Raw genomic sequence first — 57,671 nt, 5'->3', positions numbered from 1 at the left:
CGGCCAAGCTGCGCGCCACTCTCGCCGAACTCTACGGTTGCGCGCCGGAGCAGTTGCTCGTCGGCCGCGGAAGCGACGAGGCGATCGACCTGCTCGTGCGGGCGCTGTGTCGCCCGGGCGATGACGCGATCCTCACCACGCCGCCCACGTTCGGCATGTACGCCGTCAACGCGCGGCTGCACGGCACGCGCGTCGTCGAGGTGCCGCTCATCGATGACACCGCCGGCTGGCGCTGCGACTTCAATGCAGTTGGCGACGCCGTCGAGCGTGAAGGTGTGCGGCTCGTGTTCCTGTGCTCGCCTGGCAATCCCACCGGATCGTCGCTGCCGCTGCGCGAGATCGAAGCGCTTGCAACGCGGCTCGACGGTCGGGCGCTCGTCGTGGTCGACGAGGCGTATGGCGAGTATTCGGAGTCGCCGTCGGCCGGGACCTTGCTCCAAACTCGACGCAACGTCGCGGTGCTGCGCACGCTCTCGAAGGCGCATGCGCTGGCCGGCGAGCGCATCGGCACCGTGATCGCCGATGCCGAGCTCATCGACGTGCTCCGGCGCTGTCAGGCTCCCTATCCGCTGCCGGCGTCGTGCGTGGCGGCGGCCGAACGGGCGCTCGAGCCCGTGGCGCGCGCGGCCACCGCCGCCGCAGTGCGCACGTCGATCGAGCAACGCGATCGACTTGTCCCGCTGCTCGGTCGGCTGCCGGGCGTGCGGCAGGTCTATCCCACTCGGGCGAATTTCGTGCTCGTTCGCTTTGATGACGCGCAGCGCGCTTTTGATCGCTTGCTCGACGCGGGCATCGTCGTACGCGACATGCGTGCCGCGCCCGGGCTCGGTAACGCATTGCGCATCAGCCTCGGCACGCCGGAGCAGAACGAAGCCGTGCTCGATGCACTTGCGGCGCAGGTGACCACATGACGCCGATTCTTTTCGTCGACCGCGACGGGACGCTCATCGAAGAGCCCGCCGATTTCCAGATCGATGCCTACGAGAAGCTGCGCTTCGTGACAGGCGTGATCCCCGCGATGCTGAGGCTGCGCGACGCGGGCTATCAATTCGTCATGGTGTCGAACCAGGACGGCCTCGGCACCGAAGGTTATCCGCAGGCGTCGTTCGATGCGCCGCACAACCTGATGATGCAGGTGTTCGAGAGCCAGGGCATCACGTTCCGCGATGTGCTGATCGACTGCAGCTGGCCCGCCGACAACGCGCCGACACGCAAGCCGAACATCGGCCTCGTGGTGCCGCTGCTGCAGGACCGCAGCATCGACTGGTCGCGCTCGGCGATGGTCGGGGACCGCGAGACGGACAACCAATTCGCGAAGAACCTAAATATCCGCGCATTCCAGCTGCGCACCGAGCAATTCGGCGGCGATTGGGACTGGGCCGGAATCGCGCATGAGCTCGTCGATGCGCCGCGCACGGCGCGCGTCGTCCGCAGCACCAAAGAGACGCGCATCGTCGTCGAGGTGGACCTCGACCGCGCGGCCGAGCCGAAGGCGCACACCGGCCTGGGCTTTTTCGACCACATGCTCGAGCAGCTCGGAAAGCACGGCGGATTTGCGCTGTCGCTCCAGTGCGAAGGCGACCTGCACATCGACGAGCACCACACCATCGAGGACTGCGCCCTCGCGCTCGGGCAGGCGCTGCGTGAGGCGCTCGGTGACAAGCGCGGGATCGGGCGTTACGGGTTCTCGCTGCCGATGGATGAAACTCTCGCGAGCGCAGCGCTGGACTTCTCCGGGCGCCCGTACTTCGTGTTCGAAGGTTCGTTCACGCGCGAGCGCGTGGGCGACATGCCGACCGAACTGCTTGCGCACTTCTTCCGCTCGCTGTGCGAGACCGCGGGCCTCAACCTGCACCTGAAGGTTGAGGGCGACAACGACCACCACAAGGTCGAAGCAAGCTTCAAGGCCGTGGCCCGCGCACTGCGCCAGGCGCTGCGCCGTGAAGGACGCGACCTGCCGAGCACGAAGGGCGTGCTGTGAGCGCGCGAGCAGAGCAGGGCGGGCACTGATGGACGTTGCACTCATTGATTCAGGCGGCACCAACATAGGTTCGGTGCGCTACGCACTCGAGCGACTCGGCGCGAGCGCGCATCTCACGTCGGACCCCGAGGCGATCCGTCGCGCTGACCGCGTGATCCTGCCCGGCGTCGGCGCGGCCGCGCCTGGGATGGCGCGACTGCGCGAGCTGGGGCTTGTCGACGTCGTGCGCAGCCTGCGGCAGCCCTTGCTCGGCGTCTGCCTCGGCATGCAGCTGCTGTTCGAGTCGTCGGAAGAGGGCGACGTCGAGTGCCTCGGCGTGTTGCCGGGCCGGGTGCGACGCATCCCGAACGCGCCGGGCATCCGCGTCCCCCACATGGGCTGGAACGCGCTGCAACCGCGTGGTGACGATCCGTTGCTTGCGGGCATCGACGCAGGCGAACAGGCGTACTTCGTGCACAGCTACGCGGCGCCGGTGACCTCCGACACGCTTGTGACGAGCACGCACGGGATCGAGTTCGCGGCCGTCGTGCGCCGCGGCAACCGCCACGGCGCGCAGTTCCACCCCGAGCGCTCCGCGTCCGTCGGAGCCCGCCTGCTCGAGAACTTTCTGTCCGGAGTCGCCGCATGAGCTTCACCTTGTACCCCGCGATCGACGTCCGCGACGGCCGCGTCGTGCGCCTGCGACAGGGCGATTACGCGCACGAAACTCGCTACGCCGGCGAGCCTGCCGACGTGGCCGAGCGCTACTCGCAGGCAGGTGCGCAATGGCTGCACCTGGTCGATCTCGATGCGGCACGCGCAGGCGGGTACACGCTCGCGGCGCTGCTGCGCGCGATCAAGTCGCGCACGCCGTTGCGGGTCCAGACCGGCGGCGGCGTGCGCAGCGAAGCGGACGTAGAGGCGATTCTCGAAGCAGGCGCGGACCGCGTCGTGGTCGGATCCCTGGCCGTGCGCGAGCCCGATGCCGTGATTGGCTGGATCTCGCGCTTCGGCGCCGAACGCATCACGGTCGCGCTCGACGCGCGGCAAGACGCATGCGGAAAGTGGCAACTCCCCACCGCCGGGTGGACGCAAGCGAGCGGCGTGGCGCTCGAGGCCTTGCTGCGTCACTACGCAGACGCCGGCCTGCAGCACCTGCTGTGCACCGACATCGCGCGCGACGGCATGCTCGCCGGCCCGAACCTGGAGCTGTACCGCGCGCTCGTCGACATCGCCCCGCAAGTGCTCGTGCAGGCATCGGGCGGCGTGCGCGACGCCGCGGACGTCGTCGCTGCACGCGAGGCCGGATGCGCGGGCGCGGTACTCGGCAAGGCCTTGCTCGAAAGCCACATCGATCTCGCGGCGCTATGCCGGGAACCGCTCGCATGCTGAGCCGTCGCATCATCCCGTGCCTCGACGTGCGCGACGGCCGCGTCGTGAAGGGCGTTCGCTTCCGGGACCACGTCGACATGGGCGACATCGTCCAGCTGGCAGAGCGCTATCGCGACGAGGGCGCCGACGAGCTCGTGTTCTACGACATCACCGCGAGCCCGCAGGACCGCGTCGTCGACCGCGACTGGGTGGAGCGCGTCGCGCGCGCGATCGACATCCCGTTCTGCGTGGCCGGCGGCATCCGCAGCGTGCAGGACGCGCGCGCAATCCTCTATGCCGGAGCGGACAAGGTGTCGATCAACACGCCGGCGCTGCTGCGGCCTGCACTGGTTACCGAGCTCGCCGATGCATTTGGCGTGCAATGCGTCGTGGTGGGCGTTGACAGCCTGCGCGACGAGGACGGCGAATGGCGCGTGCGCCAGTTCACCGGAGACCCGTCGCGCACTCAGGCGCTCGCGTCGCGCACGCTCGAGTGGATCGAGCAGGCACAGGCGCTGGGCGCGGGGGAGATCGTGCTCAACTGCATGGGCAGCGACGGCGTGCGCACCGGCTACGACCTCGAGCAACTGCGCGCTGCGCGCGCGGTGTGCCACGTGCCGCTGATCGCCTCCGGTGGCGCGGGCGCAATCGAACATTTCGACACGGTGTTCCGCGAGGCTGATGTCGACGGCGCGCTCGCCGCGAGCGTGTTCCATTCCGGCACCGTGCCGATCCCGGCGCTCAAGCAGGCGCTTAGCGCGGCTGGCGTCGCGGTGCGCCGCTGATGCACTCACCCGACAGGACTTGCCGCCGATGAGCGACCCCAGCCCCGCCGATTTCGCCCCCGACGCACTGGATTGGCACAAGCAGGACGGCCTGCTGCCGGCGATCGTGCAGGACGCCGCCACCTTGCGCGTGCTCATGCTCGGGTACATGGACCGCGCCGCGCTCCAGGCCACGCTGGACTCGCGCCGCGTGACGTTCTTCAGCCGCAGCAAGCAGCGCCTGTGGACGAAAGGCGAGTCGTCCGGTCACTTCCTCGACCTCGTGTCGGTCGAAACGGACTGCGACCGCGACAGCCTGCTCGTGCGTGCGCGCCCGAACGGCCCCACGTGTCATCTCGACCGGACCAGCTGTTTCCCGGCCGCCCCCGGCAATTTTCTTGCGGAGCTCGACGCGTTGATCGACGCGCGTCATCGCGAGCGACCGGCCGGCAGCTACACGACGAAGCTATTCGACGGCGAGCTTCGGCGCATCGCACAGAAGGTGGGCGAGGAGGGCGTGGAGACCGCGCTCGCGGCGGTCGTGCAGGACGATGTCGCGTTGTGCGGCGAAGCTGCAGACCTGCTGTTCCACCTTCAGGTGCTGCTGCGCGCGCGCGGCCTCTCGTTCGAGGACGCCGTCGACGTGCTGCGCGAGCGACACCGCACCGGCTGAGTCATGGCGCCAGCGCATAATGCCGGCCCTGATGGAGGTGCGATGCGACAGTCGATCATTCTGGCCACCGCACTGCTCGCCGCAGTGTCGATCGTGGACGTAGAGGCCGCGTGCCGCAGCGGTGCCGTGTTCGAAGACCGCGACCGCGATGGCGTGCGAGACCCGCGCGAGCCAGGTCTGCCGGACGTCAAGGTTTCTGACGGCCGGCAGCTCGTGCTCAGCGATGCGCGCGGCGCGTTTGTATTCGGAGACGCGCCCGCGTCCGCCGTATTCGTGATCAAGCCGCCGACGCATTCCGCCCCGCGGCGGGCGGACGGACGGCCGGATATCTGGCGGGGCAGTGAGGCATCCGACTGCGATTTCGCGCTGCACGCGCGCGATCCGCGCGCCGGGCCGCTGGACGTTCTCGTCTTCGCGGACCCGCAGACGGCGTCGGAAGTCGACGTCGACTATTACGCACGCGACATCGTCGACTCGGTGCTCGACGAACGCGCCTCACCGTCGGCCGATCTCGGCCTCACCCTAGGAGATGTCGTCGCGCGCGGACGCACCGATCTGTACCCGGCGCTTGATCGTGAAACCGCTCGGCTCGGTGCCCCGTGGTTGCACGTGGCGGGCAACCACGACATGGATGCGAAGGCGAGCGGCGACGCGTCGGCACTCGACGCTTTCCGGCGGCACTACGGCCCGGACACGTTCGCCTGGGAGACGCCGCAGGCCACGTTCGTGCTGCTTGACGACGTCGTCCGTGCGGATGGGCATCCTGCGGCGTACGTCGGTGGCTTGCGCGAGCAGCAGTTCGAGTTCCTCGAACGCTATCTCGCGACCGCACCGCGGGATCGCCTGCTCGTGCTGGCGCTGCACATCCCGTTGTTCGACAGCGCCCCCGGCCGCGAGACATTCCGCCGCGCCGACCGCGAGCGGCTGTTCCGGCTGCTCGAACAGTTCCCGAAACGGCTGGTGCTGAGCGGCCACAGCCATGCACAGCGCCACGTCTTCCATGACGCCTCGTCGGGCTGGCGCGGCGAGACGCCGCTGCACGAGTACAACGTCGGTGCGGCAAGCGGCGCGTATTGGTCGGGCGTCAAGGATGCGGCTGGAATCCCCGACGCCACGATGAGCGACGGCACGCCGAACGGCTACGCCCGCCTCAGTGTGACGGACGGCGGGGAGTACCGGTTGAGTTGGCACCCGGCGCGCCTTTCCGACAACGGCCCCGCGGCGAGCGCCACCATGGCCCTGCATGCGCCCAAGGTGCTCCGGCGCGGCGCATACCCCGCGTGGGGCGTGTACGCCAATGTCTACATGGGTCACGCGGACACGCGCGTGGAATTCCGGGTCGGCGACCGCGCGTGGAAGGCCATGACGCGCGTGGTTGCGCCCGATCCGCGTCTGCTCGCCGAGAACGTCGCGGACGATGCGGCCGCGATGCTGCGTGGCTACGACCGGTCGCCGGAAGCCACGCCGTCCCCGCACCTGTGGCGGGGCGCGTTGCCGACGGACCTGCGAGTCGGTGAGCACCGGATCGAGGTGCGGGCGTTTGACACTTGGAACGGCGAGCAGCGCGCGTCGACGCAGTACCGCCTGGAGGAGGCAGCGCCCTAGCGCTTGGCTCAATCGGGCTGCGCGGCTGCGCGGCTGCGCGGTTACGCGCCCCGGGCGGCGGCGCGTGATGCCGGTGGCATCTGCCGAGCGCGCGAAGTCCGTGTCAAAGAAAGCCGGGTGGCCTCGACATCATGAAGAGGAGCCAAGCCCATTACGGTCGCTTCCAGGTTCGGCGATGCGCAACGCTAAGTGATGCGTCAGCGAACTCATCCGACCGAAACGGCGTGCACGGTCTGCGCTTCGGTCAAACGCCCACGTCTTCGAAAGACTCGACGCGGCGATGGCCGTGCACGGCGTCGCCCAAGCGCGGTGTCGGGTAATCCTCGCGTCGGTCGATGAGCACGGTCTGCATGCCTGCTTCGCGCGCGGCGTCGAGTTCCTCGACGATGTCCGACAGGAACAGCACGTCACCGGGCGCGACGCCAATCGACTCGGCGATGCGGCGGTAGCTCTCGGCCTCGCGCTTGCCCCCGACCTCGGTGTCGAACCAGCCCGAGAACAGGCTCGTGAGGTCACCCGCGTCACTGTGACCGAAGAACAGGCGCTGCGCCGGAACACTGCCCGACGAGTACACGTACAGCGGCAGCCCCGCGTCGTTCCACTCGCGCAACGCGCGACCGGCGTCGGGGTACAGGTGCGCGGTGAAATCCGCATTGCGGTAACCGTCACTCCACACCATGCCCTGCAACGCTTTCAGCGCCGTGTGCTTGCGGTCCTCGTCGATCCAGCCTTGCAGCACCTCGACAATCATCCGGTCATCGCAAATCCCGCCCTGCTCGGCAGCGACGGCGTCGAGCCAACGGCGCACCTCCGGCTCGGCGCTACGTGCTTCGACAAACCCGGGGAGTGCGCGCCGCGCATACGGGAACAGCACGTCCTTGACGAACGAGATGCTGCTCGTGGTGCCTTCGATGTCGGTCAGGATCGCGCGAATGGGCATGACAGGTCGTCAACTTTGAAGGAATCGGGGTGGCCGCTATCGAGCGGACGTCGGAGCTGCCAATGCACTAACGTCCCGCTCGCGAGCCAAGGAAAACGCGAGCGCCGCTCACTCATCGCGGGCGAAACCAAGGGCGGGCGACCGCACCAAACCGCGCCGGCGCGTCCCACGCAACCTCAGCTGTCGCCCTTGATGGGCTCGTGCCGCGGGAAGCGCAGCGCGATGTCGGTGCCGGTGAAATGGCCCACCCAGCCGTCCGGCTCGGTGAAAAAACGAATCGCGACGAAGCTCGGCTCCGAACCCATGTCGAACCAATGCAGGGTCGAGTCAGGCACCGCAATGAGGTCGCCTTTCTCGCAGAGGATCTCGTAGACCTTCTCGTCGACGTGCAGCGTGAACAATCCCGAGCCGTCGACGAAGAAGCGGACCTCGTCTTCCTTGTGGAAGTGCTCGTCGAGGAACTTGCCGCGCATCGTCTCGCGCTCAGGGTGCTCGGGCGAGATGCTCACCACGTCCACCGTCTTGAAGCCGCGCTCGGCCACGAGCCGCTCGATGTCCTGCTTGTAGGCGTCGAGAATGATGTCCGGAGCGTCGCCGGCTTTCACGGGCGCGCCGGCCTCCCATTGCTCGAAGCCCACGCCGATCTTCGCGAGCTCCTCGGCGATGCGCGCCAGGTCGCTCGTCGCCAGCTCCGGCGTGTCGGGGCTGTGTTGGTCGAAAATTCGCAGCCGGCTCATCGTTGCAGCCTCCTCAGTTCGAGCTCGCAGCCCAGCAGAAATTCAAATGCCTCGAGGTGCCGGCGCGCTTCCGCCATGTCGCGGCCCCACGCGTACAGCCCGTGTCCGTCGATGAGGTAACCCCACATCGGCTGTGCATCGAGCAGTGATTCGACCTGCGCGGCAAGCGCTGGCATGTCCTGCGTGTTCGGAAGAACCGGCAGGTCGAGCGCCGTCTCGTGCGTCTCGTTGCCGCGGAACGCCTTGAGCAATTCATAGCCTTCGATGCGCATGCAGCCTTCGCGAGCGAACAGCCGCGACGCGACTGTTTGCGTCTGCGAATGCGTATGCAGGACGCAGCCGACGTCGGGGTGGCGCGCGTAGAGCTGCGTGTGCAGCAGAGTTTCGGCCGATGACTTCCGGTCCGTGGCCACCGGGCGACCGTCGAGGTCGACGACCATGATGTCGTCCGGCACAAGGCGGCCCTTGTCGCGGCCCGAGACCGTGATCGCGACGTGGCGCTCGTCGATTCGTTCGGAGAAATTGCTGCTGGTTGCAGGCGTCCAACCCCGGTCAGACAACTCGCGGACGTTGCTGATGATGCTGGCTGCGCACTGCGACAGGCGCTGTGCGTCGTATGGGAGCGGGCTCATGCGAGGAGTTTAGCCGATGCTCCGCGGCCGCCCGTGCACACGCGGTGCGCACTGCAGCGGCCGTTCAAGCCGATCAGACCGCGGGATCGGGCCCGCGCGTCGCGGTCGCCTGCACCTCGGGCGTGACACGCAGGATCCGGAAGCCGGCATACGCGAGCACGGCCGCCACCACCGGGCTGAGCAGGTTGAAGAACGCGTAGGGCAGGTACTCGACCGTCGCGACACCAAGGGTCGCCGCCATGTAGGCGCCGCAGGTGTTCCAGGGCACCAGCGGGGAGGTGATCGTTCCGCCGTCCTCGAGCGCGCGCGAGAGGTTGACCGCCGCGAGGCCGCGCCGCTCGAACTCCGGCCGATACAGGCGTCCGGTGAGCACGATCGACATGTACTGGTCGGCCGCGATGATGTTCGCGCCGATCGCGGTGCCCAGGGTCGCGGAGATCAGGGCGCCGGTCGAGCGGGCCGCTTTCAGCACGCCCCGGACCATCCGCTCGAGCAGGCCGGTGCACTCCATCATCGCGCCGAAGCCGAGCGCGCAGATGATCAGCCAGATCGTGTTGAGCATGCTGATCATGCCGCCGCGGCTCAGAAGCTCGTCCGCCGCCGCATTGCCCGTGCTGGCTTTGTAGCCGTCATAAAGCGCCGTCCAAGCGCCTGCGAGTAACGCGAGCGGGCGCGACAGCGCCTCGTTGTTCGCGAGTCGCACCACCGCATCGGGCTGGAAAATAACCGCGAACACGGCACCGAGCAGCGCGCCGATCAGAATGGTGGGGTAGGCCGGAAAGCCGCGCATCGCCATCACGAAGACGACCACCAGCGGGATCAGCAGATGGGGGCCGATCGCGAACTGGGCTTCGAGCAGACCGGACAAGTCCCCGAAATTGGCCCCGGCGTTAGGCCGATCAGTGCCCAGACCCACGGCGGTAAACAGCAGCAGCGCGATCACGATCGATGGGCCGGTGGTCCAGATCATGTGCCGGATGTGCTCGAACAGCTCGCTGCCTGCCGCGGCGGGTGCGATGTTGGTGGTGTCCGACAGCGGCGACAGTTTGTCCCCGAAATACGCGCCCGAGATCACCGCGCCTGCCGTGATTGCCGGCGACATGTCCAGGCCCTGTCCCACGCCGATCAGTGCGACGCCGAGCGTGCCCGCGACGGTCCACGAGCTGCCGATCGCAAGCGCGACGACCGCGCAGATGAGGCACGCCGCAGGATAGAAGAACGACGGGTGCATCAGCTTCATGCCGTACACGATCAGTGTCGGCACGGTGCCCGAGAGGATCCAGGTGCCGATCAGGCCACCGACGGCGAGCAGGATGAAAATCGGCACAATCGCGAGGGACACGCCGTGCACGAGGCTTTCCTGGATGTATTTCCAGGAAAGCCCGTTGCGAATGCCCACCAGTGCCGCGACGCCGCCCGCGAGCATCAGGGCGATCTGGTTCGCGCCGTAGGACGCGTTGTCCTTGAACAACCACACCCCCGCGGCGAGCGCGACCGCGAGGAAGACCAGCGGAGTCAGCGCCTGCAGCAGGCTAGGGTCGCGCGCCCGAGACGCCATCTCCGGTGATGACACGGACTCAGACCTGTCCGCGGCGCAGCTTGCTGTTGCGGTAGCCGTACACGGCGTAGATGGCAAAACCGATCACCGTCCAGCCCAGCATGACCTGCCAGTGGTCGGCGAACGGCTGCCAGAACAGATACAGACAGGCGATCACGGCCAGCGGGCAGATCAGGTGCGGGAACGGCACGCGAAACGGGCGGGGCAGGTCCGGGCGCGTGTAGCGCAGGATCAGCACGCCGGCCGACACGGTGGCGAATGCGAGCAGCGTGCCCATCGAGACGAGGTCGCCGAGGAAGCTCAGGGGCAGCAGGCCGGCCATTGCGGCCGCGACGACGCCGACGATCACGGTGCCGACGTGCGGGGTGCCGTACTTCGGATGAACCTTGCCGAAGATCTTCGGCATGAGCCCGTCCTGGCTCATCGCGAAGAAGATGCGCGGCTGGCCCATAAGCATGACGAGGATCACCGAGCTCAGGCCCGCGATCGCGCCGATCTCGACGATGGTCTTCAGCCAGCCCAGCGTCGGATACGTCTCGAGCGCGGTCGCGATCGGCTTATTGGTTCCCAGCTCCGGGAACGGAAGCAGGCCGGTCATGGTCGCAGCCATGGCGATGTACAGCACGGTGCAGAACGCGAGCGAGCCGAGGATGCCGATCGGCATGTCACGCTGCGGGTTCTTCGCTTCGCCCGCTGCCGTGGAAACTGCGTCGAAGCCGATGTACGCGAAGAACACCACAGCCGCGGCGCGGATCACGCCATCGGTGCCGAACAGGCCGGCTTCTGTGCCTGGGGGAATGATCGCCAGGCCAGGCGAACCTGCAGCGCAGGCGGCGCGAAGCTCGGCGACGAGTTCCGCGGAGAACTGCCCGCCGCTCGCGGCGATCGCCTGGCACGCATCCCAGTTGGCGGGGTTGATGTACTGGAACGCGAACGCGAGGAACAGCACGATGACGGCGACCTTCAGCGCGACGATGATCGCGTTCGCCCATGCGGACTGGGTGATGCCCCGGTAGCAGAGCGCCGTGACCGCCGCGACGATCAGTACGGCAGGCAGGTTCAGCAATCCATCGGTGCGCGCAAACGACTTGGTCTCCGCGACAAACGTATAAGGCGCTTGCGCCAGTATCGCGGGTAGCTGCACCCCGAACGTCGAGTCGAGGAAGCCTCCGAGGTATCCCGACCAGCCGACCGCGACGGTCGACGCCGCGAAGAGATACTCGAGTACGAGGTTCCAGCCGATGAACCAGGCGATGACCTCGCCCATCGTGGAGTACGTGTAGGAGTAGGCGGAGCCGGAGACCGGCATCATCGCCGCGAACTCCGCGTAACACAGGCCCGCCAGCGCGCAGGTCATGCCCGCGAGGATGAAGCTGAGGATGACGGCGGGGCCGGCGTAGTCCGCAGCCGCCTTGCCGGTCATCACGAAGATGCCGGCACCGATGATCGCGCCCACGCCGAGCAGGAACAGGTGCCGGGCGGTCAGGACGCGGCGCAGGCTCGCTTCGCCGCTCAGGGAGCCTTCGACGGGTTCACCCGCGTCGACATGCGGCGCGGGGTCGACGGGCTTGGTGACGAAGAGGTTCCTGAGCATTACGACTCCCCTGAAAGGTACGTGCGGTGGCGCATGGAGGCGTCGTGCATGGGTGCAGCCAACGCGGTTCGCCACATTAACTCAGCCGTGAAACGGGCAGCAAGGCGGTAGGCGGGGATAATCGCGGGCTTCGATCCACACGCCAGCCCCTGCATGACACGCCCGGTATCAAGCTCACTCGAAGCACTGCGCAGCGAAGTCCTCAATTACAGCGGGCGGTGGCCGGACGAGGACGTCACGCCGTTCCTCGAGTTGCTCCAAGATGGCGACAACGCGTTTGGTCGCGAGCGGCTGGAAGGCCATTTCACCGCGTCGGCCTGGCTGGTCGATCGACGCGGGACGCGTCTGCTGATGACCCATCACCGCAAGCTCGGCCGTTGGCTGCAACTCGGCGGGCATGCCGATGGCGATGGCGATCTCGCGTTTGCCGCATTGCGCGAGGCGCGGGAAGAGTCGGGCCTGCCCGGGTTGGAGGTCGATCACGGGATCTTCGACCTCGATCGCCATTGGATCCCGGAGCGCAAGGACGTGCCGGGCCACTGGCACTACGACGTTCGATTCGTCGTCCGCGCCGGCGATGACGAGGCGTTCGTGGTCAGCGACGAGTCCCATGCATTGGCGTGGCGCGACGTCGGTTTGCTGCTCGACGATCCCGACACCGATCCGTCGATCCGTCGCATGGCCGGCAAGTGGCTCCAGCGGAGCGTCACGCGCCTCCCTGCGTGAAGCAGCAGGCCTAGCCAGGGGCGCGGAGTGAATTATTGGTACGCTCGGGGCAGCTACGTCGTTGCTGACGAGCACTGTGCGTCGCCACGCGACGCCCAGGTCGCACCTGCCAGAGGACCGTGTTACGTGGATTCCGCCCTGAACGCGCTGAACGACATCATCTGGAGCTCGGCGCTCATCTACCTGTGCCTTGGCGCCGGTCTGTATTTCTCGATCCGCACGCGGTTCCTGCAATTGCGCAGCTTCGGCGAGATGTTCCGCCTTACGTTCTCGGGGCAACGCTCTGAAGCCGGCATCTCGTCGTTCCAGGCGCTGGCGATGTCGTTGTCCGGACGTGTCGGCATCGGCAACATCGCCGGCGTCGCAACGGCGATCGCCGCCGGCGGCCCGGGCGCAATCTTTTGGATGTGGGTGATGGCGCTACTCGGGGCATCGACCGCCGCGATCGAGGCGACGCTTGCCCAGATTTACAAAGAAACCGACGACGAGGGGCGATACCGCGGCGGCCCGGCCTACTACATCGAGAAAGCGACGGGGCAGAAGTGGTACGCGCTGACCTTCGCGGTCGCGACAATCCTTGCGACCGGCTTGTTGCTGCCGGGCGTGCAGGCGAACGGCATCGCCACTGGCATGCGCAACGCGTGGGGCGTCGAGCCGCTGATGGTGGCGCTGCCGCTCGCAGCCGTGCTGGCCCTCATCATCTTCGGCGGCGTGAAGCGGATCTCGCGGTTCGCGGAGGTCGTGGTGCCGTTCATGGCGCTCGGCTACATGGGCGTGGCGGTCTACATCGTGATCGCGAACGCCGATGCGTTGCCGGCGATGATCTCGCTCGTGTTCCGCAGTGCGTTCGGTGCCGAGGCGGCGTTCGGCGGCATGCTTGGTCTGGCCATCCAGTGGGGCGTGAAGCGCGGCATCTATTCGAACGAGGCCGGGCAGGGCACCGCGCCGCATGCAGCCGCGGCTGCCGAGGTCTCGCATCCCGCTAAGCAAGGCTACGTGCAGGCGTTTTCGGTCTACATCGACACGTTGCTGGTGTGCTCCGCAACCGCATTCATGATCCTGTCGACCGGCCTCTACAACGTCACCGGGGCTGATGGCGCGCTGATCGTGAGCCAGCTGCCCGGCGTCGAGCCCGGACCGGGATTCACGCAGGCGGCCGTCGAGTCGGTGTTGCCGGGCCTGGGGGCCGGCTTTGTGGCGATCGCGCTGACGTTCTTCGCGTTCACGACGATCGTCGCCTACTACTACATGGCGGAAACGAACATCGCCTACATCAACCGCCAGAAGAGGCGGCCGTGGATGGTGCTCGCACTGCGCGTCCTGATCATCGGCGCGGTGATCCTGGGGGTCATGCGAAGCGCCGGGGCGGCCTGGACGCTCGGCGACATCGGCGTCGGCCTCATGGCGTGGCTGAACATCGTCGCGATCCTCATCATCCAGCGGCCGGCACTCGCGGCGCTCCGCGACTACGAGCGCCAGAGGCGTTCAGGCGCCGACCCGGTGTTCGACCCCGACGCGCTCGGAATCCGCAATGCCGAGTTCTGGCGCCGTCGGCTTCGCGGTGACTGAGCGGCGAGCCGCTCAGTACAGGACGCGCGTCCGCAGCGTGCCCGGGATCTCCATCAGCGCGGTGCGGATGTCATCCAGCTGGGTCTGGCTCGCGCTGACGTCGATGACCACGTAGCCCACCTTCGGGTGGGTGCGCAGGAACTGGCCGTCGATGTTCGCGCCGAGGCGCGAGAACACATCGTTGACCCGAGACAGCACGCCGGGCACGTTGCGGTGGATGTGCAAGAAGCGCGTGCTGCCCGTGTGCTCCGGCAGCGAGACCTCCGGGAAGTTCACGGCCGACAGGGTCGAGCCGTTGTCGCTGTAGCGGATCAGCTTCGACGCGACCTCGAGCCCGATGTTGTCCTGGGCCTCGAGCGTGCTGCCGCCGATATGCGGCGTGAGCAACACGTTGTCCAAGCCCGCGAGCGGCGTCTGGAACACGTCGTCGTTCCCCTTGGGCTCGACGGGAAACACGTCCACCGCGGCGCCGCCGACGTGTCCGCTGCGCACGGCGTCGGCAAGGCAGTCGACGTCGACGACAGTGCCGCGGGACGCGTTGATGAGGTGCGCGCCCGGTTTCATCATCGCGATCTGCGGCGCGCCGATCATCTCCCGCGTGGCGGGTGTTTCCGGCACGTGCAGCGTCACCACGTCGCTGCGCTGGAGCAACTCGTCGAGGTTGGCCGCTGCGCGCGCGTTGCCGAGCGAGAGCTTGGTTTCGATGTCGTGGAAGATCACCTGCATGCCGAGCGCCTCGGCGATCACGCCGACCTGCGTGCCGATGTGGCCGTAGCCGACGATGCCGAGCGTCTTACCGCGCGCCTCGTGGCTGCCCGACGCTGACTTCGCCCAGCCGCCCTTATGGCACTGTGCGTTCTTCGCGGGGATTCCCCGCAGCAGCATGATTGCTTCGGCAACGACGAGTTCGGCGACGCTGCGGGTGTTCGAGTAGGGCGCGTTGAACACCGGGATGCCGAGGTCCTCCGCAGCGTCGAGGTCCACCTGGCTCGTGCCGATGCAAAAACAGCCGATCGAGATCAGCCTGCGCGCCTCCTGCAGCAGGTCGGCGGTGAGCTGCGTGCGCGAGCGGATGCCGACGAGGTGGGCCTGCGCGAGTTCTTCGCGCAATTGCTCCTCGGGCAGGGATTTGTCGAACAGCCGGATTTGCGAATAACCCGCGGCGCGAAAGCTCTGGGCCGCGCTCGCGCTGATGCCTTCAAGCAGCAGCACGCGGATCTCGTGCTTCGGAAACGAGGTTTTGTGGGCCATGCGGCGCTCCTTCGCGAGGGAGACGATGACTATCGCAGATCGTGTGGCGTGATGATGTCCAGCTGGACGGCGCCGGCGCGCGGCGGCAGGCTTGAGGCCTGCACCGAGAGGAGAAGGTCATGACGGACGTCCGCCTGCAACGCCTGATCGAGACGGCGCCTGCGCTGCGCGTGCTGACCGACGCCGCTGAGCTCGAGCATTACGGCCGTGACTGGACCCGGCGCTGGCAACCCGCCCCATTGGCGATCGCGCTGCCCGCGACGGTGGAGGAGGTGCAGGCGATCGTGCGCTGGGCGAATGCCGAACGCGTCGCGCTTGTTCCCTCGGGCGGACGCACCGGACTGTCGGGCGGCGCGGTCGCAGCGAATGGCGAGCTGGTGCTGAGCCTCGAGCGCATGAACCGCGTACTCGCGTTCGATGCGATCGACCGCGTGTTGACCGTGCAGGCCGGCGTCGTGCTCGAAGCAGTTCACAACGCGGCGCGTGAGCATGGACTGGCGTACCCGGTGGACTACGCCGCGCGGGGCTCGTGCTCCATCGGCGGCAACATCGCCACGAACGCCGGCGGCATCCGGGTCATCCGCTACGGCAACACGCGCGAGTGGATCGCCGGCCTCAAGGTCGTGACGGGTACCGGCGAGGTGCTGGAGCTCAACCGCGGGCTCATCAAGAACTCGAGCGGCTACGACCTTCGCCATCTCATGATTGGATCGGAGGGCACGCTCGGCATCGTCGTGGAGGCCATGCTGCGATTGACCGAGCCGCCGCCGCCCACCCAGGTGATGCTGCTGGCGCTGCCGTCGTTCGAGGCGCTCATGCAGGTGTTCTCGATCTTCCGCAGCCGGATGACGCTCGAGGCGTTCGAGTTCTTCACCGATCGCGCCCTGCGTCATGTGCTCGCCCACGGCGCCCAGCGGCCGTTCGACGACGAGCACCCGTACTACGTGGTCACCGAGTTCGCTGCCGCCGATGAGCACCAGCAAGCGGTGGCGCTGGAAGCGTTCGAAGCGTGCCTGACCGAAGGCTTGGTCGTCGACGGGGCAATCAGCCAAAGCGACGCGCAGGCTGCGCAACTGTGGCGTTTGCGAGAGGGCATTACGGAGAGCCTCGCCCCGCACAAGCCGTACAAGAACGACGTGTCGGTTCGGATTTCGTCGATGCCCGCGTTCCTCGCCGAGACACAGGCGCTCATCGAGGCCGGATACCCCGGCGTGGACGTGGTGTGGTTCGGCCACATCGGTGACGGAAACCTGCACATCAATGTCGTGCCGCCCGAGGGCATGCCGCAGGACGTGTTCGTCGCGCAATGCGAACAGGTGACTGACCTGCTGTCCGGCGCGCTCGCGCGTCACGGGGGCAGCATTTCCGCCGAGCACGGCATTGGTCTGGTCAAGAAGCCGTATTTGCTGGACACGCGCAGCGAGGCCGAGGTCGCATTGATGCGCGGAATCAAGCGCGTGCTCGATCCGAACGGGATCATGAACCCGGGCAAGGTCTTCGACGCCTGATCGGGGCGAGCGCGGAGATACCGAATCCGGACAGCGAGGGCTCGCCGCCGCGCACGCAGACGCACCTGGGTTGTCAGCCCATCAGCTGCAGCTTGGCGCGCGGCAGGTAGGAGCGGGCGAGGGGCGAGTCACAGTGCAGGAGCACTGCTTTCGAAAGGCGCCTCAGCGCGACCTTTCCACGATCGGCCAGCTCGGGATTGATGCCCTGCTCGCGGACGATCGGATCGAGCAGGCTGAGCAGCGCTCCGCCGGTGCACAGGGGCTCGGGACCTTCGAGGCTTTCAGCCAATTGCAGGGCAAGGTCCGCAGCCGACACCCAGACGCGGCCCAGCACGAGATCCAGGTCGACGATGGCGGCGTCGACCATCTGCATTTCGATCCCGCAGCGCTCGAATGCCGCGAGGTAGCGCTGCAGAAGATCCGGCACCTGCTCCGCGGACGCGCGTTCGAGCTGCATCCCGACGCCGATCGGCGGAAGCAGGTGGGCCGGTACGCGTTCGATGCGCTTCGCGGCACCGGCGTGCGCGTTCAGCAGCAGGGCGATGTCCCACCGGTCGAGGTCTTCGTTCGACAGCAGATCGCGCACGTGAAGATCGATCTCGTCCAACTGCACTTCGATGCTGAAAGAGAACTGCTGACCGCCCGGGCAGTCCACCTGCCACTGCACGCGATCGCTGCAGCGCAGCGCCTGGGTATCCGGGGCAGCCCAGAGCGCGTCCAGATAGGCGCGTGCCGCGGGGGCGATCTGCTGCCCTTGCTGCACTGCGCGCTCGAGGCGGGCAAGCGCAATCGCCACTCGCAGCCAGGCAGCCTGCCCATCGGCAGCCGCAGCGGACACATCCGCCGCGCCGCCATGGGTGACAGACCAGAGTGCCTCCACCGTGGGCGCCGGCGGGGCGCATGCGACCAAGCGCTCGACGCCATGCTCGAACAGCTCGAGCAGGCCTGCGTCCTTGCTGTGGACGAGCGCGTACCGCCAGTCATCACCTGCCGAATCGGGGCCCAGCATCTCGACGAGCGCCCTCAGCGGAATCTCCGGCGAAAGCCTGCTTTTTTCAAAGGCGCGCAGGATCGACTGGTGCAGCGCCGCGTCGTCGGGAAAGAACTCGGCCGCCCGCAGGGCCATGGCCCTCATCTGCGCGTAGCGGCCGCCGCTCATGTGAAAGCCCCACCATGCGGACATGACCCGCCGCGATGATGGATCGACGTCGTAAAGCCGCTCGGCAAGCGCCTGCATCCTTCGATGCACCGCCGAGCCCGACCGGTCCCGCCCCGAAGCGCCGTCCAGAACCCTGAGCTGCAGCGCAAGCGACTCCGGACTGGACGAGTGCTCGGCGTTGTCGAGTACCTCCGCGGCTTGGCGGAGCTTCCATCGCTCGGCCAGGCACCAGGCGTGCTTCAGCGCCGCGTCGGTCTGGTCCGGGGCCGTGCGGTAGCCCTCGATGGCACCGGGCAGGTCCCCCGCCAGCAGGCGGCGGTCCCCGGCGGAGCCATGCGGGGGCTCGCCGGCATCACGCGCGCGTAGGCACTCATCGAGACTTAGGGCGGTGGCGTCGACGTCGAGCATGGGCGGCCGTGCATTACGTGGAAAGCAATCGGCCTCTCACTATGGCAGGACCGCACCCGCCCGGAATGCGCCCGACCTCCCCATTTCACAAACGCGACGTGCGATCCGTCACGACGATGGGCGGAATCACGCCCTGCCGCCGCATGCAGGCTCGGCAGCGGGGCATCGCGGGCTCAGTCAGCCCGGCCGGCGAACTCGCCCGTCGTCGTGTTGACCAACACGCGCTCGCCGTTCGCGATGTACTCGGGGACCATGATCTCCAGTCCGGTCGACAGCTTCGCCGGCTTCGGGCGCTTCGTCGCGGTCCCGCCCTTGAGTTCCGGCGGCGTCTCGACAACTTCCATCGTCACTGTCTGCGGCAACTGCAGCCCGACCGGCGCGTCGTCGATGATCTGCACGTAGCAGCCCGACAGGTCGGGGACGATGTAGCCCGCCATGTCGCCGATCGCATCGGCGTCGAGCGTGTACGGCGTGTAGTCCTCGTCATCGAGGAATACGAACGCATCGCCGTCCATGTACGAGAACGTGGCCTGCCGGCGGGCAAGGTCGACTTCGCGCAAATCGTCGTCGCCGTCGAAGCTTGCATCGAGCTTGTTGCCGCCTGGCACGCTGTACATGGTGAAACGGAAGCGCACATTGCCGCCGCGGCCCTGCGGCGAGCTGCGCTCGATGTCGCGGACCTGATACACGCCGCCGTTGTGCTCGACGACGTTGCCCTTCTTGATGTCGTAGGCCTTCATGGGAAACCGCACTCGAATTGAAGTGATGCGTGGGAGAGCCGCTCAGGGCGGCTCCGTGTGGCGGATCGCGCAGCGAGCGGCCTTACTTCGGCGCGAGTCGCGTCGCGCCGTCGAGGCGGATCGTCTCGCCGTTGAGGTAGGTGTTGCCGAGGATGTACGCGACGAGATCGGCGAACTCCGCGGGCTTGCCGAGGCGCGACGGGAACGGAATCGACGCGGCCAGCGACTGCTGCACGGAGTCGGGCATGCCGTCGACCATCGGCGTCCAGAACACGCCGGGCGCGACCGTCATGACGCGGATGCCGAAACGGGCGAGCTCACGCGCCATCGGCAGTGTCATGCCGACCACGCCGCCCTTAGAGGCGGAGTAGGCCGCCTGGCCGATCTGGCCTTCGAACGCCGCGACTGACGCCGTGTTGACGATCACGCCACGCTCGCCCGCGTCGTTCGCCTCGTTGTGCTGCATCAGCGACGCCGCGGCCTTGGCGACATTGAAGCTGCCGACCAGGTTCACCATGACGGTGCTCTGGAACTGCGACAGCGGCATCGCCGCTTCCTTGCCCAGCACTCGGCCGGCGCCGAGGATGCCGGCGCAGTTCACTGCGACGTTCAGGCCGCTAAGAAACTCGCGCGCCTGCTCCAGCGTGGAGACCACGCCCGCTTCATCGGTGACGTCGGTGCGGAAGTAGCGCGCGTTCGACTCGCCGAGCTCGGCGACGGCGGCCGCGCCTTTTTCATCGTTGACGTCGAGCAGCGCAACCTTCGCGCCTTGCGCGACAAGATGCTGCGCAACGGCGAAACCAAGACCGGACACGCCGCCGGTGATCACGGCGCGGGAGTGGGCAAGCTGCATGGGCGCTTCCTGAGACCGAAAGCGGGCGATTCTAAGCCCTGCCGCCGTTCGGGGCGCGCAGCGGTCAGAGATCGAGAACGTAGTAGCGGTCGCAACCGCCATGACCGGTTGCGCCCAGCGACGCATCCACGCGACGGAAGCCCGTGCGCTCATACAGCCGCATTGCGGCATCCATGCCCGTCAGGGTTTCGATGTAGCAACGGCGGAATCCGAAGCCGCGTGCGGCTTGAAGGCACCGGCTCATCATCGCAGCGCCCGCGCCCAAGCCGCGCAGTTCGGGCAGGAAATACATCTTGCGCAGTTCGCAGGTGTCCGCGTCGCCGCCTTCCAGCGGTGCGATGCCGGCGCCGCCGCACACCCGGTCCTCGCGTTCGACGACGAAGTAGGCGCTGCGAGGTGCGTTGTACGCGCGGTGCATCCAGTCGACTTCCGGATCGTTGATCGCAAAGCCCGCACCGCAGGCGCCGAACTCGGGCATGACGGTGCGGATGATCGAGGCGATCGTCGCATCGTCATCAGCGCGGATCGGGCGAATCTCGAAGGCATTCATGGTCAGCGTGTCTCCACGAGGGGGCCGTAGCGTGCCTCGATTTCATCGGGTTGCAGGGCTGGCGCGAACAGATAGCCCTGTCCAACGCCGATGCCCATCGAGCGCAGGCACTCGCGCTGCGCGTCGTTCTCGACGCCTTCGGCAACGACGTCCAGCCCGAGGCTCTGTGCGATGCCGGCCACCGCGCGGCACACCGCGACGTCGGAGGCGTTCTCCGGCACGCCCTGCACGAACAGCTTGCTGATTTTGACGCCGTGGATCGGCAGGCGCCGCAGGTAATTGAGTGCGCTGTAGCCTTCGCCGAAATCGTCGATCGACAGGGCGACACCAAGCTGGCGCAGCTCATGGAACGCGCGCAGCGTGTCCGGCACGTCTTCGATGAGCACGCGCTCGGTGAACTCGAGCTCGAGCGCAGGGCCGGGCAGTTCGTATTCGGCGAGCGCGTCGCGCACGATGCCCACCAGGTCCTCCGCGAGGAACTGGCGATACGACACGTTGACTGCGACGCGCGGCACGTCGACCCCCGCGTCGATCCACTCGCGCATCTGCCTGCACGCCTCGCGCAGTGCCCAGCCGCCGATGCCGACGATGTCGCCGGTGGTCTCGGCATGGTCGATGAAGCGGTCCGGTCGGATCTCGCCCAGCGTGCTGTTCTTCCAGCGGATCAGGGCTTCTGCGCCGATCACGCGCCCGGTATTGAGATCCACCTGCGGCTGGTACACGAGCCGGAACTCACCGTGCTCGATTGCGCGCCGCATCTTGTTCTCGAGCTCGAGGCGGTGCTGCTGCTTTTCGGCCAGCCGCGCCGTGAACAGCTGCCAGCCGTTGCGGCCGCGTCGCTTGCTGTCGAACATCGCCGCGTCGGCGCTCTGGATCAACGCCTCGGCCGACACCGGCCCGCCGTCGGCCACCGCAATACCGATGCTGGCGGTGATGTTGAAGTCTTCGGTGTGCACGCGGAAGCTAGCGTCGAATGCGTCGACGATCGCCTGCGCGAGCCGCTGCGGTCGCTCCGCATCGTCGGCGGTGTGGCAGATCACGATGAACTCGTCGCCGCCGAAACGCGCGGTCAGCCCTTCGCTGCCGACCGCATGCTGGATGCGCTTTGCGGCGGCCGCGAGCAGACCGTCGCCCGCGCCGTGGCCGAGCAGGTCGTTGACGACCTTGAATCGGTCGAGGTCGATGTAGAGCACCGCGACGCCGGACTGCGTCGGGTCCGCAAGGCGGACCTGCAGCTCCGACAGCAGCGCATCGCGATTGAGCAGCGTGGTCAGCGGATCGGTGCGCGCCTGCACGCGCAGCGTTTCTTCGTCCTGTCGTCGCTCGGTCACGTCCTGCAGCGTGCCCGTCAGGCGCGCCTGCAGCACCTGACGTGCGTCGTTCTCGCCGATGAGGCGGATCCACACGCTGTGCCCGTCATCGCGCGAGGCCAGCACCTCCAGATCGACGTGCTCTCCGCTCGCGATCGCGCCGTCAAGCGCCGCGCGCAGCGAGCGGCGGTCGCTGTCGCCGAGCACGCCGAGCAACGCCTCCATTGATTCCAGGGGCTCGTCGCGGCCGAGGATGCGACGCGCCTCGTCGGTCAGGTACAGGCGGTCCGGGCCCGGCTCCCATTCCCAGCCGCCGATGTGCGCCAGCGCCTGCGCGCGGTCGAACAGTGCGCTGTCGCGCTTGAGCGCCGTCACGTCGGAAAACAGCGTCATCACCTGCTGGACGCGGTCGGTCCCCGGGGCGAACTGCGGCACGGCGGTCACCGACACCCAGATCAGGCGGCGGCGCTCCCGGTGGTAGTAGCCAAGCACGGTGCTTTCGACCACGCCCCCGGTGCAACGCGCGACGACGGGCGGGAGTTCGTCATCGCGGAGCTCGCGTCCGTTCTCATCGATCACGAGCCACTGTTCGCGGCGAAAGACCGCGTCGACCGCATCGCCTGCGCCGATCCCGAACATGCGCATCGCGGCGGCGTTCGCGTGGACCACGCGATCGTCCGCGTCACGGATCAGGATGCCCTTGTCGACGAGCTCCATGAGCTCGCGATAGCGCAGCTCGCCGCCACGGCGCGTGGTGAGGTCGCGGGCGACTCCGACGATCCAAGACTGGCCATCGACATCTACGCGCGAGGAATGCACTTCGACCGGGAAGCGTGTGCCGTCCGCGCGTCGGTTCGTGACCTCGATGAGGTAGTTCTCGCGGCGATCGAGCGCTTCGCGCACCGGCACCATGTGCTCGCGGGGCAGGTCGGGATTCACCTGGTGAATCGGGCGCCCGATGATCTGCTCGCGCGTGCGGTCGAATGACGCGAGGGCCGCGTCGTTGAGATCCACGACGTTCCCTTCGTAGTCGAGCACGGTGACGGGATCCGGCATCGCCTGGAACAGCTCGCGATACGACGGCCGCGCCTCAGGGAGCGCCGCGTCGTCCGCGATGCGTGTTCGCAGCGCTGCGAGGGTCTCGCGGTCCTGCTCGGTCACGTCGGCCTCGCCGATGACGCGATCGAGCAATGCAAGAGCCGCGGCGTCAGACACCGGCGGCGCATTCGACCTGCGCCGACTCATTTCGCGAGGGCCCGCCCCACCTTGCTGCCCGTGTCACGGCCGAGCAGGCCGGCGAGCCAGCGGCCGGTTTCGGCCAGCGCATCGAGGTCAACGCCGGTCTCGAAACCGAGGCCGTGCAGCATGTACGCGACGTCTTCCGTCGCCACGTTCCCGCTTGCGCCGGTCGCATACGGGCATCCGCCGGCCCCCGACACCGCCGCGTCGACCACGCGCACGCCGTCCTCGAGGCAGGCGAGCACGTTCGCGAGCGCCTGGCCGTAGGTGTCATGGAAATGCACGGCGAGCGCCGCCACCGGCACTTCGGCCGCAACGGCGCGCACCATCGCACGCGCCTTCCCCGGTGTGCCGACGCCGATCGTGTCGCCCAGCGAGACCTCATAGCAGCCCATGCGGTGCAGGAGCACGCTGACGCGGACCACGTCGTCGAGCGGCACCTCGCCCTGATACGGACAGCCGAGTACGGTCGACACGTAACCGCGCACGCGGACGCCGTCGGCCTTTGCGCGATCGAGCACGGGCTCGAAGCGGGCGATCGACTCGTCGATCGACGCGTTGATGTTCTTGCGGTTGAACGCTTCAGACGCGGCAGAAAAAACCGCGATTTCCTCGACGCCGACGGCACGGGCCCGCTCGTAGCCCTGCAGGTTCGGCACCAGCACCGGGTACGACACGCCCGTGCGGCGCTCGATGCCGGCGAAGACCTCGGTGGCATCGGCGAGCTGGGGCACCCACTTCGGGCTCACGAAACTCGTGGCCTCGATGCTGCGCAGGCCGGTCGCGGCGAGGCGATCGATGAGCGCGATCTTGTCGGCCGTCGACACGAAGGTTTTCTCGTTCTGCAGCCCGTCGCGCGGGCCGACTTCAACGATGCGAACGGACTCACTCATGGGTCGAGCGTCACCAGCACGGCATCGGCCTCGACGAAGTCGCCCATCGCGGCGCGAACCTCGGCGACGGTGCCGTCGCGCGGCGCCTTCAGTGCCAATTCCATCTTCATTGCCTCGATCACCATTACGTCCTGACCCTGTTGCACGGCATTGCCCGGTGCGACGCGCACCAGCACCACGCGGCCCGGCATCGGTGCGAGCACGCGATCCGCGCCTGCGGCCGCGGCGGCATCGTCCGCCTGGTAAAGCGGCACGGTCTCCAGTCGAAGCCGTGCGCGGCCGTCATGCACGACGGTGCGGGCGCCGGTGTCCAGCACGCGCACGCGCTGGGCCCGCTCCTCGATGCGCAGGCTCAGCGCGCCGTCCTCGAACCGCGCGCCGGATACGGCATGCGCGGTTCCGTCGATTGCGACGCGGTACCCGCCGCCGTGGCCCTGCGCCTGGACCTCCAAACGTTCGCCGCGCAGCGTCGAGGCCAGCGTGCGGTGGCCGGCGTGGCCGAGGCGCCAGCCGTCGGACGCCGCCCACGGGGAGCCGGGATCGCCCGACGCCGCCGAGCAGCCGCGCCCGCGACGCTCCTCGTCGAGCAGGCGCGCCACCGTCGCCGCCACGAGCAGGTCGGTCGGCGGCGAGCCGGGGGCGGGGAGGAATTCTTCCAGGCGGCGATCCAGCAGTCCGGTGTCGATCGTCGCCTCGACGACGGCGGGATGCCGGACCAGGCGCTCCAGGAACTCGACGTTCGACTTAGGCCCGGCGATCTCGCACTGGGCCAGCGCGTCGCGCAGTCGCGCCAGCGCGCGCGGCCGGTCGGTGTCCCAGACGATGAGCTTGGCGATCATCGGGTCGTAGAAGATTGTGACCGTGTCGCCTTCGACCACGCCCGAATCAATGCGCACGTGGGCCGACGGCTGCGGCAACACGAGCCGCTCCAGCCGCCCGGAACCGGGCAGGAAACCGGCATCGGGGTCCTCGGCGTAGAGCCGCACCTCGATCGCATGCCCGCGCTGCGCGATCTCGTCCTGCGCCAGCGGCAACGGCTGTCCAGCGGCAATCCGCAGCTGCCATTCGACGAGGTCGAGCCCGGTCACCATTTCGGTGACGGGGTGTTCGACCTGCAGCCGCGTGTTGATTTCCATGAAGTAGAAGCCACCGTCGGGCCCGACGATGAATTCAACGGTGCCCGCGTTGACGTAGTCGATCGCCCGTGCGGCCAGCACGGCGGCCTCGCCCATGGCGCGGCGCAGTTCGGGCGTCAGGAACGGCGACGGCGACTCCTCGAGCACCTTCTGGTACCGGCGCTGCGCGGAGCACTCGCGCTCGTTGAGATGGATCGCGCCGCCGTAGGCATCGCCGAACACCTGGATTTCGATGTGGCGCGGTTGCTCGACGTAACGCTCCAGCAGCACGCGGTCGCGTCCGAACGCGTTGCGCGCCTCGCGCTGGCAGCTTTCGAGGTTCGGCAGGAACTCGTCGGACGTGCGCACGATGCGCATGCCCTTGCCGCCGCCGCCGTGTGCCGCCTTGATCATCAGCGGATAGCCGATGCGGTCGGCCTCGCGATGCAGCAGCTCGGGCGTCTGGTCTTCGCCGGTGTAGCCCGGCACGACGGGCACGCCCGCGGCCTGCATCAGCTCCTTCGCGCCGGCCTTGCTGCCCATCTTCCGCATCGAACCGGCTTTCGGCCCGATGAAAACGATGCCAGCGGCTTCAACCGCGTCCGCGAAATCAGCGTTCTCGCTGAGAAAACCGTAGCCCGGGTGGATCGCCTGCGCGCCGGTTTTCTTCGCGACCTCGATGATCGCGTCGCCGCGCAGGTACGAGTCCTGCGGGCGCGGCCCGCCGATGCAGTGGGCCTCGTCGGCCTGGCGCACGTGCTGCGCGTCGGCGTCCGCCTGCGAATAGACCGCAACGGTGCGGATGCCAAGGCGCCGGCAGGTGCGGATCACGCGGCAGGCGATTTCGCCGCGGTTGGCGATCAGGATCGTGTCGAACATGCGCGCTTTCACTCGGGCCCGATCGAGCGGGCAAGGCAGGGAGGCGACGTCGTCGATGCGACGGCGCGGCATTGTTTCAGAACAGACGTGTCGAGCGCTTGCACGCGGCCGTATTGGCGGCCGCGGCCAGTCCCGGGAGCGTCATGCTTCGGGCACGCACCAGCGCGGTTTGCGCTTGTCGAGGAAGGCCCCGAGGCCTTCCTGGCCTTCTTCGGACACGCGCAGTCGCGCGATCAACGCGGCGTTGTCGGCGTCGAGCGTGTCGCGGTCCGTCGTCTGTGCGACTCGACGGACGAGCGCCTTGGCCTGCGCAGCGGCGTGCGGACCGGCTTTCAGCAACAGGTCGACCTGCCGCTGCACGGTGGCGTCGAGGTCCTCCTCCGCGACCACCTCGTGCAGCAGGCCGAGCCGGTGTGCCACGTCGGCGCCGAAGATCTCCGCCGTCGCAAACCAGCGCCGGGCTTCGCGCGGGCCGATCGCCTCGACCACGTACGGCGAAATCACCGCCGGCAGCAGGCCGAGCTTGCTCTCGGTCAGGCCGAACTTCGCGGCGGGCGCGCCGATCGCGATGTCGCAGCAGGCGACGAGGCCGACGCCGCCGCCGAATGCCGCGCCGTGGACGCGCGCGATCGTCGGCTTCGGGAGTTCGTCGAGCGTGCGCATGAGCCGGGCGAGCGCGAGCGCGTCGTCCCGGTTCTCGTCCTCGCCTGCGGCGGCCATGCCGCGCATCCAGTTCAGGTCCGCGCCGGCGGAGAACGACGCGCCTTCGCCTTCGAGGATCACGACGCGCACGTGCGGGTCGCCGGCGACCGCGGTCAGCGCGCCGGTGAGCGCGGCAATCAGCCGCGCGTCGAAAGCGTTATGCAGCTCCGGGCGGTTCAGGCGCAGGCGGGCGACAGGGCCCTCGCGCAGACTCAGCAGGGGATGGCTCACGGCGGTTCCTGGATCATCGATGCCGCCGATGATAGCCAGCTGGGCCGCACCGACGTTGCCTGGCGCGCCGGTGGTAGTATTAAGAACGATTCCCATTTGGCGCGCCGAGGCCCGGCGGCAGGTGTCCCCTTGAAGTTGTCCGAACTGCCGCGCCGCGTTGCGGCGACGGTCGAGGGCGTCGCCGACGCCGTCCCGAACGACGCGATCGCGCGCCGCCTCCGTGAACTGGGCTTTGTGCGCGGCGAGCGGGTCGAGATCGTCGCGGCCGGGCCGGTCGGCGCGGAGCCGCTGCTGGTGCAGATCGGCTTCACGCGGTTCGCGTTGCGTCGCAGCGAGGCGGCGCGGATCGAGGTGACGGTCGACTCGGAGGCGTTCGCGTGAGCGCCACGACCGCGCTGCGCCTCGCGCTCGTCGGCAACCCGAACTGCGGAAAGACCGCGCTGTTCAACCTGCTGACCGGCAGCCGCCAGAAAGTGGCGAATTACGCCGGTGTCACGGTTGAGCGCAAGGAGGGGCGGTTCCTCGCGCCGTCGGGCCGTGAGTACGCGTTGCTCGATCTGCCCGGTGCTTACAGCTTCCACGCCGCCAGCCTGGACGAGGCGGTGACGCGCGACCTGTGCCGTGGCCATTACCCGGGCGAGCCAGCGCCGGACGTCATCGTTTGTGTCGTCGACGCGACGAACCTGCGCCTGCATCTGCGCTTCGCGCTCGAAGTGCGCGCGCTTGGCCGGCCGATGGTGCTCGCGGTCAACATGATGGATGCGGCGCGGCGCCGCGGAATCCACGTGGATCTTGAAGCGCTGGAACACGAGATCGGCGTGCCGGTCGTGCCGACGGTGGCCGTGCGGCGCGACGGTGCACGCGAGCTGGTCGCGCGCCTCGACGCGGTGGCCGCGGGCCCGGCACCGGCGACGCCCGCGCAGAGCGCCGCGGCAGACGCGGATGGCGAGCGCCTGCACGAGGAAACGCGTCGTTTGATCGCAGCCACGGTCACGATGCCGCGGCGCACGGCGGAGATCGACGACGCGCTCGACCGCTGGTTGCTGCACCCGGTGCTCGGCCTCGCGACGCTCGCGGTCGTGATGTTCCTGATCTTCCAGGCGGTGTACGCCTGGGCGACGCCGATGATGGACCTCATCGAGGCCGGCACGGCGCTGGTCGCAAGTGGCGTGGAAGGGGCCCTCGCCGAAGGGCCGCTGCGCAGCCTGCTCATGGACGGCATCATCGCCGGCCTCGGCGGCGTGATCGTGTTCCTGCCGCAGATCCTGATCCTGTTCGCGTTCATCCTCGTGCTCGAGGAGACGGGGTATCTGCCGCGCGCTGCGTTCCTGCTCGACCGCACGATGGCGAAGGCCGGGCTGTCGGGCCGCTCGTTCATCCCGCTGCTATCGAGCTTCGCCTGCGCGATTCCGGGGATCATGGCGACCCGTACGATCCAGGACCCGCGCGACCGGCTCACGACGATCCTCGTGGCGCCGCTCATGACGTGCTCGGCGCGGCTGCCGGTATACGCGCTGCTCATCGGCGCGTTCATCCCGCAGCAGCAGGTCTGGGGCGTGTTCAACCTGCAGGGCCTGGTGCTGTTCGCGCTCTACGCCGCGGGCATCGCGAGCGCGCTTGCGGTGTCGTGGGTCATGAAAAAGTGGCGGCACGACAAGAGCGAGCACGCGCTGCTGCTGGAACTGCCGTCGTACCGCGTACCGCATCCGCGCGATCTGCTGATCGGCTTGTGGGAGCGCGCGTGGATCTTCCTGCGGCGTGTGGGCGGCATCATCCTCGCGATGACGGTGCTGCTGTGGGTGCTGCTGTCGTTCCCGGCCCCGCCGGTGGGCGCCCCCGGCCCGGCGATCGACTACAGCTTCGCGGGGCGGATCGGCCACGCGATGACCGCGTTCTTCGCGCCGCTCGGCTTCAACTGGCAGATCTGCATTGCGCTCATCCCCGGGCTCGCGGCGCGTGAAGTCGCGGTGTCGTCGCTTGCGACCGTCTACGCGCTGCAGGCCGCCGACGAAAGCGCGGCGACCGAGCTGCTCACGCCCATCATCACCGACACGTGGTCGCTGGCCACTGCGTTGTCGTTGCTCGTATGGTTCGTCTACGCGCCGCAGTGCCTCTCGACGCTTGCGACGATTCGTCGCGAGACCCACTCGTGGAAGCAGGTGGCGATCGCGGCGGGCTACCTGTTCGGCCTGGCGTACCTTGCGTCGCTGCTGACGTACCAACTCGCCGTTTTGCTCGGGGCTGGCTGATGCTCGCGATCGACCCGGCACTGCAGCACACGCTCATTGCCGCGGCTGCCACGGCAAGCGCGGGCTATCTCGTGCGTCGCCAATGGCCGGGCGCGGTGGATCGGTTGCGCCTCGCGGCCGCATCACGGCTGCTGCGCGCCGGCCACGCGGGCCTTGCTCGACGCCTGGCGCCGACGCCGTCTGCATCAGCCGGCGCATGCGGCAGTTGCAATGGATGCGGCCCGGGCGGCGACTGAACTCCCAGGCACGCGCATCACCCGCGGCCCGCGCCGCGGGCACCACAGGGGCGGATGTCAGTCGACGTCCGCGAGCAGGCGCTTCGCCGCCGCGCGGGCTTCGCGCGTGAGTTCGACGCCGCCGATCATCCGCGCGATTTCCTCTTCGCGCTGGCGCCCGTCCAGCACCTGCACGGCGCTGACGGTGACGCCCGCTTGCGCAGACTTGCTCACGCGGTAGTGCGCGTGCCCGTGCGCCGCGACCTGCGGCAGGTGGGTGACGCACAGCACCTGCCGTCGTGCCCCGAGCGCGCGCAGCTTCTGTCCGACGATATGCGCGACGGCGCCGCCGATGCCGGTGTCGACCTCGTCGAACACCATCGTCGGCACCGCGTCCAGCCCGAGCGAGGCCACTTCGATCGCGAGCGAGATGCGTGACAGCTCGCCGCCCGACGCGACCTTGCGCAGCGCGCGCGCCGGCTGTCCGGGGTTGGCCGCAACGAGAAACTCGACGCGCTCGGCGCCGTTCGGGTCCGGCCGCTCGTCACCGAGCGCCTCGAACTCGATGTCGAAGCGGCCACCGCCCATGCCGAGCTCGGCGATGATCGCGGTGGTCGACGTCGACAGCTCTTGCGCCGCCGAGCGTCGCGCAGCACCCAGGCGATCGGCCGCGGCGCGCCAGGCGTCGCGAGCGCGGGCGATGTCGGCGTCCAGAGTTTCCAGCCGTGTCGTCGCGCCGGCGAGCTCTTCGAGCTCGCTTGCGATCTCGTCGCGCCGCGCCGCCAGGTTCTCAGGCGTAACGCGGTGCTTGCGTGCGAGTTCGTGCACGCGCCCGAGTTGCCGATCCAGCGCCTCGAGCGATGCGGGATCGAGATCGAGGTCGCTGCGCACGCGATCGAGCAGTGCGAGCGCCTCGTCGAGCTGGATCACTGCGTTGTCGAGCATGGCGTCGACCTCGCCGAGCCGCGGCTCGTGCTCGGTGACGCGCTGCAGCTCGTTGCGGGCCTGCTGCACCGTCCGCGACACCGACGGGCCTTCTTCACCGCCAAGGCGAGCGGCGGCGAGCTCGCAGGCCGAGATCAGGTCGGACGCGTGCCCGTGGCGCCGGTGCTCCGCGAGCAGCTTCGCCAGTGCCTCCGGCTCCAGCGCGTCGCGTTCGAGCTCGGCGTGCTGGTGCGTGAGCCATTCGATGCGCTCGGTCACGTCGCCTCGCGCCTGCAGCGCATCGCGTTCGCGCAGCAACGACGTCCAGCGACGAGCCGCCGCAGCGACTTCAGCGCGCAGCGCGTCCGTGCGACCGAACGCGTCGAGCAGCGCAAGCTGGCTCGGGCGCGCCATGAGCGCCTGGTGCTCGTGCTGGCCGTGGATTTCGGCCAAGCGGCCGGCGAGGTCGCCGAGCTGCGTCAGCGTGACCGGGCTCCCGTTGACCCACGCGCGCGAGCCGCCGTCGGCGCGGACGATCCGACGCACGATGCAGCGCACCGCGTCGGTTTCGTCACCGTCGTCGAGTTCCTGCTCGCGAAGCCATTCGCGCGCCAGCGGCGCGTCGGAAAGATCGAATTCGCCGACCAGTTCCGCGCGATCCGCGCCGTGGCGGACCACGCCGCTGTCGGCGCGCACGCCCGACAGCAGGCCGAGCGCGTCGACGAGCAGCGACTTGCCGGCGCCGGTTTCACCCGAGATCACGGTGAGGCCGGGGCCGAATGCGAGGTCCGCGGCGTCGACGACGGCGAACTGTTTGAGCGAGAGATGGGAGAGCATGCGCTGCGGATTGTGCCTTGGCCGGGAGGTACGCGCGAAGCCCGCGCATTGCAGACGCCCGCCGTCTCACCGATTGCGAAGCAACTGCACGGCCTCACGCTTGCTTGACCGCGCGCACCGGCTTATATGGCAGTCGATGAGCCGCCGCCCTGCCGACCCGACCCTCGACCCCCGTGCGCGGCAGCTGCTGCGCACGTTGATCGGACGGTACATTCACAGCGGCGAGCCGGTTGGATCGCAGACGCTCGCGCGCCATGCCGGGCTCGACGTGAGCGCGGCGACGATTCGCAACATCCTGTCCGATCTCGAGGACGCCGGCCTTCTCAGTGCCCCGCACACCTCGGCCGGCCGTGTACCCACGGCGCAGGGCTACCGCCTGTTCGTCGATTCGCTGCTGCAGGTGCGGCCGCTGCCGGAAGCCGACGTGGCGCGGCTTCGCAACGAGTTGCCGGCCGGCACCGGCATGCAGTCGCTGCTCGGCAGTGCGTCGGAGCTGCTGTCGGCCATGACGCATTTTGTGGGTGTCGTCAGCGTGCCGCGGCGCGAGCAGTTTGCGTTCCGGCGCATCGAGTTCCTGCCGCTCGACGCGCAGCGCGTGCTCGGCATCCTCATTTTCGCGGATAACGACGTCCAGAACCGCGTGATCCAGACCCGCCGACCGTACGACGCCAGCGAGCTCGAACGCATCGGCAACTACCTCAACGCGCATTTCGCCGGCCGCACGCTTACCGACATTCGCCGCACGTTGTTGCATGAGCTGCGCAGCACGCGCGACGAAATGGAAACGCTGCTGACGCAGTCGATCGAGCTTGCCGAGCAGGTGCTAGAGGGCGGCCGCGACGACATGGTGCTGGCCGGCCAAACCCGACTGATGGGGCTGCAGGAGCTGTCCGACGTGGAGCGCCTGCGCGAGCTGTTCGAGGCGTTCGCACGCAAGCGTGAGATTTTGCAGTTGCTCGAGCGCACCGTCGACGCCCCCGGGGTCCGGATATTCATCGGCGAGGAGACCGGGCTCGCTTCGCTGGAAGGCGTCTCGGTCGTGACCGCGTCGTATCGCGCAGGCGGCGCGCCGGACGGCCAAGTTCTCGGCGTGCTCGGGGTGATTGGACCCACGCGCATGGCCTACGACCGCGTCATACCGGTGGTCCAGGCCGCTGCCGATGCGCTCGGTGACGCATTCAGGTCCGACAGCTGAGGCGGTCCGGCGGAAGTGCGAGACGCTCGCGGCCGTCACGCGCGCCTTGAAACACCTCTGCGCGCCCCCCATAGCAGGCGGGACCGTTTAGCAGAGGACCCCGCATGACCCCCGATTCCACGCAGGAGCCGAAGGAGCAGACCGCCGCCGACGCGATGAATGCGGACGCCGAAGGCAGCGAGCTCGACCACCTGCGCGCCGAAGTCGCCCGCATCCGCGAGGACGCGCTGCGCGAGCGCGCGGAGCTCGACAACCAGCGCAAGCGCCTGCAGCGCGACGTCGAACTGGCCCGCAAGTTCGCGAACGAGCGCCTGCTCGGTGACTTGCTGCCGGTGGTCGACAGCCTCGAAGCCGGCCTGAGCGCCGCGCCGTCGGACGCCGGCGCCGTACGCGAGGGCATGGAGCTGACACTGCGCCAGTTGCTCAAGGTCGCCGCGGACCACGGCCTCAAGCCGGTCGATCCCGTCGGCCAGGCATTCAATCCGGACCAGCACCAGGCGATGAGCATGGTCGACAGCCCGGATCACGCGCCGGGGCACGTGGTGCAGGTCTACCAAAAGGGCTGGCTGCTCAACGAGCGCCTGCTGCGGCCCGCACTCGTCGTGGTCTCGCGCCACGAGTAAGGCTTGAACTGCGGGGCCAGGCCCCCCAGATAGCGCACATCGGCGGCTCGGCCGCCCACTGAATTCGAATCATAGGAGCAGCACCATGGGCAAGATCATCGGCATCGACTTGGGCACCACCAACTCCTGCGTCGCGGTGATGGAAGGCGGCAAGGCGAAGGTCATCGAGAACGCGGAGGGCGACCGCACCACGCCGTCGATCATCGCGTACACGAAGGACGGCGAAGTCCTCGCCGGCGCGTCCGCCAAGCGCCAGGCCGTCACCAACCCCAAGAACACGTTCTACGCGGTCAAGCGCCTCGTCGGCCGCAAGTTCTCCGATGCCGAGGTCCAGAAGGACATCGGCCTGGTGCCGTACTCGATCACCCAGCACGATAACGGCGACGCCTGGGTCGCGACGGCTGACGGCCGCAAGATGGCGCCGCAGCAGATCTCGGCTGAAGTGCTGTCGAAAATGAAGAAGACGGCTGAGGCCTATCTCGGCGAGGCGGTCACCGAGGCCGTCATCACCGTGCCGGCGTACTTCAACGACAGCCAGCGCCAGGCGACGAAGGACGCGGGCAAGATTGCGGGCCTCGACGTCAAGCGCATCATCAACGAGCCGACGGCCGCGGCGCTCGCGTACGGCATGGACAAGAAGGGCGGCGACCGCAAGGTGGCCGTGTACGACCTCGGCGGCGGCACGTTCGACGTGTCGATCATCGAGATCGCGTCGGTGGACGGCGAGATGCAGGTCGAAGTGCTCTCGACGAACGGCGACACGTTCCTCGGCGGCGAGGACTTCGACAAGCGCGTCATCGACTACCTCGTCGAGGAATTCCAGCGCGAGCAGGGCATCGACCTGCGCAAGGATCCGCTCGCCCTGCAGCGTCTGAAGGACGCGGCCGAGCGCGCGAAGATCGAGCTGTCGTCCTCGCAGCAGACCGACGTCAACCTGCCGTACGTCACCGCCGATGCCTCCGGCCCGAAGCACCTCAACATCAAGCTGACGCGCGCCAAGCTCGAAGCACTGGTGGACGACTTGATCAAGAAGACGATCGAGCCGTGCCGTGTCGCGCTCAACGACGCCGGCCTGCGCGCCAGTGACATCAGCGAGGTGATCCTCGTCGGTGGCCAGACCCGCATGCCGAAGGTCAGCCAGGCCGTGGCCGATTTCTTCGGCAAGGAACCGCGTAAGGACGTCAACCCGGACGAGGCCGTCGCGATCGGCGCCGCGATCCAGGGCGGCGTGCTCGGCGGCGAGGTCAAGGACGTGCTGCTGCTCGACGTGACCCCGCTGTCGCTCGGCATCGAGACGCTCGGCGGCGTGTTCACGAAGATCATCGAGAAGAACACCACGGTGCCGACCAAGGCGTCGCAGGTCTTCTCGACGGCCGAGGACAACCAGTCCGCCGTCACCGTGCACGTGTTGCAGGGCGAGCGTGAGCAGGCCCGCTTCAACAAGTCGCTCGCGCGTTTCGACCTCACCGGTATCGACCCGTCGCCGCGCGGCATGCCGCAGGTCGAGGTCTCGTTCGACATCGACGCGAACGGCATCGTGCACGTGACCGCAAAGGACAAGAAGACGGGCAAGGAGCAGAAGGTCGAGATCAAGGCCGGCTCGGGCCTGTCCGACGACGAGATCCAGCGGATGGTCCAGGACGCCGAGGCGAACCGCGAGGAAGACCTCAAGTTCCAGGAACTCGTGAAGGCGCGTAACCACGCTGACGCCCTGATCCACTCGGCCCGCAGCACGATCAAGGACAACGGCGACAAGCTGCCGGGCGACGCGATCGGTCGTGCCGAAGGCGCGATCGCCGAGCTCGAGACCGCAATGCGCGGCGACGACAAGGCCCAGATCGAAGGCAAGAGCCGCGCCCTCGAGGAGGTGATGCAGGCCTTGGCGGCCGGCGCGCAGCAGCCGGGTCCGGACATGGGCGCGGGCGCTGGTCCGCAGGACGCGGGTGCGAAGAGCGACGACGTGGTCGACGCCGAGTTCACCGAGGTCAAGGACGACAACAAGTAACGCCGGACCCCGGCGGATGGGCCGCGGGAGCCGGCGGGGCGATATCGCCTCGTGGCTCCCGCGTTCCGTTTGGAACCGCCGTTCCGGCCCGAGCGCGCCTTTCGGGCGCGCCTGACGAGCACCACGAGATCGAACCGGCTGCATGAGCAAGCGCGATTACTACGAAGTGCTGGGCGTAACCCGCACCGCGACCGACGAGGACCTCAAGAAGGCCTATCGCCGGTGCGCGATGAAGTTCCACCCCGACCGTAATCCGGGCGACGCTGCCGCCGAGGCCGCGTTTAAGGAGTGCAAGGAGGCGTACGAAGTGCTGTCGGACCCGAACCGGCGGCGCATGTACGACCAGCACGGCCACGCGGCGTTCGAGCACGGCATGGGCGGCGGTGGCGGTCCCGGCTACGCCGACATGGGCGACATCTTCGGCGACATCTTCGGCAACATCTTCGGCAACATCTTCGGCGGCGGCGCCGGGGCCTCGCGCGGCCCGCGTCGCGGGGCCGACATCGGCTACGTGATGGAGCTGTCGCTCGAAGAGGCCGTGTTTGGCGTCGAGAAGCAGATCGAAATCCCCACGCTTGAAGAGTGCGAACCGTGCACCGGGAGCGGCTCGTCCGACGGCAAGGTCGAGACGTGCCCGACCTGCCACGGCCGCGGGCAGGTGCGCTTCCAGCGCGGCATCTTCTCGATGCAGCAGGCCTGCCCGCATTGCGGCGGCCGGGGCCAGATCGTGGCCAAGCCCTGCGCGGAATGCCGCGGGCAGGGCCGGGTCGAGCGCACGAAGACGCTGCAGGTCAAGGTGCCGGCCGGTGTCGACACGGGCGACCGGATCCGGCTCGCGGGCGAGGGCGAGGCCGGCCCGAGCGGCGCATCGCCCGGCGACCTCTATGTCGACGTGCGCGTGCGTGAACACGAAATCTTCCAGCGCGACGGCGATGACCTGCACTGCGAAGTGCCGATCCGCATCACCCAGGCCGCGCTAGGCGACACGGTGCGCGTTCCGACGCTCAACGGCGAGGTCGAGCTTCGCGTGCCGGCCGAAACGCAGAGCGGCAAGCTGTTCCGCGTTCGGGATAAGGGCGTGAAGTCCGTGCGCAGCCGCGCGCCGGGTGACCTGTACTGCCGCGTCGTCGTCGAAACACCGGTCAACCTGACCACGGAGCAGCGCGAGCTGCTCGAACAGTTCGAGGCCACGTTCGTTGGCGATACGGCCGCGCGCCGGCACTCGCCGCGCTCGTCCACGTTCCTCGACGGCGTGAAGGGCTTCTGGGAGCGGATGAAGTCGTGAGCGCGACCGGGCATGCGCCTGCCGGCTTGTTGCGGCCTACGCCGGCCGCTAGCCTGCGCGCATGACCTCGAACTCCTCCACGCGCGTGCGCATCCTCGTGCACGGCGCCACCGGCCGCATGGGGCAGGCCCTGATGCGGCTCGGCGCGCAGCGGCCCGACGCGACGATCGTCGCCGCGGTATCGCGCGGCATGCCGGCGCAACGCGTCGTCGACGGCGTGCCGCATTTCGCCGCGAGCGAGCTGCACGGCGCGCCCGCGTTCGATGTGGCGATCGATTTCAGCCTGCCACAGGGCGTCGACGGCGTGCTCGCACTTTGCCTCGAGCGTGGCGCGGCGTTCGTTTCCGGCACGACGGGGCTCGAGGACGGCCAGCGCGGGTCGTTGCAGGCCGCGTCCGAGCGGATCCCGGTGCTGTGGGCGTCGAACTTCAGCCTCGGGGTCGCGGTGCTCGGTGAGCTCGTCGAGCGCGCAGCGGCTGTGCTGCCGGGCTGGGATTGCGATATCGTCGAGGCGCACCACGTGCACAAGCAGGACGCGCCCTCGGGCACCGCGCTGACGCTGGGTGGGTTTGCGGAGCTGGGCGGGGCGCAGCCGCGCTACGCGTCGCTGCGCGCCGGCGACATCGTCGGCGAACACACCGTGCAGTTCGCCACGGCGGGGGAGCGCATCGAGCTCATCCATCGCGCGACAAACCGCGAAGTCTTCGCGCACGGCGCGCTGCACGCGGCAGTGCGTCTCGCGTCGCGACGGCCCGGGCTCTATCGGGTCCGAGACGTCATCAGCTGACCGGTTCGCGAACGGCCGCGCTGGCGCGGACGCCGACTCGCGACTAGAATTCCCGCTCGCCTGAACCCCGCCCGCCGGACCGGTCCCGCACCGCGTCTGCGCTTTGCTGCAACCCGATTTTGTCGGAGCGCATGGCGGCGTCAGCATCCCTTGGCAGCGAAGGCGATCGTCGTGACTCAACCCGCAATCCTCGTCCTCGAAGACGGCACCCTCTTCGAGGGCGTTTCCGTAGGCGCGCCCGGCCTGTCCGTCGGTGAAGTGGTTTTCAACACCGCGATCACCGGTTACCAGGAAATCCTCACCGACCCGTCGTACGCGCGGCAGATCGTGACGCTGACCTACCCGCACGTCGGCAACACGGGCGTGACCTCGCTGGACGACGAGGCGCAGGCCGTGTGGGCCGCCGGCCTCATCGTGCGCGACGTACCGCGCCGCCCGAGCAGCTGGCGCAGCCAGAAGCCGATGCCGCAGTGGCTGGCCGAGCGCGGTGTCGTCGCGATCGCCGACATCGACACCCGCAAGCTCACGCGGCTGCTCCGCGACACCGGTGCGCAGAACGGCGCGCTGATGGCAGGCGACATCGACGTCGACCGTGCGCGCGAAGCGATCCGGGCATTCCCGGGCCTCAAGGGCCTCGACCTCGCGAAAGAGGTCTGCACGCAGAAGACATACGAATGGACCGGCGGCCAGCTCGACCTCGACCGTAATGCGTTCCGCGAATCGGATGCGCATTGCCATGTCGTTGCATACGACTTCGGCTGCAAGCTCAACATCCTGCGTATGCTCACTGAGCGCGGCTGCCGCGTGACCGTCGTGCCCGCGCAGACGCCGGCCGCCGACGTGCTCGCGATGAACCCCGACGGCGTGTTTCTGTCGAACGGCCCCGGCGATCCGGCGCCGTGCACGTACGCGATCGACGCGATCCGCGAGATCGTCGACCGCAAGATCCCGACCTACGGCATCTGCCTCGGCCACCAGCTGCTCGGCCTCGCCGTCGGTGCGCAGACGGTCAAGATGAAGTTCGGCCACCACGGCGCGAACCATCCGGTGCAGGACCTCGCGACCGGCAAGGTCATGATCACGAGCCAGAACCACGGCTTTGCGATCGACGAGAGCACGCTGCCGGGGAATGTGCGCGTGACGCACCGCTCGCTTTTCGACGGTTCCAACCAGGGCATCGAACTCACCGACGCGCCGGCCTTCAGCTTCCAGGGTCACCCGGAAGCGAGCCCGGGCCCGCACGACGTAGCGCCGCTGTTCGACCGCTTCGTGCAGTCGATGGCGAAGTGACCGCGGCGGCAGCGCATGCGCGCTGCTGCCCAACCCGACTCGATCGCCGCGCCGACCGCGCGGACTGCGCCGCGCGCCGCGCGGCAGCACAGCAATCACCGAGGACACCATGCCCAAGCGCACCGACATCAAGACCGTCCTGATCATCGGCGCCGGGCCGATCGTGATCGGCCAGGCCTGCGAGTTCGACTACTCCGGCGCGCAGGCATGCAAGGCGCTGCGCGACGAGGGCTACCGCGTCGTGCTCGTCAACAGCAACCCCGCGACGATCATGACCGACCCGAACATGGCCGACGCCGTGTACATCGAGCCGATCAACTGGCAGACGGTCGAAAAGATCATCGCGAAGGAGCGACCCGACGCGCTGCTGCCGACGATGGGAGGCCAGACGGCACTGAACTGCGCGCTCGATCTCGCTGATGCCGGTGTGCTCGAGAAGTACAACGTCGAGCTGATCGGCGCGAAGCGCGATGCGATCCGCATGGCCGAAGACCGCGAGCTGTTCCGCGTCGCGATGGCGGAGATCGGCCTCGACTGCCCGAAGGCGGCGGTCGCAAAGAACTTTGAACAGGCCGTCGAAATCCAGGCGACGGTGGGCTACCCGACCATCATCCGCCCCAGCTTCACGCTCGGCGGCACAGGCGGCGGCATTGCGTACAACAAGGAAGAGTTCGAGGAGATCGCCAAGCGCGGCCTTGAGCTGTCGCCCGTGCACGAGATCCTCGTCGAGGAATCAGTGCTGGGCTGGAAGGAGTTCGAGATGGAGGTCGTGCGCGACACGGCGGACAACTGCATCATCGTGTGCTCGATCGAGAACTTCGATGCGATGGGCGTGCACACCGGCGACTCGATCACGGTCGCGCCCGCGCAGACGCTCACCGACAAGGAGTACCAGCGCCTACGCGATGCCTCGATCGCGGTGCTGCGCAAGATCGGCGTCGACACCGGCGGCTCGAACGTGCAGTTCGGGGTGAACGCAGAGAACGGTCGTGTCGTCGTCATCGAGATGAACCCGCGCGTGTCGCGCTCGTCAGCGCTCGCGTCGAAGGCCACGGGCTTTCCCATCGCGAAGGTCGCCGCGAAGCTCGCGGTCGGCTACACGCTCGATGAGCTGCGCAACGAGATCACCGGCGGCGCGACACCGGCGTCGTTCGAGCCGTCGATCGACTACGTCGTCACCAAGATCCCGCGCTTCGCTTTCGAGAAGTTCCCGCAGGCAGATGCGCGCCTGACCACGCAGATGAAGTCGGTCGGCGAAGTCATGGCGATGGGGCGTACGTTCCAGGAGTCGCTGCAGAAGGCGCTGCGCGGGCTGGAGACCGGCAAGGTCGGCCTCGACCCGACGGGCCTCGATCTCGGCAGCGAGGAGGGCATGACCGCGCTGCGTCGCGAGCTCAAGGAGCCGCGTCCGGAGCGCATGTTCCACATCGGCGATGCGTTCCGCGCTGGCATGAGCGTGGAGGAAGTGCATGCGCTGTCGTTTGTCGATCCGTGGTTCCTCGACCAGATCGAGGAGCTGATCGCGGCCGAGAAGGACGTCGCTGTCGGTGGCCTCGCCGCGCTCGATGCGCGCCGCATGCGTGCGCTCAAGCGCATGGGCTTCTCGGACGCGCGTCTTGCGCAACTCACGCAGACCGACGAGACGGCCGTGCGGACGCTGCGCCGCGCGTTCGGCGTGCGTCCGGTCTACAAGCGCGTGGACTCGTGCGCGGCGGAGTTCGCGACGAGCACCGCGTACATGTATTCGACCTACGAGGACGAGTGCGAGGCGCACCCGACCAACCGCGAGAAGATCATGGTGCTCGGCGGCGGCCCAAACCGCATTGGGCAGGGCATCGAGTTCGACTACTGCTGCGTGCATGCGGCTCTCGCGCTTCGCGAGGACGGGTACGAGACCATCATGGTCAACTGCAACCCGGAGACCGTGTCGACCGACTACGACACCTCCGATCGGCTGTACTTCGAGCCGCTCACGCTCGAGGACGTGCTCGAGATCGCCGACCTCGAGAAGCCGCGTGGCGTCATCGTGCAATACGGCGGCCAGACGCCGCTCAAGCTTGCGCAGGCGCTGGAGGCGAACGGCGTGCCGATCATCGGGACCTCGCCGGACTCGATCGACCTGGCCGAGGACCGCGAGCGCTTCCAGAAGTTGGTCAACGACCTCGGCCTCAAGCAGCCGCCTAACCGCACGGCCCGCAATGCCGACGAGGCGATCGTACTGGCGCGCGAAGTGGGCTATCCGCTCGTGGTGCGGCCAAGCTACGTGCTCGGCGGCCGCGCGATGGAGATCGTGTATTCCGATGCCGACCTCGCGCGATACGTGCGTGATGCGGTGAAGGTGTCGAACGACTCGCCCGTGCTGCTCGATCGTTTCCTCGACAACGCGGTCGAGGTCGATATCGACGTGATTGCCGACCACGCCGGCAACGTGCTTATCGGCGGCGTGATGGAGCACATCGAGGAGGCCGGCGTGCATTCCGGCGACTCTTCGTGCTCGCTGCCGCCGTACTCGCTTTCCGCGGAGACGCAGGCCCGCCTGCGCGAACAGGTGATCGCGCTGGCGCGTGCGCTGAATGTCGTCGGCCTCATGAACACGCAGTTCGCCGTGCAGCAGAACGAACAGGGCGAGGACACGATCTTCTTGCTCGAAGTGAACCCGCGCGCATCGCGAACGGTGCCGTTCGTTTCGAAGGCGATCGGCCGCCCGCTTGCGAAGATCGCCGCCCGCTGCATGGCCGGCAAGACGCTTGCGGAGCAGGGTGCGACCGAAGAGATCGTGCCGAGCTACTACTCGGTCAAGGAGGCGATCTTCCCGTTCGCGAAGTTCCAGGGCGTCGACCCGATCCTCGGGCCGGAGATGCGCTCGACGGGCGAAGTGATGGGCGTGGGCCGGAATTTCGGTGCGGCGATGGCGCGTGCGCAGGAGGCCGGTGGCATCAAGCCCCTGCCGGCGTCGGGCAAGGTGTTCATCTCGGTCCGCGATCCTGACAAGGCCCGCGTCGTGTCGGTGGCGCAGGAGCTGCTCGCGCGTCGTTACACGCTGGTCGCGACCGGCGGCACGGCGGCGTATCTGCGCGAGCACGGCGTCGCATGCGAGACGGTCAACAAGGTGACTGAAGGCCGGCCGCACATCGTCGACCTCATCAAGAACGACGAGATCGTCTACATCGTGAACACCACGGAGGGGCGCCAGGCGATCGCCGACTCGTTCTCGATCCGCCGCGAAGCGCTGCAGCACCGCATCACGTACTCGACGACGATCGCGGGTGCGCGTGCACTCCTTCAGTCGCTCGAGTACCGCGGCACCGGCCCGGTGTGGTCGCTGCAGGAACTGCACGCGGAGATCGACGCGGCCTGACCGCCGGCGCGGGTTAAGCCGCGTCATGCAGCCCTGTCGGAGCCGGACGGTTCCGGCAGGGAGCCGCGGTTCCGGGGCACAATCCCGGCATCGCATCCGTTACCGGCCCGCGCCGGACGAAGGACACCCATGAGAGCACCGATCACGATGAAGGGTTCGCAGCGACTGCGCGCCGAACTCGACGAACTCAAGTCGGTCAAGCGGCCGGCGGTCATCAATGCGATCGCCGAGGCGCGTGCACACGGCGACCTGAAGGAAAACGCCGAGTACCACGCTGCCCGCGAGCAACAGGGCTTCATCGAAGGCCGCATCAAGCAGCTCGAAGCCGAGCTGTCGCACGCGCAGGTCATCGACGTTTCCAACCTCAATGCCGGCTCGAAGGTCGTCTTCGGCGCCACCGTCCAGCTGGCGGACGTGGAGAGCGACGAGGAACGCACGTACCAGATCGTGGGCGACCTCGAGGCCGACATCAAACAGGGGCTGATCGCGATCTCGTCGCCGGTGGCGCGTGCGCTGATCGGCAAGCACGAGGGCGACGCAATCACGATCGAAGCGCCAGGCGGCACGCGCGAGTACGAAATCATCGGCGTTCGCTACCTCGGATGACTCCATCGCCGCGCGCATCGGTGACGCTTCTGCTGCCGGGGCGCGACCGCCTTCGTGGGCAGCCGGTTCCGGCCGAGCTTGGCCGCCGACTCGCGCGTGGCGATCGACGTGATTTCGATGGCGCGCTGGGCGCGCAGTTGTTCGACGTATTGCCGCGGGGCTGGCCCGCGGCGGCGGTCACGCGCGCGCGTGATGCGGGTGATGCGGCGGGGGCATGCTGGCTCCGCGCAGACCCCGCGTTTGTTCGCGCCGAGATCAACGGCGCACGATTGCTCGCGCATGGGGAGGCACTGGGCCTGGACCGTGAGCAGGCCGACGCGCTGATGCGACCGCTGCGCCTGCTGTTCGGCGATGCGGGCTTCGTGCTCGATGCGCCTGTCCCGTCGCGGTGGTACTTGCGGCTTCCGACCGGTGTGTCGCTGCCGCGCTTCGCATCGCCCGACGAGGCGCTCGGAGCCGACTTGTTCGAGCACCTGCCTGCGGACGCCGCGGCGCCTGCCGACGGTCGGCGCTGGCGCGCGCTGCTCAGCGAGGCGCAGGTCACGCTGCACAACCATCCGGTCAACGCCGATCGCGCCCAGCGTGGGTTCGCGCCGGTGAACTCGGTCTGGTTCTGGGGCGCGGGCGCTGCGCCTGATCGCGTCTCCGCATCGATCGATGCCATCTACGGCGCGGACGACGCGACCGACGCATTCGGGCACGCCGCCGCGATCGAGCGGCGTCCGCTGCCGTCGCAGTGGGGCGACACGCTGGCCGCGCACCGCTGTGCCATCGACCTCCGCGGACTGCGCGATATCTCGGCATTGCACGAGCGCTGGGTCGAGCCGGCAGCCCGTGCGCTGGACGCCCGTCGTGTGACCGAGGTCCGGGTGCTTTTCGAAGACGGCCTCGAGTACCGGCTCGCGTCGATGCAGCGCTGGCGCGTCTGGCGTCGACCGGTCGAACAACTCGCCGACGACACGGCTGCGGACGAATGAAGCCGGTCGCACGTCTCCGCCGCCGCGCCGTCGCGGCGCCCGGCCTGTGGCCCGCGCATCTGCCGCCGCTGCTTGCACGCCTGTACGCCGCACGTGGCGCGACCGTGATCGAGCAGGCCCAGCCGAAGCTCGCGCATCTGCTGCCGCCAGACCTGCTGTCCGGGCTCGACCCGGCGACGCGCCTGCTCGCCGATGCGATCCAGCGCAACCGTCACATCGTCGTGGTCGGCGACTTCGACTGCGACGGCGCGACGGCGTGTGCAGTCGGTGTGCGCGGTCTTCGCATGCTCGGCGCGCGCCGGGTGTCGCATGCGGTGCCGAACCGCATCGTGCACGGCTACGGCCTGTCGCCCGCGCTCGTCGATGAGCTGGCGGCGCTCAAGCCCGACCTGCTCGTTACGGTCGATCACGGCATCGCCTGCCATGCGGGCATCCGCGCCGCGAAAGCGCGCGGGTGGCAGGTGCTGGTGACCGACCATCATTTGCCCGGCGACACGCTGCCACCGGCGGACGCGATCGTCGACCCGAACCTGCCGGGCGACGGGTTCCCAAGCAAATCGCTCGCCGGCGTCGGCGTGATGTTCTACGTCTTGCTCGCGCTGCGCCGCCGGATGCGGGAGGCAGGCGTCTTTACCGGGCCCGGTCCTGACCTGGCCGTGCTGCTGGACCTCGTCGCCGTCGGTACGGTGGCCGATCTAGTCGCGCTCGACACCAACAACCGTGCGCTGGTTTCAGCGGGCCTGCGCCGCCTGCGTGCGGGGCAGGGCTGCCCGGGCTTGCGTGCCCTGATCGAAGTGTCTGGCCGCAGTGAAAAGTGTTTGACGGCCGCGGACATCGGCTTCGCGATCGGGCCGCGTTTGAATGCCGCCGGCCGGCTCGAGGACATGGCGGTCGGCATCGAGTGCCTGCTCACCGATGATGCGGCGCACGCGCGCGAGATCGCATTCACGCTCAACGAAATCAACGGCGCGCGCCGCGCGGTGCAGCAGCAGATGACCGACGACGCCGAGCGCGCGCTCGCAGGCGTCGGGTTCGCGACCGACGTGCTGCCGGTGTCGGTGTGCCTGTACGACCCGGAATGGCATCCCGGCGTGGTGGGCTTGGTTGCGTCGAAGATCAAGGAGCGGCTGCATCGCCCGGTGATCGCGTTCGCGCCTGCCGAGCCGGGTGCGACGAGCCTGCGAGGATCAGCGCGGTCGATTCCCGGTTTCCACATCCGTGATGCGCTTGCTGCCGTGGCTGCGCGAGCGCCGGACCTGATCGATCGCTTCGGTGGGCACGCAATGGCGGCCGGGCTCACGCTTCGCATCGACGCGCTCCAGGCATTCCGGCGCGCCTTCAGCGATCACGCGCAGTCCGTCCTGACGCCTGAGCTGCTGCAGGCCGACGTCGTGAGCGACGGTGAGCTCGCGCCCGAGGAGTTCACGCGGCGGATTGCCGACGCGCTCCGCGACGGCGGGCCGTGGGGACAGGGCTTCCCCGAGCCTCAGTTCGACGGGGAGTTCGAAGTCGTGGACTGGCGCGTGGTGGGCACCAAGCACCTGCGCTACGAGTTCGCCGTGGGGCGTGCGCGCGTCAATGCGATCGAGTTCGGTGGCTGGACCGGCGCGCCGCCGCCGTCACGGGTGCGCATCGCGTATCGGCTGGAGCCAGACGATTACCGCGGGGGCGACGCCGTCCAACTGGTCGTCTGTCACCGCGAGTCCGCATAACCCTCGAGCGCAACAAAAAAGCCCCGCAACCGCGGGGCTTTGCGTAGCAGAACGCGCGGTCAGCTTTTGTACCGCAGCCGACGGTTTAGGACGAGTGCGCCCAGCGTCGCCACCGCGCCCGAGAGCAGGTACACGCCGAGCCATTCGAGACCGAAGCGCGCACACAGTGCAAGTGCGACCAGCGGAGCGAACGCCGCTCCGATGAGCCATGCCAGATCCGACGTCAGCGCCGCGCCGGTGTAGCGGTAGCGCTGTCCGAAGTTTGCCGTGACGGTGCCCGCCGCCTGCCCGTACGAGAGGCCGAGGAGGGCGAAGCCGAGCACGATGAAGGTGTCCTGTCCGAGGCGGCCGGCTTCCATCAGCGTCGGCGCAAAGCCGCTGAACATCGCGATGGCGACGGCGAGGCTGCCCAGCGTGCGGGCGCGTCCGATGCGGTCTGCAATCAGCCCCGAGACCACGACGCCGACTGCGGCAACGAACGCGCCGAACACCTGCACGAGCAGCAGGTCGACGATCGAGCGGCCCCCGAACAGCAGCAGCCACGACAGCGGGAAGATCGTCACGATGTGGAACAGGGCGTAGCTCGCGAGCGCCGCGAACGCGCCGATCACCACGTGCGGGCCTTTTGCGCGGAACAGTTCGAGGACCGGCGTGGGCGCGAGTTCGAGCCGCTCCATGCTGCTCTGGTATTCCTCGGCGACGACGAGGCGGAGGCGCGCGAACAACGCGACCACGTTGATCGCAAATGCCACGTAGAACGGATAGCGCCAGCCCCATGCTAGGAAGTCGCGCTCTTCGAGGCTTGCGTAGATGAACGCAAACACGCTCGCCGCGACGATAAACCCGAGCGGCGCGCCCAGCTGGCCGAGCATCGCGTACCAGCCGCGTCGCGGCTTGGGCGTATGAAGCGCGAGGAGCGAGGGCAGGCCGTCCCATGAGCCACCCAGCGCAACGCCCTGCACGACGCGGAAGAACGCAAGCAAGGTGATAGACGCCGCGCCGATTGCGGCGTAACCCGGCAGGAACGCGATGCCGGCCGTCGCGGTGCCGAGCAGGAACAGCGCGATCGTCAGCTTCGCGCCGCGCCCCCAGCGGGCCTGGATCGCCATGAACGCCACGGTGCCGATCGGGCGGGCCAGGAACGCGAGTGCGAACACGGCGAACGAATACAACGTGCCGGTCAGCCGGTCGGCGAACGGAAAGAACACCGCCGGGAAGACCAGCGCCGACGCGATGCCGTAGACGAAGAAGTCGAAGTACTCGGACATGCGTCCGACCACCACGCCGACCGCGATCTCGCCCGGCGCGACGTCGGCGTGCGCCTTGACGACGTGGTCGTGCGTGGTGGTCCGCGCATCGATCTGATGGTGGGCGAGCGGGGCAGACATGGGCATGGTTCGCCTGTTGGGTCGATGCAAAGACTCGCAGAGACCGGCGCCGCGGGCGATAGGACAAAGTGTCCAATGTGACGCGCGCGAACGGGTCCCTACAGTGGTCGGCGTGATCCCACAGCCTGCCATCGCCATGTCGTCCGCCCGCCGCTTGTTGACGCTGTTCGCCGCCATTTCGGCCGTTCTTGCGCTGAGCGGCTGCAACCTCGTCGTGCTCGATCCCGCCGGCGACATCGCCGCGCGGCAGGGCGATCTGATCGTGATCGCGACCGTGCTGATGCTGATCGTCATCGTGCCGGTGATCGCGCTCACGCTTCTCTTTGCATGGCGGTACCGCGCGAGCAACCGGTCTGCCACGTACACGCCGGATTGGGACCACTCGACCCAGCTCGAACTCGTGATCTGGGGCGTGCCACTTCTGATCATCATCGCGCTCGGGGCGGTGACCTGGATCAGCACGCACCTGCTCGATCCGTACCGTCCGCTCGACCGCATTTCCGAAGGCCGCCCGGTCGCGGCTGGCGTCGAACCGCTCGAAGTGCAGGTCGTCGCACTCGACTGGAAGTGGCTGTTCGTTTACCCGGAGCAGGGCATCGCGACGGTCAACGAGGTCGTCGTGCCGGTGGACCGCCCGGTGCGGTTCCGCATCACGGCGTCCTCGGTCATGAACACCTTCTACGTGCCGGCGCTGGCCGGGATGATCTACGGCATGCCAGGCATGGAGACCGAGCTCAACGCGGTCATCAACGAGGCCGGCAATTACGAGGGGTTCTCGGCGAACTACAGCGGCGCCGGGTTCTCCCACATGCGGTTCCGGCTGCACGGCGTCGACGACAGCGGCTTTGATCGTTGGGTTGCCAAGGTGCGCACCAGCCCGCTCGCGTTGTCGCGACCCGTCTACCTGGAGCTCGAAAAACCCAGCCAGCGCGAGCCGGTCCGTCACTACTCGCATGTGGACGGTTTGCTGTTCGACGCGGTGGTCAACCGCTGCGTCGACACTGCAAAGCTCTGCATGAACCAGATGATGGCGATCGACTCCGCAGGCGGGCTCGGCCTTCAGGGGCTCGACCGCCTCGCGATGCCGCGTCGTGGTGACCCGCGCCTTGGCGCATACGTCGCCGCCGAGGTCTGCAAGGCCAACGATCCGCCGCGCCTTGCGCCGTCCAGCGCAGCGGCGCACGCCGCACCCTGATTTGCAACGCGTGACTCCGGCAACGGATTGCCCCGTCCAGTAGGTAACGCCCAGATGTCTTCCGAGACCGCCACCCAGCCCGCGTCGATGCTCTTCGGCCGCCTGTCGTGGGATTCGCTTGTCATCCTCCACGACCCCATCGTCGGCGGCGCCTTCCTTGCGACGCTGGTCGCAGGCATCGCGCTGCTTGCGGTGATCACGCGCCAGCGTCTGTGGGGCTGGCTGTGGACCGAATGGTTCACGAGCATCGACCACAAGAAGATCGGCATCATGTACATCGTGTTGGGGCTGGTCATGCTCCTGCGCGGCTTCGCCGATGCGTTGATGATGCGCCTGCAACAGGCGATGGCGTTCGGCGACAACCTCGGCTACCTGCCGCCGCATCACTACGATCAGATCTTCACCGCGCACGGCGTGATCATGATCTTCTTCGTGGCGATGCCGCTGGTCACGGGGTTGATGAACTACCTCGTGCCGCTGCAGATCGGCGCGCGCGACGTCGCGTTCCCATTCCTCAACAATTTCAGCTTCTGGATGACGACGAGCGGCGCGGCGCTGATGATGGCGTCGTTGTTCCTCGGCGAGTTTGCGGCCACCGGCTGGCTTGCGATGCCGCCGCTGTCGGGCATCGCGTTCAGCCCCGGTGTCGGCGTCGATTACTACATCTGGTCGTTGCAGATCGCGGGCATAGGCACGTTGTTATCAGGCGTCAACCTGCTGGTGACGATCGTCAAGATGCGCGCGCCCGGAATGGGCCTGATGAAGATGCCGGTTTTCACCTGGACCGCGCTTTGCACGAACGTACTCATCGTGGTGTCGTTCCCGGTGCTCACCGCGGTGCTTGCGCTGCTCACGCTGGATCGATACGCCGGCACGAACTTCTTTACGGCGGATCTCGGCGGCAACGCCATGATGTACGTGAACCTGATCTGGATCTGGGGTCACCCGGAGGTCTACATCCTGATCCTGCCGCTGTTCGGCGTGTTCTCGGAGATCGTCTCCACGTACTCGCGCAAGCGCCTGTTCGGCTACTCGTCGATGGTCTACGCGACGGTGTGCATCACCGTGCTCGCCTACCTCGTGTGGCTGCATCACTTCTTCACGATGGGCTCGGGTGCGAGCGTCAACTCGTTCTTCGGCATCACCACGATGATCATCTCGATCCCGACGGGCGCGAAGATCTTCAACTGGCTGTTCACGATGTACCGCGGCCGCATCCGGTTCGAGGTGCCGATGCTGTGGACGATCGGCTTCATGGTGACGTTCGTGGTCGGCGGCATGACCGGCGTGCTGCTCGCCGTGCCGCCGGCGGACTTCGTGCTGCACAACAGCCTGTTCCTGGTCGCGCATTTCCATAACGTGATCATCGGCGGCGTGGTGTTCGGCCTGTTCGCGGCGATGACACACTGGTTCCCGAAGGCGTTCGGTTTCCGGCTCGATGACCGCTGGGGGAAGGTCTCGTTCTGGTTCTGGTTCACGGGCTACTGGTTCGCGTTCACGCCGCTCTATGTGCTCGGCCTGATGGGCGTGACGCGGCGCATGAGCCACTTCGACGACCCGTCGCTGCAGATCTGGTTCCAGATCGCGGCCTTCGGCGCCGTGCTCATCGCGATCGGCATTGCCGCGTTCCTGTACTGCATCTACACGAGCTACCGCCGCCGCGAGGAGCTGCGCGACCTGACCGGCGACCCGTGGGACGGCCGCACGCTGGAGTGGTCCACGTCGTCGCCGCCGCCGGCGTACAACTTCGCGTTCACCCCCGTCGTGCACGACAACGACGCGTGGTGGGACATGAAGCGTCGCGGGTTCACGCGTCCGACGGGGGGCTTCATCCCCGTGCACATGCCCCGCAACACGGCGGCAGGCGTGGTGCTCTCGGTGCTGAGCACGGTCTGCGGGTTCGCGCTGGTGTGGCATGTGTGGTGGCTGGCCGGGGCGTCGCTGCTCGCGGTCATCGCGTACACGATCGCGCACACGTTCGACTACGACCGCGACTACCACATCCCGGCCGCGGACATCGCCGCGACCGAAGCCGCGCGCACGCGGCAGCTGGAGCTGGCCCATGGCTGATTCGATCGCAATCGCCCGGGGGGACAGCCCCCCGGTGTTTCTCGACACGCAGGGGAGCCACCATCCCCAGAACGGCACGCTGTTCGGGTTTTGGCTGTACCTGCTCAGCGACCTGATGATCTTCGCGTGCCTGTTCGCGACGTACGGCGTGCTGTCGCGCAGTTTCGCGGCGGGGCCCTCCGGACGTGATCTGTTCGATCTGAACCTGGTCGCGATCAACACCGGCGTGCTGCTGGTGTCGTCGATCACGTACGGCCTGGCGATGATCTCGATGCAGCGGCGCAGCGTGCGCGGCCTCATCGGGTGGTTGCTCGCGACGGGCGCGCTCGGGCTCGCGTTTCTCGGCATCGAAATCTACGAGTTCGCGCACCTGATCCACCTCGGCGCCGGGCCGCAACGCAGCGCGTACCTGTCCGCGTTCTTCGCGCTCGTGGGCACGCACGGCTTGCACGTGCTGTTCGGCGTCGTGTGGCTGGTCGTGCTCGTGGTGCAGCTGCGACGCCACGGCATCACGCCGGCGAACGCCCGTCGCGTCGCGTGCCTGTCGATGTTCTGGCACTTCCTCGACGTGGTGTGGATCGGCGTTTTCTCCTTCGTCTACCTGATGGGCGTACTGCCATGAGCCTTCCTCACGAGCTGAGCCACGAGCACGGCCACGACGCGCACGGCGACGACGGCATCCCGCACGCGTCGCTGCGCGACTACGTCACCGGCTTCGTGCTGTCGGTGCTGCTCACCGCGGTGCCGTTCGGCCTCGTCATGGGCGGAGCGGTCGCCAACCCGGCCGTGATCGCGGGCGTGATCCTCGTGTTCGCGGCGCTGCAGGTCGTCGTGCACATGGTGTACTTCCTGCACATGAATCCGCGCTCCGAAGGCGGGTGGAACCTGCTGGCCCTTCTGTTCACGGCGGTGCTGGTGATCATCGTGCTGGCCGGATCACTGTGGGTGATGCACCACATGAACACGAACATGATGCCGACGGGCCACGACGCGCACGCGGTGCACGCTGCGTCGCAGTCGGTGTTGTGAGCCCGACCGCCGTCCGCGAGCGCACGCCACCGTCCCGCGGGCGGTGGTTTGCAGTGCTCGCGGTGGCGCTTGCGGTTGCGGGCGCGGCGTTCGTCGCGCTCGGCATCTGGCAACTGCAGCGGATGCAGTGGAAGCGCGAGCTGATCGAGCGGGTCGAGTCGCGTGTCGGTGCGCCGCCGGTGGCGATGCCGGCGCGGGCACGCTGGCCCGCGGTGGATGCCGAGGGCCACGAGTACCAACGGGCGCAGGTGTCGGGCGAGTACCTGCCGGGCGCGGAGGTTCGCACGCAGGCGCTCACCGAGCTCGGCGCGGGCTCCTGGGTCCTCACTGCGCTTCGCACAGGGCAGGGCGACATCGTCTTCGTGAATCGCGGCTTCGTCCCGACCGGGGCCGAGCACGCCGCCGCGCCGACGGGGCCGATCTCGACCACCGGCCTGCTCCGCCTGAGCGAACCACGCGGTGGCTTCCTGCGCCGGAATGACGCCGCGGCCGGCCGCTGGTACGCGCGTGACGTGCAGGCGATCTCGCGCGCGCTCGGGCTGCCAGCGGCCTCGACTGCGCCGTTTTTCATCGACGCCGAGCGCACAGGCCCGCAGCCGGACTGGCCGCGAGCCGGGATGACCGTCGTCCGCTTCCGCGACCCCCACCTGACGTACGCTCTGACCTGGTTCGCGCTCGCCGCGCTCACCGCGTGGGCGGGCCTTCGCCTGCGGCGACTCGATCGCGTTGACGCCGGCCGACGCGCGGACGAGGAGACGGACACATGAGCAGTACGAAGCACGGGCTTTTCCATGGCTGACACGACTGCGCGTCCCCGCACCGGCGCGGCGGGAGACCGCACCGGCCTGCGGAACATGCAGCAGCTGCTTCAGCTGCGCTGGATCGCCGTCACCGGCCAGCTCGTCACGATCCTCGTCGTCCACTTCGGGATCGGCATCGGATTGCCGCTGGGCCCGATGCTCGCGGTGCTCGTCGCGCTGGCCGCGTTCAACCTCGGCAGCCAGATCTGGTGGCGCCGCCGCCCGCGGGTGTCCGAGCGGGCGCTGCTGATCGGGCTGCTCGTGGACGTCGCATCACTGACCGCGCAGCTGTACCTCAGCGGCGGCATCACCAACCCGTTCGTGTTCCTGTTCGTGCTGCAGGTGGCGCTCGGCACGATGCTGTTGCGGCCCTCGTCGAGCTGGATCATCGCGGCCGCGACGACCGCCTGCGTGCTCGCCCTCGGCCTGCTGCCGACGCCGGTGCAGATCCGCATGAGCGCATCGAGCGGGCTCGCGAATCATTACCTGCAGGGGCTGCTGATCTGCTTCCTGCTGGTGGCTTCGCTGCTCGTCGTGTTCATCGGCCGCATCGCACGCATCCTGCGCGACCGCGACGCACGCCTCGCGCAGCTGCGCCAGCGCGCCGCCGAGGAGGACCACATCGTCCGGATGGGCCTGCTGGCTTCAGGCGCGGCGCATGAGCTCGGCACGCCGCTGTCGACGCTGTCCGTGATCCTCGGCGACTGGCGGCACGAGCCGCTGATCCGCGACGATGTGGGCTTGATCCGCGAAGTCCTCGATATGCAGGCCCAGGTCGAACGGTGCAAATCGATCGTGACGCGCATCCTGCTCGTCGCCGGTGAGACGCGCGGGGAGGCGCCCGAGGAGACCACGCTGGCGGCGTTCCTGGACGAGCTTGCGGATCAGTGGCGGACGCTGCATCCGGCGTCCGGATTCGAGTATCGACGTCTGTTCCACGGCGACCGGCGCATCGTGGCTGATACCGGCCTTCAGCAGATGGTGTGGAACGTGCTCGACAACGCGCTCGAGGTGTCGCCGGGATCGATCCTGTTCGAGGCCGACTGCCGCGACGGCAGCCTCGTGATCGACGTCTGCGACGACGGCCCCGGCTTTGCCCCCGCGGTCCTCGAAAGCCTGGGCGCCCCATACAACTCGACGAAGGGCCGGCCCGGCGGCGGACTGGGTTTGTTCCTGTCGGCCAATGTGGCGCGCTCGCTCGGCGGGCGCCTGAGCGTCACGAACCGGCTGCCGGGCGGGGCGTGCGTGCGCATGGCGCTCCCGCTCGCGTCGATCGCAATCGAGGAGATGGACGATGGACGCTGAGCGCCGTTTGGTGATCATCGAGGACGATGTCGACTTCGCGCGGACCCTCGCGCGCTCGTTCGAACGACGGGGATACGCGGTGCGCGTGCTGCCAAGTCAGGACGGGCTGATCGAACTGCTGCAGGAATTCGACCCTACGCACGCCGTGGTCGACCTCAAGCTCGCCGGAAACGCGTCCGGCCTGTCGTGCGTGAAGGCGCTGCACGGGCACGACCCGGAGACCGTGATCGTCGTGCTGACCGGCTACGCGAGCATCGCGACGGCGGTGGAGGCGATCAAACTCGGCGCCCGGCACTACCTCGCCAAACCGTCGAACACCGACGACATCGAGGCAGCGTTCTCGCGCGGCTCGGGCGACGCGGACGTCGCGGTCGCCGGGCGCAAGACGTCGATCAAGACGCTCGAGTGGGAGCACATCCACGAGACGCTCGCGGAGTCGGACTTCAACATTTCCGAAGCCGCGCGCCGTCTTGGGCTGCACCGGCGCACGCTCGCGCGGAAGCTCGAGAAGCGCCGGGTCAAGTAAATGCGACTGCGGCGTCGCCGTGTCGCGATCGTGTCGTTCGCCCCCAATGCCCGCGACGCCACGCTGGTAGAATGTGCGGTTCTCCACCACATCATCGACGCCGGACATGATCGAACTGAATCCCGTCCGTCAGCGAATCGCCGATCTCCAGGATCGGCTCGATTCGCTGAGGGGGTATCTTTGACTTCGACCGCCGCGTCGAACGTCTCGAAGAAGTAAACCGGGAGCTGGAAAGCCCGGAAATCTGGAACAAGCCCGAGAACGCCCAGGCGCTCGGCCGCGAGCGTGCATCGCTCGAGAAGGTCGTGCTCGGCATTCGCGGCCTGACCGACGGTCTGGCCGGCGCGAGCGAACTGCTCGAACTCGCTGAGATCGAAGACGACGAAGACACCGCGAAGGCGGTCGTCGACGATGTCGAGCGCTACGCGAAGGACGTCGACAAACTCGAGTTCCAGCGCATGTTTTCCGGCCAGATGGACGGCGCGAACGCGTTCGTCGACATCCAGGCAGGCGCGGGCGGTACCGAAGCCCAGGACTGGGCCGAGATCCTGCTCCGCATGTACCTGCGTTGGTGCGAGTCGCGAGGCTGGAAGACCGAGCTCATGGAAGTCAGCGGCGGCGATGTCGCGGGCATCAAGTCCGCCACGCTGCGCGTCGAAGCCGACTTTGCATACGGCTGGCTCAAGACCGAGACCGGCGTGCATCGGCTAGTCCGCAAGTCGCCGTTCGACTCGGACAACCGGCGGCACACGAGCTTCACCTCCGTGTTCGTCTCGCCCGAGGTCGATGACAACATCGACATCGAGATCAACCCGGCGGACCTCAAGACCGACGTGTACCGCTCCTCGGGCGCGGGCGGTCAGCACGTCAACAAGACCGAATCGGCCGTGCGCATCACGCACGTGCCGACGGGCATCGTCGTGGCGTGCCAGACCGGGCGCAGCCAGCACCAGAACCGCGACAACGCGATGAAGATGCTGGCCGCAAAGCTGTACGAGCTGGAGATCCAGAAGCGCAACGCCGAGCGCGATGCGGTTGAAGCGACCAAGTCCGACATCGGCTGGGGTAGCCAGATCCGCAATTACGTGCTCGATCAGAGCCGCATCAAGGACCTGCGCACCGGCATCGAGCGCAGCGACACGCAGAAGGTGCTCGACGGCGACCTGGACGAATTCGTCGAGGCGAGCTTGAAGGCCGGCCTCGAAGCCGGCTCGAAACGCGCCGACGCGGTCTGATCGGCAGGGGCCGCGTCTCGGCGCGGCTCCTGTCTGTTTCCTGTTTCCTCCCCGCCGGGCATCCGCGGATGCCCGCGTGATGCCTGCGCCGCACTGTGCATCGAATGTCCAACCCCTCATCCGATATCGCCTGCAGACCATGACCACGCCGACGCCTGCCGCTCCGCCCGCCGACGAGAACTTCCTGATCGCCGAGCGCCGCGCGAAACTCGCGGCGCTGCGAGGGCAGGGCGTCGCGTTCCCGAACGACTTCAAACGCGTCGACTACGCCGGCGATCTGCAGTCCGAGTTCGCCGATACCGGCCACTGGACGGCCGAGGCGCTGGACGGTGCGCAGCGTCGCGTGGCGCTCGGCGGGCGCGTGCTGCTCAAGCGCGACATGGGCAAGGCCGGGTTCGCGCACATCCAGGATGAGTCGGGTCGCATCCAGCTGTGGCTCAAGAAGGACCTGCTGGGCGACGCGTTCGACGTCTTCAAGGACCTCGACCTCGGCGACATCGTGGCCGTCGAAGGCGAACTCACGCGCACGCGCACCGGCGAGCTGTCGGTGCGGGCGGCCTCGCTTCGCCTGCTGACGAAAGCCCTGCGCCCGCTGCCGGACAAGTTCCACGGCATGGCAGACGTCGAACAGCGCTATCGCCAGCGCTACGTGGACCTCATCGTCTCGCCCGAGGCGCGCGAGGTGTTCGTCAAGCGCAGCAAGATCATCCGCGCGATGCGGGCCTGGCTCGACGCGAGGCGCTTCCTCGAAGTCGAGACGCCGATGATGCATTACATCCCCGGAGGGGCGACCGCGAAGCCGTTTGTCACCCATCACAATGCGCTCGATCTCGAGCTCTACCTGCGCGTGGCGCCGGAGCTGTACCTCAAGCGTCTCGTGGTCGGCGGACTAGAGCGCGTGTACGAGATCAACCGCAACTTCCGCAACGAAGGCGTGTCGACCCGGCACAACCCCGAGTTCACGATGCTCGAACTGTACGAGGCCTATGCCACGTACAACGAGATCATGGACCTCACGGAGAGGGTGATTCGCGATGTCGCGCTTGAGGTGCTCGGCGGGACGCAGGTGGACTGGGACGGGCAGGCGATCGACCTGGGGCCGAGCTTCCGCCGCTGGTCGATGACCGACGCCGTGCTCGAACACAACCCGGAGATCGCACGCGAAGATCTTCGCAACGTCGAGAAAATGCGCGAGCACTGCGCCCGGCTGCGGATTGCGGTGAAGCCGTCGTACGGCTGGGGCAAGTTGCTGCTCGAAGTGTTCGAGAAGACCGTCGAGCACACGCTCGTGCAGCCGACCTTCATCACCGACCACCCGGTCGAGGTGAGCCCGCTTGCGCGCGCGAACGACGTGGATCCGGAACTCACCGACCGCTTCGAGCTGTTCGTCGGCGGCAAGGAGATCGCGAATGGATTCTCGGAGCTCAACGACCCCGAGGACCAGGCCGCGCGCTTCCAGGCGCAGGTCGATGCGAAAGAGGGCGGCGACGACGAAGCCATGCATTTCGATGCGGATTACATCCGGGCGCTCGAAGTGGGCCTGCCGCCCACGGGCGGGCTCGGCATCGGCATCGATCGTCTCGTGATGCTGCTGACGGATTCCTCGTCCATCCGTGACGTCCTGCTCTTCCCGTACATGCGTCCCGAAACGGGGGCTTAAGAGCGGCCGCTTTCGGCCGATGTCGAGTGGGGATCGTGGCTGCCGGCCGTCGCGCGCCGCGCAGGCACGAGTATCCTGAAACGACCTTGGAACCGGGGCCATGCCCCTGCGGGAGTGGACGTGAACGTCGTCATCGTCGATGACCAGACTTCCGCGCGCACGATGTTGCGCCACATCATCGAGGACATCGGCACCGAGTTGTCGGTGCACGATTTCGGTGAGCCGGCCTCCGCGCTGGATTGGTGCGACCAGCATCAGGCCGACCTGTTGCTGCTCGATTACCGCATGCCGGGCCTGGATGGCCTGGAGTTCGCGCGCCGCTTCCGCCGGCGGCCACTGCACCGCGACATCCCGATCATCCTGGTGACCGTCGTCGGCGACGAGCCTGTTCGGCAGGCCGCGCTCGACGCCGGCGTCATCGACTTCCTCGTCAAGCCCGTCCGCCCGCGCGAGCTGCGCGCGCGCTGCAGGAACCTCCTGCAGCTGCGTCAGCAGTCTGAAAGCGTCAAGCAGCGGGCGATGTCGCTCGAGCAGCGCCTGCTCGCGAGCATGCCTGAGGTCGAAGAGCGCGAGCGCGAGACGCTTTCTCGTCTCGCACGTGCGATCGAGTTCCGCGACGCGGGCACGGGCGCCTATCTCGAGCGAATGGCGGCGTTTGCCGGTCTGATCGCCGAGCAGCTCGGCATGTTCGAGGACGAGGTGCGCCTCATCGAACTGGCGGCGCCCATGCACGACATCGGCAAGATCGCGATCCCCGACGCGATTCTCAGCAAGGCCGGTCCGTTGACCGAAGCCGAGGTCGCGATTGTCCGTCAGCACCCACGCATCGGTCAGGAACTGCTCGGCGGCAGCCATAACCGCTTCATCCAGATGGGCGCGATCATCGCGCTGCATCATCAGGAGCGTTACGACGGCAGCGGGTATCCCGATGGACTGGTCGGCGACGCAATTCCACTCGAAGCCCGGATCGCAGCCGCGGCCGACGTTCTCGACGCCCTGATTTCCCCGCGCCCGTACCGGAGCGCGTGGGACGTGGACGCCGCGCTCGCCTACCTGCACTCGCAGAGCGGCACCTTGTTCGACCCGCGTTGCGTCGATGCGCTGCTCAACAGCCGCGCGCGCATCGAAGACATCTGCCAGCGGTTCCGTCGCGAGCGGCGCGGCCCCCTGAACGCGTGAGACTCGTCCCATGATCGACCGCATCCGGCACCGCCTCGCGGGTCGCCCCGACAGCGAGCACGGGCAGGCGCTGGTGCGCTTGGTCATCGCCGCGCTGATCTTCACGTACCTCGCGGGCCTGCAGGTCGCGAGCGACACGCCCGGCAGCCACAGCGGCATGGCGTGGGTCATGCTGGCCGAGACGCTGGTCGGCCTTGGCCTGTTCGCGGCGATCCTCCGCCGACCGGGCGTATCGCACGTCCGCCGCGCGATCG

General features: G+C 68.1%; 50 protein-coding genes (2 of these 50 cut by a window edge). 34 read left to right on the top strand and 16 right to left on the bottom strand.

Going from position 1 to position 57,671, the window contains the following annotated elements; genetic code table 11:
• The 7 genes in view from hisC to IE075_RS03925 are tightly spaced (at most 42 nt apart) and all read left to right on the top strand, a layout consistent with a single transcriptional unit that may run on beyond the window.
• Window positions 1-911: the 3' portion of a histidinol-phosphate transaminase gene (hisC, locus tag IE075_RS03955; RefSeq protein WP_189453507.1), read on the top strand. 169 nt of this gene lie to the left of the window's left edge; the window shows 911 of its 1,080 coding nt (coding positions 170-1,080); its start codon lies off the left edge, out of view; its stop codon occupies window positions 909-911.
• The gene (hisB, locus tag IE075_RS03950; RefSeq protein WP_189453505.1) at window positions 908-1,981 is read left to right on the top strand and encodes a bifunctional histidinol-phosphatase/imidazoleglycerol-phosphate dehydratase HisB; all 1,074 of its coding nucleotides are present in this window, start codon (window positions 908-910) and stop codon (window positions 1,979-1,981) included. Before hisC ends, hisB begins: the two co-directional genes overlap by 4 nt.
• A 28-nt stretch (window positions 1,982-2,009) precedes the next feature.
• Complete coding sequence (gene hisH, locus IE075_RS03945) at window positions 2,010-2,609, top strand: imidazole glycerol phosphate synthase subunit HisH (RefSeq protein WP_189453503.1); 600 nt, start codon at window positions 2,010-2,012, stop codon at window positions 2,607-2,609.
• Complete coding sequence (gene hisA, locus IE075_RS03940; protein WP_189453500.1) at window positions 2,606-3,352, top strand: 1-(5-phosphoribosyl)-5-[(5-phosphoribosylamino)methylideneamino]imidazole-4-carboxamide isomerase; 747 nt, start codon at window positions 2,606-2,608, stop codon at window positions 3,350-3,352. Before hisH ends, hisA begins: the two co-directional genes overlap by 4 nt.
• Complete coding sequence (gene hisF, locus IE075_RS03935; RefSeq protein WP_189453499.1) at window positions 3,346-4,116, top strand: imidazole glycerol phosphate synthase subunit HisF; 771 nt, start codon at window positions 3,346-3,348, stop codon at window positions 4,114-4,116. The genes hisA and hisF overlap by 7 nt, the downstream gene beginning before the upstream one ends.
• Before the next feature lie 28 nt (window positions 4,117-4,144).
• Complete coding sequence (gene hisIE / locus IE075_RS03930; protein WP_189453497.1) at window positions 4,145-4,768, top strand: bifunctional phosphoribosyl-AMP cyclohydrolase/phosphoribosyl-ATP diphosphatase HisIE; 624 nt, start codon at window positions 4,145-4,147, stop codon at window positions 4,766-4,768.
• Window positions 4,769-4,810: 42 nt separating this feature from the next.
• Complete coding sequence (locus IE075_RS03925) at window positions 4,811-6,373, top strand: calcineurin-like phosphoesterase C-terminal domain-containing protein (protein ID WP_189453494.1); 1,563 nt, start codon at window positions 4,811-4,813, stop codon at window positions 6,371-6,373.
• A 244-nt stretch (window positions 6,374-6,617) separates the two neighbouring features.
• On the opposite strand, the gene mtnC is transcribed toward IE075_RS03925, so the two are convergent.
• The 5 genes from mtnC to IE075_RS03900 all read right to left on the bottom strand — a co-directional run bounded on the left by mtnC (window position 6,618) and on the right by IE075_RS03900 (window position 11,834).
• A complete protein-coding gene (mtnC, locus tag IE075_RS03920; protein WP_189453493.1) occupies window positions 6,618-7,313 on the bottom strand; it encodes an acireductone synthase in 696 nt (231 codons plus the stop codon).
• Between the two features lie 176 nt (window positions 7,314-7,489).
• Window positions 7,490-8,050 (bottom strand): 1,2-dihydroxy-3-keto-5-methylthiopentene dioxygenase, encoded by a 561-nt coding sequence (locus IE075_RS03915; RefSeq protein ID WP_189453491.1) that lies wholly within the window; start codon window positions 8,048-8,050, stop codon window positions 7,490-7,492.
• Window positions 8,047-8,682, bottom strand: coding sequence for a methylthioribulose 1-phosphate dehydratase (locus IE075_RS03910; protein ID WP_189453489.1), 636 nt, complete (start codon window positions 8,680-8,682; stop codon window positions 8,047-8,049). Before IE075_RS03910 ends, IE075_RS03915 begins: the two co-directional genes overlap by 4 nt.
• A gap of 73 nt (window positions 8,683-8,755) precedes the next feature.
• The gene (nhaC, locus tag IE075_RS03905) at window positions 8,756-10,240 is read right to left on the bottom strand and encodes a Na+/H+ antiporter NhaC (RefSeq protein WP_189454776.1); all 1,485 of its coding nucleotides are present in this window, start codon (window positions 10,238-10,240) and stop codon (window positions 8,756-8,758) included.
• 19 nt (window positions 10,241-10,259) lie between these two features.
• Window positions 10,260-11,834, bottom strand: a complete 1,575-nt coding sequence (locus tag IE075_RS03900) for an amino acid permease (RefSeq protein WP_189453487.1) — start codon at window positions 11,832-11,834, stop codon at window positions 10,260-10,262.
• A gap of 153 nt (window positions 11,835-11,987) precedes the next feature.
• Here IE075_RS03900 and IE075_RS03895 point away from each other — a divergent pair, with 153 nt between their 5' ends.
• Window positions 11,988-12,560, top strand: a complete 573-nt coding sequence (locus IE075_RS03895; protein WP_189453485.1) for an NUDIX hydrolase — start codon at window positions 11,988-11,990, stop codon at window positions 12,558-12,560.
• Window positions 12,561-12,686: 126 nt separating this feature from the next.
• The gene (locus tag IE075_RS03890; RefSeq protein WP_189453483.1) at window positions 12,687-14,129 is read left to right on the top strand and encodes an alanine/glycine:cation symporter family protein; all 1,443 of its coding nucleotides are present in this window, start codon (window positions 12,687-12,689) and stop codon (window positions 14,127-14,129) included.
• A gap of 12 nt (window positions 14,130-14,141) precedes the next feature.
• Here IE075_RS03890 and serA read toward each other — a convergent pair whose 3' ends face one another.
• Window positions 14,142-15,380: a phosphoglycerate dehydrogenase gene (serA, locus tag IE075_RS03885; protein ID WP_189453481.1), complete on the bottom strand. Its 1,239-nt coding sequence runs from the start codon at window positions 15,378-15,380 to the stop codon at window positions 14,142-14,144.
• A gap of 119 nt (window positions 15,381-15,499) precedes the next feature.
• On the opposite strand from serA, the gene IE075_RS03880 reads away from it, so the two are divergent.
• Window positions 15,500-16,888 carry an FAD-binding oxidoreductase gene (locus IE075_RS03880; RefSeq protein WP_189453480.1) on the top strand — a complete coding sequence of 463 codons (1,389 nt, stop codon included), beginning with the start codon at window positions 15,500-15,502 and terminating at the stop codon, window positions 16,886-16,888.
• Window positions 16,889-16,961: 73 nt separating this feature from the next.
• Here the strand turns inward: IE075_RS03880 and IE075_RS03875 are convergent, their stop codons facing one another.
• The 8 genes from IE075_RS03875 to IE075_RS03840 form a co-directional block, all read right to left on the bottom strand.
• Entirely contained in the window at window positions 16,962-18,455 is a 1,494-nt protein-coding gene (locus IE075_RS03875; protein ID WP_189453478.1) for a tetratricopeptide repeat protein, read from the bottom strand.
• A gap of 173 nt (window positions 18,456-18,628) precedes the next feature.
• Window positions 18,629-19,195, bottom strand: a complete 567-nt coding sequence (gene yeiP, locus IE075_RS03870; RefSeq protein ID WP_189453476.1) for an elongation factor P-like protein YeiP — start codon at window positions 19,193-19,195, stop codon at window positions 18,629-18,631.
• 82 nt (window positions 19,196-19,277) lie between these two features.
• Window positions 19,278-20,048, bottom strand: a complete 771-nt coding sequence (locus IE075_RS03865) for an SDR family NAD(P)-dependent oxidoreductase (protein WP_189453474.1) — start codon at window positions 20,046-20,048, stop codon at window positions 19,278-19,280.
• 64 nt (window positions 20,049-20,112) lie between these two features.
• On the bottom strand, window positions 20,113-20,598 hold the full coding sequence (locus IE075_RS03860) for a GNAT family N-acetyltransferase (protein WP_189453471.1): 486 nt from the start codon (window positions 20,596-20,598) through the stop codon (window positions 20,113-20,115).
• A gap of 2 nt (window positions 20,599-20,600) precedes the next feature.
• Window positions 20,601-23,123, bottom strand: coding sequence for a sensor domain-containing protein (locus IE075_RS03855; RefSeq protein WP_189453469.1), 2,523 nt, complete (start codon window positions 23,121-23,123; stop codon window positions 20,601-20,603).
• Window positions 23,124-23,149: 26 nt separating this feature from the next.
• Complete coding sequence (locus IE075_RS03850; RefSeq protein ID WP_189453467.1) at window positions 23,150-24,040, bottom strand: hydroxymethylglutaryl-CoA lyase; 891 nt, start codon at window positions 24,038-24,040, stop codon at window positions 23,150-23,152.
• Entirely contained in the window at window positions 24,037-26,034 is a 1,998-nt protein-coding gene (locus IE075_RS03845) for an acetyl/propionyl/methylcrotonyl-CoA carboxylase subunit alpha (protein WP_189453465.1), read from the bottom strand. Before IE075_RS03845 ends, IE075_RS03850 begins: the two co-directional genes overlap by 4 nt.
• Window positions 26,035-26,175: 141 nt before the next feature.
• Window positions 26,176-26,967 (bottom strand): enoyl-CoA hydratase-related protein, encoded by a 792-nt coding sequence (locus IE075_RS03840; RefSeq protein ID WP_229792301.1) that lies wholly within the window; start codon window positions 26,965-26,967, stop codon window positions 26,176-26,178.
• Between the two features lie 129 nt (window positions 26,968-27,096).
• Between IE075_RS03840 and IE075_RS15565 the strand changes: the two genes are divergently transcribed.
• The 3 genes from IE075_RS15565 to IE075_RS15825 are packed head-to-tail and all read left to right on the top strand — an operon-like array spanning window position 27,097 to window position 29,452.
• Entirely contained in the window at window positions 27,097-27,348 is a 252-nt protein-coding gene (locus tag IE075_RS15565) for a FeoA family protein (protein WP_229792369.1), read from the top strand.
• Window positions 27,345-29,216 (top strand): ferrous iron transport protein B, encoded by a 1,872-nt coding sequence (gene feoB, locus IE075_RS03830; protein WP_189453459.1) that lies wholly within the window; start codon window positions 27,345-27,347, stop codon window positions 29,214-29,216. Before IE075_RS15565 ends, feoB begins: the two co-directional genes overlap by 4 nt.
• On the top strand, window positions 29,216-29,452 hold the full coding sequence (locus tag IE075_RS15825) for a DUF6587 family protein (RefSeq protein WP_308427806.1): 237 nt from the start codon (window positions 29,216-29,218) through the stop codon (window positions 29,450-29,452). Before feoB ends, IE075_RS15825 begins: the two co-directional genes overlap by 1 nt.
• A 57-nt stretch (window positions 29,453-29,509) precedes the next feature.
• On the opposite strand, the gene recN is transcribed toward IE075_RS15825, so the two are convergent.
• The gene (gene recN / locus IE075_RS03825) at window positions 29,510-31,192 is read right to left on the bottom strand and encodes a DNA repair protein RecN (RefSeq protein WP_189453457.1); all 1,683 of its coding nucleotides are present in this window, start codon (window positions 31,190-31,192) and stop codon (window positions 29,510-29,512) included.
• Between the two features lie 136 nt (window positions 31,193-31,328).
• Here recN and hrcA point away from each other — a divergent pair, with 136 nt between their 5' ends.
• From hrcA to recJ, 10 genes are all read left to right on the top strand, one after another.
• Window positions 31,329-32,387: a heat-inducible transcriptional repressor HrcA gene (hrcA, locus tag IE075_RS03820; protein WP_189453455.1), complete on the top strand. Its 1,059-nt coding sequence runs from the start codon at window positions 31,329-31,331 to the stop codon at window positions 32,385-32,387.
• A gap of 104 nt (window positions 32,388-32,491) precedes the next feature.
• Window positions 32,492-33,010 (top strand): nucleotide exchange factor GrpE, encoded by a 519-nt coding sequence (grpE, locus tag IE075_RS03815; protein WP_189453453.1) that lies wholly within the window; start codon window positions 32,492-32,494, stop codon window positions 33,008-33,010.
• A gap of 85 nt (window positions 33,011-33,095) precedes the next feature.
• Entirely contained in the window at window positions 33,096-35,015 is a 1,920-nt protein-coding gene (dnaK, locus tag IE075_RS03810) for a molecular chaperone DnaK (protein WP_189453452.1), read from the top strand.
• A gap of 142 nt (window positions 35,016-35,157) precedes the next feature.
• Complete coding sequence (gene dnaJ / locus IE075_RS03805) at window positions 35,158-36,300, top strand: molecular chaperone DnaJ (RefSeq protein ID WP_189453450.1); 1,143 nt, start codon at window positions 35,158-35,160, stop codon at window positions 36,298-36,300.
• A gap of 61 nt (window positions 36,301-36,361) precedes the next feature.
• The gene (dapB, locus tag IE075_RS03800) at window positions 36,362-37,087 is read left to right on the top strand and encodes a 4-hydroxy-tetrahydrodipicolinate reductase (protein ID WP_189453448.1); all 726 of its coding nucleotides are present in this window, start codon (window positions 36,362-36,364) and stop codon (window positions 37,085-37,087) included.
• 171 nt (window positions 37,088-37,258) lie between these two features.
• Complete coding sequence (carA, locus tag IE075_RS03795) at window positions 37,259-38,377, top strand: glutamine-hydrolyzing carbamoyl-phosphate synthase small subunit (protein ID WP_189453446.1); 1,119 nt, start codon at window positions 37,259-37,261, stop codon at window positions 38,375-38,377.
• A 109-nt stretch (window positions 38,378-38,486) separates the two neighbouring features.
• The gene (carB, locus tag IE075_RS03790; protein WP_189453444.1) at window positions 38,487-41,735 is read left to right on the top strand and encodes a carbamoyl-phosphate synthase large subunit; all 3,249 of its coding nucleotides are present in this window, start codon (window positions 38,487-38,489) and stop codon (window positions 41,733-41,735) included.
• Window positions 41,736-41,864: 129 nt separating this feature from the next.
• Window positions 41,865-42,341: a transcription elongation factor GreA gene (gene greA / locus IE075_RS03785; protein ID WP_189453442.1), complete on the top strand. Its 477-nt coding sequence runs from the start codon at window positions 41,865-41,867 to the stop codon at window positions 42,339-42,341.
• 20 nt (window positions 42,342-42,361) lie between these two features.
• Window positions 42,362-43,318, top strand: a complete 957-nt coding sequence (locus IE075_RS03780; protein ID WP_189453440.1) for a phosphoglycerate mutase — start codon at window positions 42,362-42,364, stop codon at window positions 43,316-43,318.
• Complete coding sequence (gene recJ / locus IE075_RS03775) at window positions 43,315-45,030, top strand: single-stranded-DNA-specific exonuclease RecJ (RefSeq protein ID WP_189453438.1); 1,716 nt, start codon at window positions 43,315-43,317, stop codon at window positions 45,028-45,030. The genes IE075_RS03780 and recJ overlap by 4 nt, the downstream gene beginning before the upstream one ends.
• 59 nt (window positions 45,031-45,089) lie before the next feature.
• Here recJ and IE075_RS03770 read toward each other — a convergent pair whose 3' ends face one another.
• Window positions 45,090-46,418 (bottom strand): MFS transporter, encoded by a 1,329-nt coding sequence (locus tag IE075_RS03770; RefSeq protein WP_229792300.1) that lies wholly within the window; start codon window positions 46,416-46,418, stop codon window positions 45,090-45,092.
• Window positions 46,419-46,554: 136 nt separating this feature from the next.
• Between IE075_RS03770 and cyoA the strand changes: the two genes are divergently transcribed.
• The 11 genes from cyoA to IE075_RS03715 all read left to right on the top strand — a co-directional run.
• Window positions 46,555-47,613 carry a ubiquinol oxidase subunit II gene (cyoA, locus tag IE075_RS03765; protein WP_189453434.1) on the top strand — a complete coding sequence of 353 codons (1,059 nt, stop codon included), beginning with the start codon at window positions 46,555-46,557 and terminating at the stop codon, window positions 47,611-47,613.
• Window positions 47,614-47,667: 54 nt separating this feature from the next.
• Window positions 47,668-49,683 carry a cytochrome o ubiquinol oxidase subunit I gene (cyoB, locus tag IE075_RS03760; protein WP_229792299.1) on the top strand — a complete coding sequence of 672 codons (2,016 nt, stop codon included), beginning with the start codon at window positions 47,668-47,670 and terminating at the stop codon, window positions 49,681-49,683.
• The gene (gene cyoC / locus IE075_RS03755) at window positions 49,676-50,305 is read left to right on the top strand and encodes a cytochrome o ubiquinol oxidase subunit III (RefSeq protein ID WP_189453433.1); all 630 of its coding nucleotides are present in this window, start codon (window positions 49,676-49,678) and stop codon (window positions 50,303-50,305) included. The genes cyoB and cyoC overlap by 8 nt, the downstream gene beginning before the upstream one ends.
• Window positions 50,302-50,712: a cytochrome o ubiquinol oxidase subunit IV gene (gene cyoD / locus IE075_RS03750; RefSeq protein WP_189453431.1), complete on the top strand. Its 411-nt coding sequence runs from the start codon at window positions 50,302-50,304 to the stop codon at window positions 50,710-50,712. Before cyoC ends, cyoD begins: the two co-directional genes overlap by 4 nt.
• Window positions 50,709-51,479: an SURF1 family protein gene (locus tag IE075_RS03745; RefSeq protein WP_189453429.1), complete on the top strand. Its 771-nt coding sequence runs from the start codon at window positions 50,709-50,711 to the stop codon at window positions 51,477-51,479. The genes cyoD and IE075_RS03745 overlap by 4 nt, the downstream gene beginning before the upstream one ends.
• 24 nt (window positions 51,480-51,503) lie before the next feature.
• A complete protein-coding gene (locus tag IE075_RS03740; protein WP_189453427.1) occupies window positions 51,504-52,817 on the top strand; it encodes an ATP-binding protein in 1,314 nt (437 codons plus the stop codon).
• Window positions 52,807-53,343, top strand: a complete 537-nt coding sequence (locus IE075_RS03735) for a response regulator transcription factor (RefSeq protein ID WP_189453425.1) — start codon at window positions 52,807-52,809, stop codon at window positions 53,341-53,343. Before IE075_RS03740 ends, IE075_RS03735 begins: the two co-directional genes overlap by 11 nt.
• A 106-nt stretch (window positions 53,344-53,449) precedes the next feature.
• Window positions 53,450-54,578 (top strand): peptide chain release factor 2 gene (gene prfB / locus IE075_RS03730; protein ID WP_189453423.1). Its coding sequence is split into 2 segments (ribosomal slippage): window positions 53,450-53,524 and window positions 53,526-54,578, totalling 1,128 coding nucleotides; the frame shifts between segments, so codons are not numbered across the junction.
• A gap of 139 nt (window positions 54,579-54,717) precedes the next feature.
• Window positions 54,718-56,238 carry a lysine--tRNA ligase gene (gene lysS, locus IE075_RS03725; protein WP_189453421.1) on the top strand — a complete coding sequence of 507 codons (1,521 nt, stop codon included), beginning with the start codon at window positions 54,718-54,720 and terminating at the stop codon, window positions 56,236-56,238.
• A gap of 114 nt (window positions 56,239-56,352) precedes the next feature.
• Window positions 56,353-57,417 carry an HD domain-containing phosphohydrolase gene (locus IE075_RS03720; protein ID WP_425489333.1) on the top strand — a complete coding sequence of 355 codons (1,065 nt, stop codon included), beginning with the start codon at window positions 56,353-56,355 and terminating at the stop codon, window positions 57,415-57,417.
• 10 nt (window positions 57,418-57,427) lie between these two features.
• Window positions 57,428-57,671: the 5' portion of an ATP-binding response regulator gene (locus tag IE075_RS03715; RefSeq protein ID WP_189453416.1), read on the top strand. Its footprint extends 1,892 nt past the window's final position; the window shows 244 of its 2,136 coding nt (coding positions 1-244); the start codon lies at window positions 57,428-57,430; its stop codon lies off the right edge, out of view.

Origin of the sequence: Cognatilysobacter bugurensis (assembly GCF_014652095.1) — a bacterium.
Taxonomy (GTDB): Bacteria; Pseudomonadota; Gammaproteobacteria; order Xanthomonadales; family Xanthomonadaceae; genus Cognatilysobacter; species Cognatilysobacter bugurensis.
The sequence above is the reverse complement of the archived record's forward strand: the minus strand, read 5'-3'. Positions and strand labels throughout refer to the sequence as shown.

What these genes read in the sequence shown, in the direction of transcription:
- hisB (WP_189453505.1), top strand. Translation starts at nt 908, where the DNA reads ATGACGCCGATTCTTTTCGTCGACCGCGACGGGACGCTCATCGAAGAG.
- hisH (WP_189453503.1), top strand. Translation starts at nt 2,010, where the DNA reads ATGGACGTTGCACTCATTGATTCAGGCGGCACCAACATAGGTTCGGTG.
- hisA (WP_189453500.1), top strand. Translation starts at nt 2,606, where the DNA reads ATGAGCTTCACCTTGTACCCCGCGATCGACGTCCGCGACGGCCGCGTC.
- hisF (WP_189453499.1), top strand. Translation starts at nt 3,346, where the DNA reads ATGCTGAGCCGTCGCATCATCCCGTGCCTCGACGTGCGCGACGGCCGC.
- hisIE (WP_189453497.1), top strand. Translation starts at nt 4,145, where the DNA reads ATGAGCGACCCCAGCCCCGCCGATTTCGCCCCCGACGCACTGGATTGG.
- IE075_RS03925 (WP_189453494.1), top strand. Translation starts at nt 4,811, where the DNA reads ATGCGACAGTCGATCATTCTGGCCACCGCACTGCTCGCCGCAGTGTCG.
- mtnC (WP_189453493.1), bottom strand. Translation starts at nt 7,313, where the DNA reads ATGCCCATTCGCGCGATCCTGACCGACATCGAAGGCACCACGAGCAGC.
- IE075_RS03915 (WP_189453491.1), bottom strand. Translation starts at nt 8,050, where the DNA reads ATGAGCCGGCTGCGAATTTTCGACCAACACAGCCCCGACACGCCGGAG.
- IE075_RS03910 (WP_189453489.1), bottom strand. Translation starts at nt 8,682, where the DNA reads ATGAGCCCGCTCCCATACGACGCACAGCGCCTGTCGCAGTGCGCAGCC.
- nhaC (WP_189454776.1), bottom strand. Translation starts at nt 10,240, where the DNA reads ATGGCGTCTCGGGCGCGCGACCCTAGCCTGCTGCAGGCGCTGACTCCG.
- IE075_RS03900 (WP_189453487.1), bottom strand. Translation starts at nt 11,834, where the DNA reads ATGCTCAGGAACCTCTTCGTCACCAAGCCCGTCGACCCCGCGCCGCAT.
- IE075_RS03895 (WP_189453485.1), top strand. Translation starts at nt 11,988, where the DNA reads ATGACACGCCCGGTATCAAGCTCACTCGAAGCACTGCGCAGCGAAGTC.
- serA (WP_189453481.1), bottom strand. Translation starts at nt 15,380, where the DNA reads ATGGCCCACAAAACCTCGTTTCCGAAGCACGAGATCCGCGTGCTGCTG.
- IE075_RS03880 (WP_189453480.1), top strand. Translation starts at nt 15,500, where the DNA reads ATGACGGACGTCCGCCTGCAACGCCTGATCGAGACGGCGCCTGCGCTG.
- IE075_RS03875 (WP_189453478.1), bottom strand. Translation starts at nt 18,455, where the DNA reads ATGCTCGACGTCGACGCCACCGCCCTAAGTCTCGATGAGTGCCTACGC.
- yeiP (WP_189453476.1), bottom strand. Translation starts at nt 19,195, where the DNA reads ATGAAGGCCTACGACATCAAGAAGGGCAACGTCGTCGAGCACAACGGC.
- IE075_RS03865 (WP_189453474.1), bottom strand. Translation starts at nt 20,048, where the DNA reads ATGCAGCTTGCCCACTCCCGCGCCGTGATCACCGGCGGCGTGTCCGGT.
- IE075_RS03860 (WP_189453471.1), bottom strand. Translation starts at nt 20,598, where the DNA reads ATGAATGCCTTCGAGATTCGCCCGATCCGCGCTGATGACGATGCGACG.
- IE075_RS03850 (WP_189453467.1), bottom strand. Translation starts at nt 24,040, where the DNA reads ATGAGTGAGTCCGTTCGCATCGTTGAAGTCGGCCCGCGCGACGGGCTG.
- IE075_RS03845 (WP_189453465.1), bottom strand. Translation starts at nt 26,034, where the DNA reads ATGTTCGACACGATCCTGATCGCCAACCGCGGCGAAATCGCCTGCCGC.
- IE075_RS15825 (WP_308427806.1), top strand. Translation starts at nt 29,216, where the DNA reads ATGCTCGCGATCGACCCGGCACTGCAGCACACGCTCATTGCCGCGGCT.
- recN (WP_189453457.1), bottom strand. Translation starts at nt 31,192, where the DNA reads ATGCTCTCCCATCTCTCGCTCAAACAGTTCGCCGTCGTCGACGCCGCG.
- hrcA (WP_189453455.1), top strand. Translation starts at nt 31,329, where the DNA reads ATGAGCCGCCGCCCTGCCGACCCGACCCTCGACCCCCGTGCGCGGCAG.
- grpE (WP_189453453.1), top strand. Translation starts at nt 32,492, where the DNA reads ATGACCCCCGATTCCACGCAGGAGCCGAAGGAGCAGACCGCCGCCGAC.
- dnaK (WP_189453452.1), top strand. Translation starts at nt 33,096, where the DNA reads ATGGGCAAGATCATCGGCATCGACTTGGGCACCACCAACTCCTGCGTC.
- dnaJ (WP_189453450.1), top strand. Translation starts at nt 35,158, where the DNA reads ATGAGCAAGCGCGATTACTACGAAGTGCTGGGCGTAACCCGCACCGCG.
- dapB (WP_189453448.1), top strand. Translation starts at nt 36,362, where the DNA reads ATGACCTCGAACTCCTCCACGCGCGTGCGCATCCTCGTGCACGGCGCC.
- carB (WP_189453444.1), top strand. Translation starts at nt 38,487, where the DNA reads ATGCCCAAGCGCACCGACATCAAGACCGTCCTGATCATCGGCGCCGGG.
- greA (WP_189453442.1), top strand. Translation starts at nt 41,865, where the DNA reads ATGAGAGCACCGATCACGATGAAGGGTTCGCAGCGACTGCGCGCCGAA.
- recJ (WP_189453438.1), top strand. Translation starts at nt 43,315, where the DNA reads ATGAAGCCGGTCGCACGTCTCCGCCGCCGCGCCGTCGCGGCGCCCGGC.
- IE075_RS03770 (WP_229792300.1), bottom strand. Translation starts at nt 46,418, where the DNA reads ATGTCTGCCCCGCTCGCCCACCATCAGATCGATGCGCGGACCACCACG.
- cyoA (WP_189453434.1), top strand. Translation starts at nt 46,555, where the DNA reads ATGTCGTCCGCCCGCCGCTTGTTGACGCTGTTCGCCGCCATTTCGGCC.
- cyoB (WP_229792299.1), top strand. Translation starts at nt 47,668, where the DNA reads ATGTCTTCCGAGACCGCCACCCAGCCCGCGTCGATGCTCTTCGGCCGC.
- cyoC (WP_189453433.1), top strand. Translation starts at nt 49,676, where the DNA reads ATGGCTGATTCGATCGCAATCGCCCGGGGGGACAGCCCCCCGGTGTTT.
- cyoD (WP_189453431.1), top strand. Translation starts at nt 50,302, where the DNA reads ATGAGCCTTCCTCACGAGCTGAGCCACGAGCACGGCCACGACGCGCAC.
- IE075_RS03740 (WP_189453427.1), top strand. Translation starts at nt 51,504, where the DNA reads ATGGCTGACACGACTGCGCGTCCCCGCACCGGCGCGGCGGGAGACCGC.
- IE075_RS03735 (WP_189453425.1), top strand. Translation starts at nt 52,807, where the DNA reads ATGGACGCTGAGCGCCGTTTGGTGATCATCGAGGACGATGTCGACTTC.
- lysS (WP_189453421.1), top strand. Translation starts at nt 54,718, where the DNA reads ATGACCACGCCGACGCCTGCCGCTCCGCCCGCCGACGAGAACTTCCTG.